Source organism: Thiohalocapsa marina, from assembly GCF_008632335.1.
GTDB classification, from domain to species: Bacteria; Pseudomonadota; Gammaproteobacteria; order Chromatiales; family Chromatiaceae; genus Thiohalocapsa; species Thiohalocapsa marina.
Genome location: NZ_VWXX01000007.1, coordinates 56,901 through 114,316 on the forward strand (window position 1 = coordinate 56,901; position 57,416 = coordinate 114,316).

Genomic DNA, 57,416 nt, shown 5'->3' on the forward strand with positions numbered 1-57,416 from the left:
CTCGGGCGCAAGTACAGCGAGGCCATGAAAGCGGTGGTGCTGGACGAGTCGGGCAAGGCCGTGACCATGACCATGGGCTGCTACGGTATCGGCGTGTCGCGGGTGGTGGCCGCCGCCATCGAACAGCATCACGACGAGCGCGGCATCTGCTGGCCAACGGCCATCGCGCCCTTCGAGGTGGCCCTGCTGCCGATGAAGCTCGGCAAGTCGTTCCGCGTGCGCGAGGCGGTGGAGGATCTGTATCAGCGCCTCAAGGCCGTCGGTATCCAGGTGCTGCTGGACGACCGCGATGTGCGCCCCGGTTTCATGTTCGCCGACATGGAACTGATCGGTATCCCGCACCGGATCGTCATCGGCGACAAGCACCTCGACGACGGCAAGGTGGAGTACAAAGGGCGCCGGGATGCGGAGATGCAGCTGATCCCGCTCGACGAGGTCGTGCCCTTCCTTGAGCGCACACTGGCCCCTTGATTGAGCCTGTATTCCACGGTTCGAACCGCAGAGCTCGAACCGAAGAGTTGAAACCGCAGAGGCGCGGAGAGCGCAAAGAAAGGGGCTGAGTTGGCCAATCGGGACAAGCCGATTCAGCGATTCCCAAGAACAACCTCGTAGGGAAACGCTTAAGTATTCAGCGTTTCCCGTGCGGGGCAGGAGGGCCCGCCATTTTTAGCGGCGCAAGCCGCTGAAAATGAAGTAATCAGGAAACCACGTTTTCGATGCGCCTGCTGATTTTTGGCCAGTAGGCCAATAAACCAGCGTCTCCTTAGCCATGCGGCGCCATTGACCCGACAGACACACCAACCGAGCCGCAGAGGACTCAAGACCTGATGAGCAAAGAAGCAAGTTTCGACCGCGAGCAACTGCTCGCCTGCGGCCACGGCGAGATGTTCGGACCGGGCAATGCCCAGCTACCGGTGCCGAACATGCTGATGATGGACCGCATCGTGCGCATCGCCGATCACGGCGGCCAGTACGGCAAGGGGGAGATCATCGCCGAACTGGACATCCGGCCGGAGCTCTGGTTCTTCGAGTGCCATTTTCCGGGCGATCCGGTGATGCCCGGCTGCCTGGGCCTGGATGCCATGTGGCAGATCGTCGGCTTCTATCTGGCCTGGATCGGCAACCCCGGGCACGGCCGCGCCCTGGGCGTGGGTGAGGTGAAGTTCACCGGCCAGGTGCTGCCGACGGCCAGCAAGGTGACCTACCGCATCGACATGAAACGTGTCATCTCGCGCAAGCTGGTGCTCGGCATCGGCGACGGCGTAATGGACGTGGACGGCCGCGAGATCTACACCGCCAAGGACCTGCGGGTGGGGCTGTTCACCTCCACCGAAGGTTTCTGACGCCTGGCATCACGCCGGACTCTGGCGTGATCCTGGCGCCGGTGCCGGCGGCGTGCCCGGCACTGGCCATCACCCGTAGTCTGCCGGTCAGTGCCCCGGCACGCAGATCTGATGCCTGAACACGGCAATCAGGGTCCGCGCCAGCAGCAGCACGACGATCACCGTCAGCAACGCCAGCAGCACGGCGCCGATCCAGCGATAGGTGTCCGCGCCCCCCGACAACTCGAACATCAGCAGGCTGGCGATGCTGATGGCCGCAAGCGGAAAGGTGTAGGCCCACCAGGACAGGAAGAAGCGCAACCGTGCGAAACGCCCGACCTGGGTGAACAGCAGCAGGGTCAGGAACAGGCCGCTGTAGTAGAGCACCCGCGCCAGGGTATCCAGATCGCCGATCAGCCGGGTGTAGGCGATGAAGCCCACCGCCGGCGGCGCGATGAGGATGAACAGGGTCGGCATCAGATGCTCGTCCAGGGGCTGATGGAACAGCACCCGATACATGATGATGGTCAGCAGGATGACCCAGAACAGCATGCCCACGCTGAAGAAGAACCAGGACACGTCGGCGTAGCCCAGGGGCACGCCGGCTACTGGAACCAGCACATTGCCCACCGCCGGGATGAACCAGGCCGGGTTCATGTGCTTGATCTCGAAGTGCTCATGGTGGATCCAGACATTGACCACGTAGAGCGTGAAGAGCAGGTGCAGCGCCATGCCGACCAGCCACAGCCACTGGCTGACCTCGCGGTCGATACCCAGGTAGGCCACCGCCAGCAGCAGCAGGCTGATGGAGATGGTCGGAAAGAAATTGAGCTTCACCGGGTGGCGCAGTTCCGCCAGCACGGACTGCCCGTGCAGCACCAGCTTGCTGAAGTAGAGCACGAACAGCAGCACGAACACGCCGCTGCAGATGCCCACCATCCAGGTGGTGATGTTCAGGTCCACGCCGAAGACCATCTGGGCCTTCTCCCAGCCGATGGTCAGGCCGGTCAGTCCCATGACCATGGCAAAAAAGGAAATGGGCAGGTAAGGCAGACGCCGAACCGGCTGCTCGCTGGCTGTACTCATGCAGGAATTCTCCGATCGCGGAATGATGATGCTTGACAGAAATTGTAGGGATTAGCGACGCGCCTGCATTGAAGATCATCAAACGCGCAGCAGAGTCTAACAGCCCTGCTGCGGTTCGGCCGCAGTCCGGTGCAGGCGCGGCATCGGGCCGGAATCGGTCCGGTACGGGGCCTGAAAACGCGGCTCATGTGAATCTTCAATGCGCACGCCGGCCGGAGTTGTTCCAATGTGCCCGGTCCAGACAATGGCACACAGGGTGCACCGTCGTCGACGCGACGGTGAGCGTTCGCTGGTCTGGGCCGACAGCATCGGCATTGGTCGCGTCCGCTGTCCGGCCGTCTTGCAACGTGCATAACGGACAGCCGGCGTTCGATCGGTCACCGATGAACAGGATTCGCAACCCGATTCAGAGGAATTCACGCATGAAGCAGAATGTCGGCGGTATCGACCGGTGGCTCCGCATCGCCCTTGGTCTGGTCCTGGTGGTCTGGGGTCTCTGGGCCCAGACCTGGTGGGGCGCAATCGGGCTCGTGCCCCTGTTGACTGGCGCCATCGGCTGGTGCCCGCTGTACCTGCCGCTGGGTCTGAGCACCTGCAAGTCAGACGACTGATCAACGCTGGCCGCCAACTGCTACCCTCAGTTCCCACAGGTAACCCTGATGAAACAGACCCTGCTGCAAGAGAAGTATCCCGTCTATACCCTCGAGGTCATGAAGACCGAGACCAGCCATCCGGACGTGGATTCCATCCTCGCCTACCTGCGCGACTGCGTCGAACAGCACCCGGTCTCCCGCATGATCGCCGAGTTCGACCATTACGCCCACACCAGCGCACTGCCCCAGGGCGAGATCGCGCCCGACATTCAGGCCGCCAAGCACATCGTCTTCTGCTTCGGCACCCACCTGCCCAACGCCCAGGTCATGGCCGTGCGCCCACGTTCCATCGGCGTCGTCGACCAGGGCGACCGCTTCATCATCAGCTTCCTGGAAGCCCCCATGCCCCTGGCCAACAACGCCATGGAGGGCTGGGTGAAAGCCCTCGTCGACTGACGGGACAGCGCGGCCTGACAAGGCCGGCTGCTCCCAACTTATTGGAAATGAAGCGATTCGGAAACCGCGTTTGCGGATCTCATGCTGGTTTTGGGCCAGGAGGCCAATCAACCAGCGTCTCCTTGGCGGTTTGGCCGTAGCCTGCTTCCCACACCCCGGGTTCCACACTTATAGCCAGGGATCATCAATTTTCGGCCACAGCCTGAGTGGGTTGGGGTCGATGCTCCAGGGTCTCGACAGCAGGGAAGCTGTCGTGAAGTCCAAGGGCATGCTTTCACGGCGTCCCCAGGCCGCCGACACACAACCCGCGAATACCGAAATCGTGGTTGCAACAGGGAGAAACCTGGCCTTGAAAGAAATACGAATCGTTCGTATTATGTTGCTCAGCCCAAATGCAACAGCGTTTCGACATCACCATGTGCCAGCACACTGCCCTGCCGCATCCCATACTCGCGGACGCCCCTTCGGTCGGCCTGTCAGCCGCGTTGGCGTCTGCCATGACACCGGCGACGACATCGGCGATTGCATCGGCGACGGCAATGACCATGCCACCGCCCAAGGCATCCTTTGCGGCGCCCGCGGCGCCTGAACCGTCGACGCGCGCATCATCGGCGCGGCTGAAGTTGTGGGATATCCCCGCCCGCTTTCATTGCCCGATCATCGGCACCTGTCTGCACGTGGGCGAACTCAGGGAGCTGGCGCGCAAGATCGGCTGCCCGCGGCACGCCGGGTTGAGCGACTACGAGATACACGTCAGTTATGTCACCTCGGCGGAGAGCAAGAATCAACTGTCAGTTGCCGCGCAAAAACTGCTCGAGCGCAAGCACGCCAAGGAGCTCAGGCGCTTTGCCACGCTCAAGACCCCGGCGGAACTGCAACGGGTCTGGGACGAACAACTGGCGGAAGGCCAGGTGCCGGGGGCCTTCTGGGCACTGATGACCCACCCCCGTGCCGACAACATGACGCGCGACCGGGCCTACGAGGCCGTGCACATGCTGTCTCATCAAGTCGGCGCGGGACTCAATGCGGACACCAAGCGCCTGACAGAGGCACGCAAGGCACTGCAGACCCTGCGACAGGACTGCGCTGCAGATGCTGCGCGCAGCCTGCGCAAACTCGCCGCCCGGGAGGCGCGTATCGAGCAACTGCAACAGCAACTGGAGGAAGCCAACGGTGCCGTCGAGGCCCTGCAACAGGCGCAGCTGCGTATCCTGGAGCTGGAATCCGGCGACCAGCTTCGGGAGCTCCGGGCGCAGATCAACGCCATGCAGAGTGAAGCCCTTGAGCAGGCGCGCCGGCGCAAGACCGCAGAGGCGCAGGCCGACGCACTACGTCAACAGCTGGACAGGGCCCAGACCAGAATCCATGCCCTGTCCGAACAACTGAGCGAGCGCAGCGCCAGCTGCGCCGCCCTTGAACAGGTGGTGAATCACCTGGACCTGGGCTCCGACACCTGCTGCGGAAAGGATTGCAGCCAATGCCCTCGCCGCGAGGAGCGCCGCCTGGATCTGGGTGGTCGGCGCATCCTGTGCGTGGGCGGTCGCGGCTCCCTTGCCACCCGTTACCGGGAACTGGTCAAACGCTGCAACGGCGAGCTGGTGCGCCACGACGGTGGCCTGGAGCAGAGCAGTCAACGCCTGGAGGCCCTGCTGGCAAGCGCCGATGCCGTGGTCTGCCCGGCGGACAATGTCAGCCACGACGCCTATCTGCGTGCGAAACGCTTCTGCAAGCGGACCGACAAGCCCTGCCTGCTGCTGGAGCGCTCCGGCATCGACACCTTTGTCCGGGCGCTGGCCGACCTGGCCGAGCACCCCCAGGGCGCGATGTCCGGCGTGCAGACGGTCTGACGCCGCGCCTTAAGGGCGCCCGAAGCCCCTGATCTGGCGGATCGGCGTCCCGAAGAAGGCAATTACGGTCAGGTCTTCCTCGATATCGAAAAAGGCGTGGTCGCAGGCGGTGCGCACGTACATCATCGAGCCCTTCTCGACCCGGTGCTCCTCGTCCTCCACCCGCAGCCGCGCGCGGCCCTCCAGCACCAGGTAGAGCTCATCCTCTTCGTGTGCGCTCTGCATCTCCTTCGAACCCGCGGGCAGGTGGTAGATCGAGCAGCTCAGCGAGGGGGTGCGCAGAAATTCATGAAACCGCAGGTTGCCGGGTTCGATGTCGCGCATCAGTTCCGGTAGTTGAAAGATCAGCCAGTTCTTCTCTGTCATGTCTTGGTACCTAGGGGCGACCGAGCGGTCACGTTCTGTTATACGGAGACTCCTGAACGTAACACTAACGCAAACCGTTTGCATTAGGAAGAAGCAGCAGTATAATGAGAACCGTTCCTACTGCGTATCAGTTCACTGCTAGAGGCGTTCTCGATGAGCCAGTACATCCATCATGTCCCCGGCCGTATCCGCGTGCGATCGAAGGCGTTTCGCTGCCAGAACGACAAGGCCCTGCTGGCCCGAAGTCAGTTGCTGGCACTGGAAGGCGTGCGCAATGTGGAGATCAACACCCGCGCGGCGAGCATCCTGGTGCAATATGACCCTGAGCGATTGAGTCGGCCCGAGCTCTTTGCCGCACTGGAGGAGGTCGGCTGCATCGACGCCGTGCGCCATGATAGGGCAAGCAGCCCGACTGCAAAGATCGGTGAAACCTTCGGGAAGACACTGGTCGGCGTTGTCGTGCAGAAGGCCGTGGAGCAGTCGGCCCGCTCGCTGGTCGGCGCCTTCATTTGATCCTGCTGCAGATCCTCGTTCCCACACGCCGGGTGGGAACGCCCACTCTCCCCCTCCGAGGGGCAAACCTCGTGCTTTGAGAGGTCTCACGCCGTTCGGCTGGATGGGGACAGAAAGACAGGCCTGATCGGGTCTGACTCGGGTATGTACTGCGTGCTGTGAAGGCCTGTAATCAGGCCGGCCATGCAGGATTGCTTGCGCTTGAAGTGGCGGAGAGGGAGGGATTCGAACCCTCGATAGGCTATTAACCTATACACACTTTCCAGGCGTGCTCCTTAAGCCACTCGGACACCTCTCCAGCTGGCGGCATCATTGCTGCCGCTGCAGCATCCCTGAACTGCAGCCTACTAGCATAAGCGAATCAACCTGTAGATGCAATGGTTGGCTGGATCAGCTCGCGCATTGATCCCGGGCCGACAGATAGGGCATCAGCATGTCGCGGAAGTCGATGCGCGCTCGCAGGCGACGGCAGAGCATGAAGACGCCGACGAACTTCCGGTGCAGAAACATGCTGGACGGGTCCGGCATGCGGGTGAAGGCGTCATCCAGGAACAGGTCCCGGCCGCGGGTGTAGACCCGCTCGAACAGGTTCGAGGTGCCGAAGTCGTAGGGCCCGTCGGCGGCGAAGATCTCGCTGGACAGCCGGATCAGTTCGATCAGGGCCGCCACCTTGTCCTCCGGATCCTCCTCGCCGATGTAGCCGAGCTGCACCGACGCCTGCCTCAGGCCCGCCGCGTCGTCCTCCAGGGCCGCGCGCGAGAGCAGGCGATAGCTCTCCGCCAAGGTCGACGGGATGGTGTTGGTGGCGCCGAAGTCCAGCAGGACGATGCGCCCGGAGTCCGCGTCGTACAGGAAGTTGCCGAAGTTGGGGTCGGTCTGGGCGAGGCCGAACTCGAACAGCTCGCGCAGCATCAGGCGGGTCAGCAGCGTGGCGGCACGCTCGCGCTCCGCCTGCCGGTAACGGCCGTCGGCCAGCCGATCGATGGGGACACCGTCGGCAAAATCCATGGCCAGGATGCGGCTGGTGGACAGGTCCGCATGCACCCGCGGCACAAAGAAGTCGGCATCCTCCCCCACCAGCGCCCGGTAGTCCATCATGGACGCCGCCTCGGCCTCGTAGTCCGCCTCACGGTGGAGCTGCACCCGGGCCTCGTCCAGCAGCGGCTGCGGATCGATACCCTTGGGCATCATGCCGAGATTGCGGGCCAGAAAGCCAAGGTTGTCGATGTCGCTGTCGATGCTCTCGCGCACGCCGGGAAACTGGATCTTCAGCGCCAGGCGGCGGCCGTCGCGGGTCTCCGCCCGGTGCACCTGGCCGATGGACGCCGCGGCGATGGGCTGGAACTCGAAGCGGCGGAAGGCCTTGTTCCAGTCCCGCCCCAGCTCCGAGGTGAGCACCCGGTTGAGCTGGCTCATGGGCATGGCTTCGGCGCGGTCGCGCAGGGTGGCCATGATCTCCGCGGCCTCCGGCGTGAACACGTCGGTGCCGTCCATGGACATCAATTGGCCCACTTTCATCACCGCGCCGCGCATCCTGGCCAGCCGGTCGGTAAAGCGCTTGGTGGCCGCCGGGCTGAGCTGGATCCTGCCGTCGGTGCGACCGCCGTTGCGCGCCATGTCGATCATGCCGCGCACGCCGATACCGGCGGCGAGGTCGGTGGTCGCCCGGCCAAGGTGCCACAGACGGCCAAGGCGACGGCTCGGCACCGCAAGGCCGGTGCTGGATGCGTTCGTAGTCATCGGGATAATCCTTTGAGCAGGCCTTTTGCGCGGGTCGCGTTTCGCTGAGCGGTCGACGTCGATCGTCGTGGCGGTCGCCGTTGCGGGTTCGACTCCGGCAGAAGGTGGGTTCGGTCTGTATTGCACGCAACCCTACCAGAACTGGACACGCAGCGGCATGACGGATCGCAGCCGGCCCCGCCACCGGCTTCGAATACCGGCTTCGAATACTGGCTTCGGATGCCGGGCTCAGGTGGCGGGCTCAGGTGGCAGGCAAGGACGCCCAGCGAAATGGCTTGCCTTGCTGCGGCGACAGTCAGATACTGACAGGTTATTCCGCGACGCCACCTACCCGAGCGCTTGCCCGAGTGCCCGCCCGAGCCGGTGCGCAACCGCCCATTGCCGAGACATCCATGCCCGAACAAGTGCCTTCCACCGATCATCCGGTCACTCCGGACTCCACTGCCACGACTACGGACACCCTGCCGACTGACGCGTCCGGCCGAACGTCCACCCCGTCGTCCGTCCAGACGCCCGCGCTGAGCGCCGATCAGGCGTCCGATCAGCCGTCCGATCAGATAGGCCGCCCGGACAACGCGTCCTTCACCACCATTGGTCTCGCACCCGCCGTGGCCCGCGCCGTGGCGGAGTTAGGCTACGAGGCGCCGACACCGGTGCAGGCAGGCTGCATTCCGCATCTGCTGGCGGGGCGTGACCTGCTGGGACAGGCGCAGACCGGCACCGGCAAGACCGCCGCCTTCGCTCTGCCGCTGCTGAGCCGCATCGACACTGCCCAGGAACTGCCGCAGTTGCTGGTGCTGACCCCCACCCGCGAACTGGCGCTGCAGGTGGCCGAGGCCATGCAACGCTACGCCCAGCACCTGCCCAACTTCCATGTGGTGCCGATCTACGGCGGCCAGAGCTACACGCTGCAGATCCGCCAGCTCAAGCATCACCCGCACGTCATCGTCGGTACCCCCGGGCGCGTCATGGACCACATGCGCCGCGGCACCCTGCTGCTGACCGGCCTGCAGGCCATGGTGCTGGACGAGGCGGACGAGATGCTGAACATGGGCTTCGCCGAAGACATCGACTGGATCTTCGACCACGCCCCCGCCACACGCCAGGTGGCCCTGTTCTCAGCGACCATGCCGGATGCGATCCTGCGCGTCGCCCGCACCCGACTGCAAGAGCCGGTGGAGGTGCGCGTGGAGGGCGGCACGCGCCCGCTGGCGACCATCGACCAGCAGCATATCGTCGTCACGCGCTTCCACAAGCTGGACGTGCTGACCCGCATCCTGGAGATCGAACCCTTCGACGGCATGGTGATCTTCGTGCGCACCAAGCACGCCACCACCGAGCTGGCCGACAAGCTCAAGGCGCATGGCTTCACCGCCGAGGCACTGCACGGCGACATGACCCAGGAGATGCGCGAACGCACCCTGGAGCGCATCCGCAGCGGACGGCTGGACATCGTCGTCGCCACCGATGTGGCGGCACGCGGGATCGACGTCGAGCGCATCACCCATGTGGTCAACTTCGACATCCCCACCGATCCCCAGACCTATGTGCACCGCATCGGCCGCACCGGCCGTGCCGGCCGCTCAGGGCGCGCCATCCTGCTGGTGGAGCCGCGCGAACGGGGGCTGCTGCGCGCCATCGAACGCACCATCGGCGCCCGGGTCGCCCGCATGGAGCCGCCATCGGCGGAAGAGCTCAGCAGTTCGCGCATCGAGCGCTTCACCGCGGACCTGCGCCGCACCCTGGCCGAACAGGACCTGGACTTCCACTACCGGGTGGTCAGCGACCTGGCCGGCGACCTGGAACTGGAGCCGCTGGACATCGCCGCGGCCCTGGCGTTCCAGTTGCAGCGCGAGCGACCGCTTGAGGTAGAGGAACTGCCCGCCCCGCCCCAGCGCCCCGAGCGGCGCCCGGATCGCCACCAGCGTCGGGACCGGAACGACGACCGCCCGAGATCCGCGCGAGACAGCGGTGACCGTTTCCGCCATGATCGTTTTCGGGCCGAGCGCGGCGAGCGTGACCGGCGCGCATTCGACGACCGACGTGATGACCGGCGCCCGCGGCGGGACGATGGCGCGGCACCGCTGGCAAGCTACCGTATCGAGGTGGGTCACGATCACGGCGTCTCCCCACGGGAGATCGTCGGCGCCATCGCCAACGAGGCCGGCATCCAGGGCCGCAACATCGGCCGCATCGACATCCGCGGCGATCATTCCATCGTCGACCTGCCGGACGGCATGCCGAAGGAGACCTTCCAGCACTTGAAGCGCGTCTATGTCCGCGGACAGGCCCTGCGCATCAGCTTCCTTGGCAAGGCGGACGACCAGCGCCGGCCGCCGCGGCGGTTCCAGGCACCGAAGGATGACTTCGGCGCGCGAGCGAAGGGATCCCGCAGCGGCGAGGGCCGTTTCGATGACCGCAGCCGCACGGCGGGCAGACAGGATTCGCGGGATCGCCGCCGCGGGCCCAAACGCCACGACGACTGATCTGGTCGCAGTGGACAGGGCGCACGCGCCGTAATCACCGCCAGCATGGAACACCGCCCACGCAAACGCTTCGGCCAGAACTTTCTGCACGATCCGGGCAGCATTCGCCGTATCATCGACGCCGTCGCCCCCCTGCCCGGGCAGCGCCTGGTGGAGATCGGCCCGGGCCGCGGGGCCATCACCGAGGGCCTGCTGCAGGCGGCCGGGGCGCTGGACGTCATCGAACTGGACCGCGACCTGGTAGCGCCCCTGGCGCAGCGGCTCGGCGGTCTCGGCCGCCTGCGCGTGCACAACGCCGACGCCCTGACCTTCGACCTGTGCGGCCTGAGCGGCGATCCGGAGGGGGCCGGGGACTCGGGGCCTCGCCTGCGGCTGGTGGGCAACCTGCCCTACAACATCTCCACTCCGCTGCTGTTCCGCTTTCTCGATCAGGCCCATTGCATCGAGGACATGCACCTGATGCTGCAAAAGGAGGTGGTGGACCGTCTTTGCGCTGAGCCCGGCGGCAAGACCTACGGCCGGCTGTCGGTCATGGTGCAGACCTGGTGCCAGGCAGAGCGTCTGTTTGTCATCGGTCCCGGCGCCTTCACGCCGGCGCCCAAGGTGGACTCCGCGGTGGTGCGGCTGATCCCGCATCGCCCCCTGCCCCATCCGGTGGATGATCCGGCGCTACATCGACGGATTGTCGCCGCGGCCTTCAGCCAGCGCCGCAAGACCCTGCGCAACACCCTGAGCGGCCTGGCAACCACCGAGCAGCTGCAGCACTGCGGCATCGATCCCGGCGCACGTGCCGAAAGCCTTGCCGTGGCGGACTATGTCCGGCTCGCGAATGCGCTACATCAGCCCCCACCAGCGAGACAGGCCGACGCACTGGAAGGTCCCTGACAGGATCCCTGAAGGCACTGTCCGCGCCGACGGTTGCAAACACCGCTGCCAACCCTGAAATCAGCGGGCGAATCAGCCAGCAAGTACCGGCAAGGTCCGGCAGAGGGAGAAACAGATGCATCAGGATAAGGATCAGGGGCCAGAACAGGAACCAGCTCAGGAGCCAGTCCAGGAGTCAGAGCGGGCGCAGGAACCCGAGACCACGCTGGCCCGCGCCGACGAGGTGCTGCCGGCACTGATCCCGCTGCTGCCGGTGGCGGCCCGGCCGTTCTTTCCCGGCCAGGCGGTGCCGCTACTGATGGACGCGAACCACTGGCGCGACACCCTGCTGGCTGTGGGCAAGACCGAGCACAAGATCCTCGGCGTGATCCTGACGCGCGGCGAGACCTCCGAAGGGGCGACCCCCGGCGAGTTCCACGACGTCGGCACCGCCTGTCGCGTGCACCGCGTCAACGAGGACGATGGCAAGCTGCAGGTGCTGGTGGAGTGCCTGCAGCGCTTTCGCATCGAGCGCATCGTCGATGACACGGCGCCCTTCTCCGCCCGGGTCACCTATATGCCGGAACCGCAACCGGAGCCTGAGGTGAAGGCCTATGCCATGGCCGTCATCAACACTATCAAGGAACTGTTGCCGCTGAATCCGCTGTACGTGGAAGAGCTGCGGATGTTCCTCGACCGCTTCGGCCCGGACGACCCGTCACACCTGGCGGACTTCGCCGCCAGCCTGACCACCTCCAGCAAGGAGCAACTGCAAGAGGTGCTGGAGGCCGTGGCGCTGCTCAAGCGCATGGAAAAGGTGTTGGTGCTGTTGAACAACGAGCTGGAGCTTGCCCGCGCCCAGCAGAAGATCCGCGCCTCGGTGGAAGAGCGGATGCACAAGCAGCAGCGGGAATTCTTCCTGAAGGAGCAGCTGAAGGCCATCCAGAAGGAGCTCGGCATCGCCAAGGACGACCGCACCGCGGAGCTGGACAAGTTCAAGCAGCGCATCGCCAAGCTGACCCTGACGGAAGAGGCGCAGAAGCGCATCGACGAGGAACTGGACAAGATGGCGATCCTGGAGACCGGATCACCGGAATACGCCATCACCCGGAACTATCTGGACTGGATCACCCTGCTGCCCTGGGGCAAGCACTCCAAGGACAAGCTCGACCTGAAACGGGCGCGACGGGTGCTGGACCGGGACCACTATGGTCTGGACGACGTCAAGCAGCGCATCCTGGAGTTCCTCGCCGTGGGCATCCACAAGGGCGAGATTGCCGGGTCCATCATCCTGTTAGTCGGCCCGCCGGGTGTCGGCAAGACCTCCATCGGCCGCTCCATCGCCAACGCCCTGGGCCGGCGCTTCTACCGCTTTTCCGTCGGCGGCATCCGCGACGAGGCCGAGATCAAGGGCCATCGGCGCACCTACATCGGCGCCATGCCGGGCAAGTTCATCCAGGCCATGAAGGACGCCGGCACCGCCAATCCGGTGATCATGCTGGACGAGATCGACAAGATCGGCGCCAGCTACCATGGCGATCCGGCCTCGGCCCTGCTGGAGGTGCTCGACCCGGAGCAGAACGTCGACTTCCTGGACCATTACCTGGATCTGCGCTTCGACCTGTCAAAGGTGCTGTTCGTCTGCACCGCCAACCAGACCGACAGCATCCCGGGTCCGCTGCTCGATCGCATGGAGGTGATCCAGCTGTCCGGCTACATCGCCGCCGAGAAGCTGGCCATCGCCAAGAAATATCTGCTGCCGCGCCAGATCGACCGGGCCGGACTCGACAAGGGTGCCGTCAAGGTGGGCACCCGGACGCTGCGCGCGCTGATCGAGGGCTACGCCCGCGATGCCGGGGTTCGGCGGCTGGAAAAACAGCTGGGCAAGATCGTGCGCAAGGCCGCGGTGCGCCTGCTGGAAGAAGAGCCGACACCCATCAGCGTCGCACCCGAGGACCTGAAGGAATACCTGGGCAGCCCGGTGTTCCGCGACGAGCGCAAGCTCACCGGCCCGGGGGTGATCACCGGGTTGGCCTGGACCGCCATGGGCGGCGCGACCCTGTCCATTGAGGCAGTGCGCACCCATGAGTTCAACCGCGGCTTCAAGCTCACCGGCCAGCTGGGTGACGTGATGAAGGAATCCGCCGAGATCGCCTACGGCTACATCCTGAGCCACGCGGTGCATTTCGGCGCGGACCCCGCCTTCTTCGAGAAGGGCTTCATCCACCTGCATGTACCCGCCGGCGCCACCCCCAAGGACGGTCCGTCCGCCGGCATCACCATGGCCTCGGCACTGCTGTCACTGGCCCTCGGCAAGCCCGCCCGGCGCATCGCCATGACCGGCGAACTGACGCTGACCGGCGAGGTGTTCCCCATCGGCGGGGTGCGCGAGAAGCTCATCGCCGCCCGCCGCGCCGGCATCAAGGAAATCCTGCTGCCGGCGGACAACGAAGGCGAATTCCACGAGGTTCCGGAGCACATCCGCAAAGGCCTGACGGTGCATTTCGTCAGCCACTTCGAGGACGTAGCCAGACTGCTGTTCAACGGCCGGAACTGATGCTGCAGCCTGACGCCGTTGCCTGTGACCCCGGCGTCGGCTGCAAGGATGTGACGGCGCGGTCAGGCGCTCGTCGGTGCCTTCAACAACGCCAGGCCGCCGAGGTAGGGCCGCAGCACCTCCGGCACCCGGATGCTGCCGTCCGCCTCCTGGTAGTTCTCCATCACCGCCACCAGGGTGCGGCCAATGGCCAGCCCGGAGCCGTTCAGGGTGTGCAGCAATTCCGGCTTGCCGGTTTCCGGATTGCGCCAGCGGGCCTGCAGACGGCGCGCCTGGAAATCACCGAAATTGCTGCAGGAGGAGATCTCCCGGTAGCGCCCCTGCCCCGGCAGCCAGACCTCCAGGTCGTAGGTCTTCACCGCAGAGAAGCCCAGGTCGCCGGTGCACAGACTGACAACGCGATAGGGCAGCTCCAGGCGTTGCAGAATCGACTCCGCATGCCCGGTCAGTATCTCCAGGGCTGCAAACGAATCCTCCGGGCGCACCGCCTGCACCAGTTCCACCTTCTCGAACTGATGCTGGCGGATCATGCCGCGGGTGTCCTTGCCGTGGGAGCCGGCCTCGCTGCGGAAGCAGGGCGTATGGGCCACCCAGCGGCAGGGTAACCGGTCGGCGTCGACGATGACGTCACGCAGCAGATTGGTCACGGGCACCTCGGCGGTGGGCACCAGGTAGAAGTCCCGTTCACCCTGTCCCGGCACCTTGTACAGGTCTGCCTCGAACTTCGGCAGCTGGCCGGTGCCGGTCAGGCTGTCGGCATTGACCAGATAGGGCACATAGGTCTCGCTGTAGCCGTGCTCGTTGCCGTGGACATCGAGCATGAACTGGATCAGCGCCCGATGCAGCCGGGCCAGCGGGCCATTCAATACCACGAAACGCGCCCCGGTGAGCTTGGCTGCGGCGTCGAAGTCCATCCAGCCGGCGGGCACGCCCAGGTCGACATGATCTCGAGGCTGAAACGCGAACTGCCGGGGCTCCCCCCAACGCCGCTCCTCGCGATTGTCGTCTTCGCCCGTCCCGTCGGGCACACTGGCGTCGGGGACATTGGGCAGGCCGAGGGCGATGTCGCGCATGCGCTCCTGCAGCTCGCCGAGCTCGGTGTCCATGGCCTTGAGCAGATCGCCGAAGGAGGCCACCTCCTCCAGCAAGGGCTCGATGTCCTCACCCGCCGCCTTCGCCTTGCCGATGGCCTTTGAGCGCGTGTTGCGCAGGTTCTGCAGTTCCTGCACCTGCGTCTGCAATTCCTTGCGACGGGCGTCCAGCGCTTCGATCTGCGCCGTATCGACGGTGACGCCGCGGCGCGCGAGTTGGGCCGCAACAGTGGCCAGTTCGGTACGCAGCAGTCTGGGATCCAGCATAAAGAGATTTCCTGATAACGACAGCGGCCGACACCCCGGGGGTATCCGAAACAGGAGACCCACGGGGCGCCGGCCGCTCAGGTCAACGGCGTCAGCGGCTCGCCTGGTACAGGCGGGCCGTCGGTTCGACGCCGATGACCCATGGCTTGTTCGATTGCAGCTTGTCCGACAGCGCAGACAGCGCGGTATTGGCCGCGGTGCGATCCTGGTACACCCCGAGCAGCACCGTATGATAATTGGCGAGGGCCCGAACATAAAGCCGGTCGGGTTCGAGACCGCACCGGCGCAGGAAGGTCAGCGCATCGCCGGAGGTCTTGAAGCTGCCGAGCTGAACGGCAAAACCCGACTGCTCTAGCCGGACCCGTTTCAGACCGGGCAGTTCCGGTGCTGTTTCCGTGCCGCCAACCACCGTTTCGATCGCGGGCGGGGGCGGTTCTGGCTGTTGTATCGGCCGTGGCACAGCGTCGGTCGCATCGGCCTGTGTGGTTACTGTTTTCGAGGCTGATGCCGCGTCCTGCGTCACCGTCGCGTCGGTCTCTGCGGCGGCGCCAGATGCCGAGGCAGAGGCCGTGCCTGAAGTCGGTGATTCCGCTTCAGTCGCGGTTTCGCCTTCAGCACCACTGACTGGCCCTGTTGAGGCGGCGGGGGCGGCGACCGTGTCGGCAGCACCAACTTTGCGAATGGCCTCATCGCCGGACAGGCTGCCGGTTTTGCCACCGGTGTTATCCCCGGTTCGGCCACCGATGGCGTCGCCCTCTGTGGTGGTGGAATTTTCGCTAGCCCCGGCTTGCCAGGCAGCGGCCGCCGGTGCGGCATCGATACCATCGGCCGAGGCGGCCGCGACGGCCTCTCCCTTCTCGATCTGTTCCAGCCGGTCCTCCAGCTTCGCGATCCAATCCGCGATCGGCTCCTCGGGTTCAGGCGTTACCAAATCGTCCGGTGATGCCAGCAATAAGGACGGGTCCAGCGCCAGACCCCAAGCGGCAGCCGTGCCCTCTACCGCAGCCTTGGACTCCAGCCCCGCGGGCTGGTCTGCAGATCTAAACGGCGGTGAGGCGACAGCAGCGCCTCGGAAGGCCGCAGGCGAACGGGCCAGACGGTCGCCGGCAGAGTTGCCTGAGGCCTGCGCGATTTCTGCATTCGCCTCTGTGGCCGGGGCCGCAGCCGCGCCGACTTCAGCCTGATCGCTCACCTTGGCTGTTGCCGCCATGGTGGATACCGACTTGTCGGTGGCGGCCTGTCCGGAAACTGACTCAGATTCCGCCCTGGATTCTGCGCCAGATGCCAGATCATCAGACGATTCAGCCACCTGCATATCCGGCGAGTCGGTGGCACGGGACGCATTCCACTCTGCGGCGGTACCGTCGCTGCCGATCGCCGTGTCCGATGAGGCTATCTTGTGCGCATCGCCGCTGTTCCCGACCCCGGTGGCGGCATCGACAGGCGAGCCCTGACGCCAGAGCATGAGCGCGGCGAGCCCGATAATGAGCAGAAAGGCCAGGGTGAATCCCAGCCGGACCTGGCGCCGCAGCAGCAGCAATTCCTCGCGAACTGCCGCCGCCTCATGTACGGCCTTGATCTGCTGGACCCGCCGAACCGCGTCGCTGTTGACGACCTGCGGTGCGACCCGTCCGCGCTCCGCCGGTTCGGGCTCGCTGTCGTCCGTCTTGGTCCCCTTGTCGTCCGCCGGACGGCGGTCCGTTCTGTGCGCGGGGGCGGATGGACGCCCGTCGGTGCGCATGGTCAGCGCATCGTCACCGGCGTCGCCATAATGGGCGGGTTGCGCCGCTGCATCACTCCGGTCGGCATCGAGCACACCGGCAACCGCATCCAGGGCCTTGCCCGCCTCGACCAGTTGCTCCTTTACCGAGACCAGGGCCTCGGTGACGTCCGCAATACCGCTGGAGGCATCTACTTCGGCGGCAAAACGCTTGACGCTGGTCAGCAGTTGCTCCGCCTGTTCCGCAACGGTCTCGGCGAGGGCGCCGTAGACTGCATTGTCGGTACCCGGCGCCGAGGCTTGGCCCGCCGTCTGTTCAGGTGCTGCGGAGGGGTCTCGCTGCCGCTCGGCGACCAGCCAAAGCGCCCGTTCCGCCTCGCGGGTCCAGGCCTTCACCTGCCAGGCGAGGGCCCCCAGGATGGGGATGACGCGACTGTCCGCATCGTCGTCCACGCGTTTCTGCATCATGAGCGGAGCGATCTCCGCCCGGAGGCTCGACAGCGCCTCGTTGACGCGTTGTTCCGTGTCGGCTACTTGCGTAGTCATCAGGCTCGTCTGGTCCTTGCAATGGAAACTGTCGGCCCGACTGCCCGAAGCGGGCGCATCGGCGGCGCTACCCGTTCTTGCCGCGGCACCGGCGGCTGCGCCAGGCTATTTCTCGATGTCGCCCTTGACATAGGCCGAGGTCGTCTCCGTCTGGCGTACGCTGGTGCGGGTTATCTCGGCGTAGGCGCTCTCCTTGGAGTAGGTCAGCACCGCCGAGCGGTTGCGCTGTGCCGAAGTACCGTCCATCACCGTCAACGCCCCCTCGACCAACGCCCCCCGCGGGATCTCGATGGCCTTGTAGACGATGTCGGCGTAGACCTCCGCACCCACCTTCAAGGAGACGTCGTTGGCGTGCACATGCCCGGCGATCTTGCCCCAGATCTCGACGCTGTCGGCGACCACTTCGCCGTTGACCGAGCCGGATTCACCCACGGTGATATGCGCCGCAGACAGTTCCCCGTCCACGGTGCCGTCGATCTGCACATCACCCTGGGTGCGCACATCACCGACGATGTGCATGTCCGCACTGATCACCGAGGGTGCCGCCGCACGCCCGGCAATGCCCGGTCGGCGTCCGGCCGGCTGGCGGGCAGTCGTGCTAGGGACATTGCGCCCGGCGGACGTGTCCTCGGCCTCAGTTTTCGGACTGCCTAATATCTTGGTAAACATTGCGCCCAACCGTGATGAAAGTCATAGGATTGCGAGCCCGCCCGTTGATGCGAGTCTCGTAGTGTAGATGGCTGCCGGTACTGCGGCCGGAATTGCCCATGAGGCCGATCTTCTGTCCCGCCTTGATTTCCTGGCCCGGCTTGACGAGGATCTTGTGCAGATGGGCATACACAGTCTCCGCCTTGCCCTTGTGGGCGATCTCGACCACCTTGCCATAGCCCCCTCGCCGGCCGGCGAACACCACCACGCCGGCACCCGTGGCGTGGATCGGTGTCCCGGTGGGCGCGGCAAAATCGACCCCCTCGTGGCGTGCGCGGCCCCCATTGAACGGATCGGTACGCAGGCCGAAGCCACTGGACATCCGGTGCCGCTTCTGTACCGGGTAACCGATGGGCAGGTGTTCCGCCAGACTGGTCAAGAGTAGGACGCGTCGCGCCGCATCCACCGTCTGGAATGCGTTGGTACGCCCCGGCACGTCGGCCGGTACCTCAGTCCTCGGCTCGCTGCTGTTCACCGGCAGATAGGGGCCACCTGCACCGTCCATGTCGGCATCGGCCTGGGCCGCCTGCAGCAGCAGGGCGTCGATGTCGAGGCCCGTTGCCTCGAGGTTCCGGGTCAGACGCTTCGCCTGCTCCTCGATCGTGGACCTGAGCCAGGCGAACATCTCCGCCTGGTACGCCCGCAGGTCCGCGAGTTCGCCCTGCAGACCGTCTACCTGGCGCGACAGTTCGGCGTTTTGCGCCGCGAGCAGCTGTTTTTGTTGCCACAGGTTCAGGTACCGATCCACCCGGGAGGTCAGCGAACCGACCAGCAGTTCGACATTGTCGGCTTCGGATTCGTAGCGGTTGCGCGTCTCCGCCAGTGTCGTCAGCACCGCGCCCAGCGCATCCCGATGGCGGAGTTCGGCGTCTGCGACGACCCCCTGAAGGGTACGAACATGTCGGTCTCTTTCGGACAATGCGTCCAGGCTCGAGAGCAGTGAAATGGCAAGGATTACGAGGGTCAAGAAGAGAGCGCCGACGGCTGCGGCGGCGTACTGTTGCTGTCTCCGGGTGAGGACAACATGCCGCATCAGGTTACCCGTCCGGATCGTGATTTGATGGTCGCGAAAGATTGGTTCGCGTGGATTTTCTTGCCGACTGTGCGATCCAACCATCTGAGACACCATTTTGAAAATTTTAATGAAACCTGAGCCGGGCAAAGTCCGCTGAAAAAGACCGCCCATGGGCATCACGTTGACCGGCCGATATCCAACGTTCGGATGCCCTGTGCTTACGGAATCAAACAACTTGCCTCGGCCCAGCAACCACGCGACCCGCTATGCATCGCCCTTGGGAGATAGAGCGTCCTCGTGTCCCGCACGGCACACGCTGACTAAAGGGCCTCCATGCTCCGAGCAAGGCCAAAACTGAGCACGCAGCCTGAAAAGGCGGTTTCCTGATTTTTTCAATGTCAGCGACTTAGGCCGTTGACAATGGCTGGGCGCCCTGCCCCGCACGGGAAACGCAGAATAAATCAGCGTTTCCCTAGATCTCTGCAACGCCATTGGAAGGCGGCTATAGGGGCCAACAGGACGGTCATGCAGGCCCGACGGCAATAAATGTCAGGGAACTCCCTACAAAGTTAGCAGTGCTGCCGTTTAAATGTGCGTGGAGTATCGCGCAGCAGCATGAACCTTGCAACCGTAGCCGGACCATTTGACTGCGCGGGGCTGGTATCCCGCGCTAATCACTTTCGGCCGTAACCGTTGCCGGGTTTCTCCAAGCCGCAAACGAAATGAGTCGATCCAAAGCCAAGATGAACAAGAGCCGCAGGATCCACGGCTATTCAGGCCAGCTACGGCTGTGTCCGTTGCCATAGAAAATCGGCGATATGCTGTGCCTGGAAACCCAGACCGGCCTTTTGCGCCGTGCCTGCCAGGTTAACCAGGCAGCCACAATCCTGGCTCACCAGCAGTTCGGCCCCGGTGGCCGCCACGGCCTGCGCCTTGTCCAGCGCCATGGCGGCGGAGATCTCAGGCTCCTTGACCGCGAAGGTGCCGCCGAACCCGCAGCACTCGTGGGCATGATCCGGCTCCACCAGGGTCACCTGTGACAGGCCTCGCAGCAAGGCCGCTGCCGCCGGGGCCACGGCCATTTCGCGGCGTGCGGAGCAGGACTGGTGCAGCGCCACCGTCACCGGCGGTCCCTGATCCACCAGCCGCACCGCAAGCACCCGATGCAGGAAATCACAGAGTTCCACCACCCGTTCTGCCAGGGCCTCTGCCAACGCCTGGTCTGCAGTGCCCGCGAACAGTCTGGGGTAATGATGTCGCAACATGCCGGCACAGGAGGCGGACGGCACCACCACCGGCTCGTCACCGGCCAGCGCGGCGAGTTGCTGCCGCGCCACCCGGCGGGCATCAGCACGATAGCCGGAGTTGTAGGCCGGCTGGCCGCAGCAGGTCTGCGCCTGGGGAAAGCGCACCCGGATGCCCTCGCGACGGATCAGGCGCATGGCGGCAAGTCCGGCCTCTGGATCGACCAGATCGATCAGACAGGTGCCGAACACCATTACGGCATCAGGCCGGTTCCTCGCTGACATGTACCCTCCAGAGTGGACGGATTACGGAAACGCCGCCGGATAATGACAGTATGGCCCACGACGCCCGGACTATAGCACGGCCGCAGCAGCCGTTTTCTAGCCCGGCGAGGACTCGCCGTCGTGATGATCGCCATGCGCCGGCGCGGCTCCACCGTCTTGACCATGGGCAAGGTCGTCGGCGCCATCGGCGCCCGGCAGGTGCAGATGCAGGTGGGTATGGTGGTGGGTATGCGGATGGCGGTGCAACTGCGCCTCGGACAGGCGCCCGCCGCGTAGCACCACCGCACGGTTGGCGAGCCGCTCCAGGAAGCGTCGGTCATGGGACACGATCAGCATGGCCTGTTCCAGGCCGGACAGGTAGCCGATCAGGCGCGCCTCGCTGGCCTCGTCCAGACCGGTGGTCGGTTCGTCCAGCAGCAACACCTCCGGCTTCATCGCCAGTACCGTGGCCAGGGCCACCAGCCGTTTCTCCCCCGCCGACAGCCGATGCGTTACCCGCTCAGCGTAGTCGGCCAGCCCCAGTTGCCGCAGCGTGCGCTCCGCGGTCTGCCGCGCCATCGATGGAGACTGCCCCAGGTTGAGCGGACCGAAGGCGACATCGTCCAGCACTGTGGGGCAGAACAGCTGGTCGTCGCTGTGCTGGAACAGCAGACCGACCCGGGCACGCACGGCGAGGAAATCCGCCTCAGTGCGCCGCTCGCGGCCGAACGCGATCACCCTGCCCTGGCTGGGCCGACACAGCCCCACCAGCAGGTGCAACAGCGTGGTCTTGCCAGCCCCGTTGGGGCCAACCAGCGCGACCCGGTCACCCGGCCGCAGCGCGAAATCCACCTGCCGCAAGATATCGGAGGTGCCGTAGCCGAAGCTCGCCGCGTCCAGGCGGAGCAGTTCGGGGCGGGGCCGATCCGAGCGCGACGGATCCGGCCGAGCCTGGTCCGGATTCAGGTTCATGCGGACACGCCGAGCGGAATCCGGTCCAGCATGACCAGCAGGGCACAACCGAGCAGCACGCCTGCCAGCACGACCCGATCGAGCCATGCCCATCCGGCACCGTCGTCGAAGGACGGCGATGGCCGCAGTCGCCCATCGAAGCCGCGGCAGCGCATGGCATCGTGCAGGCGCCGTGCGCGGCCGAAGCTGCGCACCAGCAGCATGCCCATCAGCCAGCCAAGGCTGTTCCAGGTATGGCGATCGGTGCGGGCGGTGAAGGCCCGCGCCCGCATGGCCTGGCGCAGGCGCCGGTATTCCTCGCCGACCAGCTGGATCTGTCGCACCGTGAACAGCAGCAGATGCGCCAGCCGATACGGCAGACCGAGCCGCGCCAGGGCGTGCCCGAGGCGAGCCGGCTCCAGGTGTCCGAGCAGTGCAACGGACACCAGCAGCACGGCGTTGGCCTTCAGCAGGATGTGCAGCGCCAGCATCAGCCCATCGGTGCTGGCGGACAAGCCGCCCAGGCGCAACAGGGTCGGGCCGTCGACGCTGAACGGCAGGGTCAGCAACAGCACCAGCATGAACAGCTGCAGCGGCAACAGCCGCCGCACCGTCTGCCACGGCGACCGGCGGTTGTCCGGCGCCCGGCTCAGCGCAAAACCCGGCATGAACTCAGGCGCCAGGCCCAGCACCAGCCCGATCACCACCGCCAGGACCAGCGGCCCGATGCCCTGCAGGGAGACGACGGTTAGTGCCCAGGCCAGGGTCAGCAGCACCCGCGACCGCGGGTCCAGCCCTGCCGCCCAGCCGGCCCGGTTGCCGGAGCCATTGCCGGAACCATTGCCAGAGTCGGAACGGCCGCCGGGCGCATGGCTAGCGGGGTTGCCAGGTGCGCGGCTGGCCGGACGCCCCTCAGTCACGGCGCCGGCTGCCGCAGCACACCACGGGCGCCACGGGCTCAGGCCTCCCCGCTGCTCTGGCGCTTGATGTGCTCGCGGATCTCCGCCGGCCGGGGCAGGCCCTTGATGGACAGCTCCGGCTCGTCGCCGGTGGTGTAGATCACCAGATCGCCGGCATTGAGGATGCGCTGCAGCAGCGACTGATGCACCCGCACCGTGCGGATCGAGGCCATGTTGGTCTCGGTGTAGTTCTTGCTGAGGAAGCCGTGGGTCCAGACGATCTCCCGCTCATGGATCTCCAGCTGGTCGAACTTGGCCGCAAACCACCAGCTCAGCAGGCGCAGCACACCGATAGCGATCAGCGCGATACCCAGGTGGCGCGGGTCGAACCACGCCGGCAGTTGCAGGCCGGGCAGCAACTGGTACAGCAAGGGGGTCAGGTAGGGGATCTGGCCCGTCGCCACAACGAAGCCGCCGCCCAGCACCAGCAACCAGGCGATCAGGGTGCCGAACGGATGTGTCCGCCACACGGACGGGTTGGCCTGGTACAAGAGTTGCGACATGGCAGCGCTCCGGGACGGTTGCGACGACGAACCGGGAAATGGTAGCACCATGTCCGCAACAACAGCCAGCAACCGGGCGGACGGCCGGCACCAAGGGAGACGTAGATTCATTGGCCTCCCTGATCCGATCCAGGCCAAAAATCAGCACGCGATTCGAAAACGTGTTTTCCGCATCGCTTCATTTTTAACGGCTTGCGTCGCTATCAATGACGGGGCGTTCTGCCCTGCGCGGAAAATGCTGAATAAATCCGCATTTCCCTGGGCCGCGAAACCGAAATCGCATCGGCAAGGGCGATATACTGCCGCCGCCGCATCGAGGATACAGCCAATGAATGACTCCCTGCTGATCACGGCACTGGCCGTGGCGCTGCACCTCGGCCTCGAGGCCGTCATCATCGTGCGGGTCCTGTTGCGACCACACCGCGACCCCGCCTCGCGCATCGCCTGGGTGGTGGTGGTGATTGCCTTGCCAGTGGCCGGTATGCTGGCCTATCTGCTGCTGGGCGAGGTCAACATCGGCCGGCGCCGGGTCGAACGCATGCGCCAGGTGCTGGCACGGTTGCCGCCGTTCGCCGCCGACGGCATGACCGCGGCCGCGCGGGAGACCACCGGCCTTGAACCGCGCATCCCACCCGCCCATCAGCATCTGTTCCGGGTCGGCCACTCCATCTCGGGGCTGTGCGCCGTCGGCGGCAACCGCGCCGAGTTGCTGGCGGATTCCGACGCCACCATCGAAGCCCTGGTCGCCGACATCGATGCGGCCAAGGAGCACGTCCACCTGCTGTTCTACATCTGGCTGCCGGACAACAACGGCCGCAAGGTGTCGGCGGCACTGATCCGCGCCGCCGCACGCGGGGTGACCTGCCGGGCCATCGCCGACGACCTGGGCTCGCGCAGCCTGATCCGCTCGGCGCACTGGACCGACATGGCGGCCGCCGGGGTGCGGCTGGCCCGGGCGCTGCCCGTGGGCAACCCGCTGCTGCGCATGGTGCGCGGGCGCATCGACCTGCGCAACCACCGCAAGATCGTCATCATCGACGACCGCATCACCTACTGCGGCAGCCAGAACTGCGCCGATCCCGCGTTCCTGATCAAGGCCAGGTATGCCCCCTGGGTCGACGCCATGATGCGCTTCGAAGGCCCGATCGCTCGGCAGAACCAGCACCTGTTCGCCGCCGACTGGATGGCCCATGTGGACGAGGAGATCGACGCCCTGTTGCATCGCCCGCTGCCGCCGCCGGCACCGGGCCGGCACGGTGGCGTGCCGGCGCAGGTCATCGGCACCGGACCCACGGTACGCTACTCGGCGATGCCGGAGATGTTCGAGTCCCTGATCTACAGCGCCCGTCGCGAGCTGATCATCACCACCCCTTACTATGTGCCTGCCGAGTCCACCCAGGCGGCCCTATGCGCCAGCGCCCGTCGCGGCGTTGCTACCACCATCATCTTTCCGGCGCGCAACGACAGCTGGGTCGTCTCAGCCGCCAGTCGCAGCTACTATGCCGACCTGCTGGCCGCCGGCGTGCGTATCTTCGAATATGTCGGCGGACTGCTGCACACCAAGTCCCTGACCCTGGACGGCGAGATCACCCTCATCGGCTCCGCCAACATGGACCGCCGCAGCTTCGAACTGAACTACGAGAACAACATCCTGTTCCACGACCCCGCGCTGACACAGGCCATGCGCGAACGCCAGCAACAGTACCTGGACCAGTCGCTGGCCGTCACGCCGCAGACGGTGGCTCAATGGAGCCGGCGCCGGCGGCTGTGGAACAACGCCATCGCCATGCTCGGCCCGGTGCTTTGAGCCCGGTGCTCCGTGCCCGGTACGCTGCGCCCAGCGCAATGAGTCCAGCGCTCTGACCCGACCCGCCCGCCAACACGCCATGAAGCTGCGCCCTCTGCTCCACGCCCCGTCCACGCGCTTGCGCTCGCACCTGTTTCGCGATCTGTTGCTGTTGCTGCTGGTCACGACGGGGGCGTTGATCGCCGCCGGCGCGCTGCTGATCAACGACATCAAGCAGAGCCTGGCAGAGGAGCGCATCAGCGCCGCCACCAGCCTGGTGCGTGACGAGATGCTCGGCCTGCTGACGCCGGTACGCCAGCAATTGCTGATCTTGCAGGATGCCCTGCGCGACACGGCGCGCACGCCCGCGGATCGGCAGGCCCTGAACGCGCTGTTGATGCCGACCCTGCGACACATCCCGCAGATCGCCGGGGGCATCTTTGCCGACACCACCGGCGCGGACTATCTGTTGCGTCGGGACCAGGACGGCTGGATCACCCGGGAGCGCCTGCCGGTCAACATTGCCAATGGTGAGCGCGTTTCAGGCCGGCAAGCGCCTGACGGAGCCGGCGAGGCCCGATTCACCCTCACGCGCTGGTCCGCAGCCGGCGAGCCGGAGCGCTCCTGGGTCGAACAAGGGCCCTACGATCCGCGGCAGCGTCCCTGGTTCCGCCTGGCGTTGAATGCGTTGCAGGGCGACCAGGGCGCGGTGGTCTGGAGCCCGCCCTACCGCTTCGCCTCCAGTGGTGTACCGGGCACCACCGTGTCCGTCGCCTGGCGCGATGCCGGCGATGTGCGCGTTGCCGCCTTCGACCTGACCCTGGCGCGCATCATCGCGGCCATCGACCGGCTGGATCTGGGCCGGCACGGCCACGGCTTCCTGTTCAGCGCTGACGGCGGTGTCTACTCCGATCGGGCCCAGGCGAGCGCAGAGCGCGGGTTCTATAGCGCAGAGCGCCAGCAGGGCGGCACCCTGGCCTTCGAGGCCGTGGCCGCCTGGCGCGCCGCCGGCGAGCCCGACGGGCAACTGGTCGGCTTCGAGAGCGGCGGTCGGCGCTGGTGGGGCGGCTTCGTGCCGCTGCATCCGGACAACGACAGCGTCTGGGTCGGCGTCGCTATCGCCTCCTCGCCGGCCCTGGGAGCGTTGCAGAGCCGGTGGCCGCTGGTCGCCGGCCTTGGCGCTGCCATCCTCGGGCTCGGCATCGGCCTGGCCCTGCTGGTTGTCCGCAAGTACGGCCGGGAACTGCAGGCACAGCCCAAGACCCGACTCGATCCGGACGATCCGCAACGCGACCTGTACGACCTGATCGGTCGCGGCGAGGGCACGCATCTGGAACTCAAGTCCACCATGCGCACCAACCTGCACACCGGCAAACCCGGCAAGGAGATCGAGCTGGCCTGGCTCAAGGGGGTCACCGCCTTTTTGAACACCGAAGGCGGCATCCTGCTGATGGGCGTCGCCGACGACGGCGAGGTGCTGGGACTGACCGCGGATGCCTTCGACAACGACGACAAGCGTCAGCTGCACTACAAGAACCTGATCAACCAGCATATCGGGCCGGAATACAACCGGTTCCTGCACTTCGGCCTGTTCCAGCTCGAAGGCAGGCAGATCGCCGCGGTTCAGTGCGAGCCGGCGGACGGCCCGGTCTTTCTGCGCCACAAGAACGGCGAATCCTTCCTGATCCGCACCGGACCGTCCAACATCGAACTGCCCATCAGCAAGGCCCTCGGCTACATCCGCGCACGTTTCTGAGCAATCCGGCCATCAACCGCCGGTGGGCGACAGGCAGGAACTACCGTAGCCATTCCACCCGCATTCGCTCCATAAGCCTATACTTATACGTAGGCGGCCATTCAGACCGCTGCGGAGGTAAACCGATGAAACTGAAACGCATGCTGGGTTTGTTCATCGCCGGCTGTCTGCTGATCCCGCCGGCACTGGCCTATGACGAGGGCATGGCCAAGACCTACGAACAGTTCTTCGCCGGCTTCCACGAACAACAGGTGCCGAAGGCCATGCACCTGATCCCGCCGGACAAGCTTGTCGCGGCGATCAAGAACAACGAGCCCATGGTGCTGATCGACGTGCGCACCCGTCAGGAGCAGTCCATCGTGTCCCTGACCTATCCTGGCTCGCTGAACATCCCCATGGACGAGATCTTCAAGCCCGAGAGCCTGGCCAGGATACCGACCGACAGAAAGGTCGTGCTGACCTGCCAGGCGGGCATTCGCAGCACCGTCATCGCCACTGCGCTCCGCAACATCGGCTTTGACAACGTCTACGCAGTAAAGGGCGGTCTGCTGGGACTGCTGCAGTACCTCAACGCCAAGACCGCCTTCTGACCCGGAAGGCCCGATCGGGCAGCACCATGAAAACGCTGGCTCATCCGGCGTTTTCTTCGACGCTCAACCCGCTTCCGGCAGGGGGCCGACACGGCGACGTACCGTGCGAATGGCCTGCAGCCGCGCGTCGTGGACCGCCGACTGGATATCCCCCGGTTGCACGCACGCCCGGGCGATGGCACCGATGTCGATGGCACGCACCGCGTCGGCGTACTCCCGCATCAGGCCACCCTGCAGGTAGGCCCGGTCCTCGAAGCCCTGCCGACCGCGGTAATCCGCCTCACAGGCCAGCAACATCTGCTCGAAGCGCTCCGGACGCCGGAACAGGTCCGCCCCCTCGAACAGGTTCAGCACGGTGCTGGCGCGCAATTCCGCCACCTTGTGCGCCTTGCCGTGGTAGCGGGCGGTGATGCGGGCCAGCTCACAGAAGCGCCTGGGCACCCGGAACCGGGCGCAAACCCCCTCCAGCAGGTCGACGCTGCGTTCCTCGTGGCCATGGTGCCGCGGCAGGATCTCCAGCGGCGTGGTGCCCTTGCCCAGGTCGTGGCAGAGAGCGGCGAAGCGCACCTCCGGCAAGGGTGACAGGCGCGCCGCCATGTCCAGCACCAGCATCACGTGCACCCCGGTGTCGATCTCCGGATGCCAGCGGGCAGGCTGCGGCACGCCCCACAGGCGGTCCAGTTCCGGCAGCAGCCGCGCCAGGGCGCCGCAATCGCGCAGGACGCCGAAGAACACGGACGGCCGCGCCTCGCCGAGGGCGCGCACCAGTTCCTGCCAGACCCGCTCCGGCACCAGCGCATCCACCTCCCCTGCGGCCACCATGGAACGCATCAGCGCCTGCGTCTCCGGCGCCACGCGAAAACCCAGCTCGGCATAGCGGGCGGCGAAGCGCGCGGTGCGCAGGATGCGCACCGGGTCCTCGGCAAAGGCCGGCGAGACATGTCGCAGCAGGCGTCGCTCGAGATCGGCACAGCCACCGTAAGGGTCGATGATGCGCCCCTGGGGGTCTTCCGCCAGGGCATTGATGGTCAGATCGCGGCGTTCCAGGTCCTGCTCCAGGGTCACGGAGGGATCCGCATGCACCGCAAAGCCATGGTAGCCGGGAGCGGTCTTGCGCTCGGTCCGTGCCAGCGCGTATTCGTCCTTGCTGTGGGGGTGCAAAAACACCGGAAAGTCCTTGCCCACCTGCCGAAAGCCGCGCCGACGCATGTCATCGGCCGTGGCGCCGATGACGACATAGTCCAGCTCGTCCACCGGCAGGCCCAATAACCGATCGCGCACCGCGCCGCCGACCAGATAGACCTCCAGGCCGTCGGCCGCCTCCGTGGGCGGCGGTGGCCAGCGCTCTGTGTGTGTCCCGCGTTGCATGTGACCCCCTGCGCGCGCCAATACCGGCACGAGTATACCCGTTACGCGCGCCTTTTCGATTTTCCCGGCCCAGTGGCACAGGGCTGGGCGACGGCCCGGAAAGACAGGGCACGCCAGCATTGACATATGTCAATGGCCATCGTTTCCCCTTCCGGTTTTGAGGGAAATCAAGGTTTGTCAACCCGATTCCCAACACAGTCCATCCTGGAAGCGACGCCTCCGCCTGGCGGACAGGCCCGCTCTCCGACCGGGATCCGATGCCCAAGCCCACAAAGAGGAGTGTGTCATGTCCACTGCGAATCAAGGCGCAAGCCGACCCCCGACCCGCGCATGGCGAGGCAGCCTCGCCCTCGCCGCCTGCATGCTGCTGGCGACCAGCGCCGCCCATGCGGTCCGTCCCGCCGGCCAGCCCGGCGTCGACTGGGGCGACCCCAAGGGCCAGGAATGCGTCGATTGCCACATGACGGAGAATCCCGGGCTGTACTGGGAGTGGAATCACAGTCAGCACGGCCAGAACGGCGTGACCTGCCTCGACTGCCACCAGGCGGCCGAGACCGACGTGGACGCCTGGCGACACGAGGGCACTTTCGTGTCCATCATCGTCACGCCGAAAGACTGCTCCAACTGCCACACAAAGGAATTCGAGGAGATGGACGGCTCCCATCACGCCAAGGGCGGACAGATCCTCGGCTCGCTCGATAATCTGCTGGGCGAAGTGGTCGGCGGGCCGGCCGCGGTCAACGCCGGCTGCAAGCAGTGCCATGGCGGCACGCTGGAGTTCGTCGACAAGGGCCGCGACAAGGGACGCCCATTGCCCGGCAGCTGGCCGAACACCGGCATTGGCCGCATCAACCCGGACGGCAGTCTGGGCTCCTGCACCGCCTGCCATGGGCGCCACCGCTTCAGCAAGGCCCAGGCACGCACGCCGGACACCTGCGGTAAATGTCACGTGGGCCCGGATCACCCGCAGATCGAGGTCTACAACGAGTCCAAGCACGGCATCATCTACCGCGCCAAGGTCGACGAGATGAACCTGGAGTCGGACAAATGGGTCGCCGGCGTCGACTACAGCGCCGCCCCCACCTGCGCCACCTGCCACATGAGCGCATCGCCCAGCGAGCCGTCCACCCACAATGTCGGCGAGCGTATCTCCTGGACCCTGCGTCCGCCCATCTCCACCAAGCTCAATCTGGTGAAGCTGGAAGACGGCAACGAGTTCGACGTGCCCGAGGGCCAGCCGGTGCCGGCGGTGGGTGATCAGGCCAAGGGCTCCACCGTGATTGAGGTGCTGACCTGGAAGGACCGCCGCAGCAACATGGAAGGCGTCTGCTACAGCTGCCATGAGCTCAGCGTCATCGAGGGCCACTACAAGCAGTTCGACGACGTGGTCGAGCTCTACAACGAGAAATTCGCCCGCCCCATCGCCGCGGTCATGGGCAAGCTCAAGGAGGGCGGTTACATCACGCCGGCGCCGTTCGACGACAAGATCGAATGGACCTGGTGGGAGATCTGGCACCACGAGGGCCGGCGGGCGCGCCACGGAGCGGCCATGATGGGCCCCGACTACACCTGGTGGCACGGCATCTACGAGGTGGCACAGCACACCTACTTCAAGTGGATTCCGGAGCTCAAGGACGTGGTGAGCAAGAAGGACGGCAACGACGCCGTCGCCGTCGCCCTGCTGGAAGCGCACTTCAAGCCTATCGAAGGCCATGACTGGTTTTTCAACGGCATGAGCAAGGACCAGATCGACAAGGTCCGCAAGGGCTTCGAGGCACGCTACGGCAAGGGCTCGCTGAAGTAGCCCGGGGCCATCGACCCTGGCCAGCCCGTCGACGCCGTCGGCGCTTCATCACGGGGCAGGGATGCCCCGCCCTGCACGGAGCTCATGCCATGCCCAAGACCCCGTCGAACATCACCGCGGCCTGCGCGATCTTGCTGGTCGCCAGTTTGGCCACCAGCCCGAGCGTCAGCCTGGCCGCGGAACAATCCTCGCCAAGTGTCGCTGCCCTGGTCCGCCAGGCGGAAACGCAACTGCAGCAGCAGGACATCGAAGGCGCCATCGCGACCCTGCGGCAAGCCATCGACCTGGAGCCGGACTCCGCCGTCGCACAGACGCGCCTCGGCGGCGCCCTGCTGCTGGCGCAACGCCATGACGCGGCCATCGCGCAATTCCGGCAGGCCATTGCCATTCCGGCAGTGCCGGACAGTGCGCGTGCCCCCGCCTTCATCGGGCTCGCCTTCGCCTACCTGCACACGCAACGCCCGGCGCTGGCAAAGGCCGCGCTGGTCGAAGCCCGGCGACTGGATCCGGGCAAGGCGCCGGAGATCGACCAGGCCATCCAGCGCATCGACCGGCGCGCCGCCGCCCCGCCGCACTAGCCGGACTCAGCGCTCGGAATCAGTGCTCGGACTCAGCGCTCGGACTCAGTGCTCGGAATCAGTGCCCGGACTCAGCGCTCGCCCTTGGTGCGCAGCAGCCCGGCCCAGCGGTTGCCCTGCTTCTGCGGCCCGCCACGCGGAAACAGCCGGTGCAGAAAACGGCTGCTGCCGCGTTCGCGCCCTCACAGCTGGCGGAAATGCACCAGCATCCAGGCAGAGTACCTGTTCGACGAGGCCCTGGTGCTGCCGACCTGGCGCTTCGGATGCTGCGAACGCTGATCACCGAGCAGGGAGTGCCGAGGGCACCGCCAATCACCTGACAGGCAACCTGGCCCGCAACCGGACCAGCGGCCGGGCCCGCAACCTGGCCGTCGACCGGCTCAGCCCGTGTTGCGCATGCCCGCGGCGATGGCGTTGATGGAGCGCAGCAGCGGGTCCAGCCACTGCTCGCGTTCCTCCGCCGCCCCCTCCTGTCGGTAACGCTCCAGCAAGGCGATCTGCACATGGTTCAGCGGGTCGAGGTAGGTGTTGCGCCGCGCCAGCGACACCTGCAGGTCCGGCGTTTCCGCCATCAGCCCGAGCAGGCCGGCGACGTTCAGCACCTGGGTCACCGTGCGCTGATACTCCTCGGCGATGGTGTTGTAGAGCACCTCGGCGCGGGCCGGATCCCGGGCCAGGCGCAGGTACTCGTGGGCGATGTGCATCTCGGCCTTGTACAGGGCCATCTGCGAGTTGCTCAGGATGGCGCGAAAGAACGGCCACTCCTGGTACATCCGCTGCAGCTTGGCCAGGCGCTCCACGTCGGATCCGCGCCAGCGCTCGATGGCGCTGCCGATGCCGTACCAGGCCGGCAGCGTGTGCCGCGACTGGGCCCAGCCGAACACCCAGGGGATGGCCCGGATGGAGCCGAGGGAGCGGTCGCGTTTCTTGCGGTGCGACGGGCGCGAGCCGATGTTGAGCAGCGCGATGGCGTCCACCGGGGTCACTTCATAGAAGTAGTCCATCAGGCCTTCGGTGCCGCAGACCAGCTCGCGGTAGGCCTCCTCGCCCAGGCGCGCCAGCTCGGCCATGATGCCGAGAAAGTCCTTGCGCGGCGGCGGCGGCGGCTCGATCACGCAACGACTGGCCTTGATCAGGCCGCTGATGCCCATGGTCAGCTCGTACAGCGCGGTCTCAGGGTTGGCGTAGCGGTAGGACAGCACCTCGCCCTGCTCGGTGAACTTGATCTGGCCATGCACCGTGTCGTCCGGCTGCGCCAGGATGGCCTCGTGGGTGGGACCACCGCCACGGCCCACGGTGCCACCGCGGCCGTGGAACAGCCGACAGTCGATGCCATGGCGGCGCGCCAGGGCCATGATCTTTTCCTGCGCCTCGTACAGGTTCCAGGCGGACGACAGGATGCCGCCGTCCTTGCAGGAGTCCGAATAACCGAGCATCACCTCCTGCAGATTGCCCGAGGCCTGCAGCAGCGCGGCATAGGTGGGGTTGTCGAACAAGGCCGACATCACCGCGTCGATCTGACCGAGGTCCTCGATGGTCTCGAACAGCGGCGCGATGCGGATGTTGCAGAACCAGCCCGCGGTGCCGCCGTTGGTGCGCCCGGCCAGCCCCGCCAGACGCGCCAGCAGCATGACCTCCAGCACATGGCTGGCGCTGTGGGTCATGGAGATGACATAGGCGCCGAAGACGTCCTCGCTGATCTCCGCCCGCATGCGGGCCATGACCTCGAACACCTCCAGCGTCTCGCGGGTCTCGGGGGTCAGGGTGGCCTTGTCGATGTGGAACGGATGCGGATGGGCGATGGCCTCGGCCAGGGCCAGCCGCTTCTGTTCCTCGCTGAAGGCGCCGTAGAAAGGCGCACCGGGCTGGCGGGCAAACAGCTCCACTATGGCCTGGGTGTGGCGCCCGGACTCTTGGCGGACATCCAGCCGCATCAGATGGAAACCGAAGCTCTCCACCAGCCGGATCAGATCCTTCAGCGGCCCGTCGGCGGCATTGGCATCGCCGTGGCTGATCAGGGAGTCGCGAATCAGGTAGAGGTCGTCGAGCAGTTGCTGCGCATCGGTGTAGCCCTCGGCCATCTGCGCCGAGTGTTCCACGCCGTCGATGCGCGCCCGCACCCGCGCCAGGCTCGCCCGCAGCCGGTGACTGACGATGGCCAGCTTGCGCCGGTAGGGCTCGTGGAAGTAGCGGCGCTGGGTCTGGCCCATGGGGCCGAGCCAGTAGTCCTCGTCGGCGTCCAGGCTGTCGAGGAATTCCGGCGACGGCTCGCACAGCGCGCTGGAGTGGCTGAGCACGCGGGTCAGCCGCCCGACACGGGTCAGGTACTCGTCCAGCACCAGTTCGCAGTGCATGCGCACCGCCAGTTCCGTGGTCTCGGGCTTCACAAAGGGGTTGCCGTCGCGATCGCCGCCGATCCAGGAGCCGAAGGCGATGAAGCTCGGCACCTGGATACCGGCCTCATGGCCATAGAAACGCCGCACCGCACGCTCCAGGTTGCGGTAGACCTGCGGCAGCACATGGAACAGGGACTCATGGAAAAAGTACAGCCCCTGGCGCACCTCGTCCGTGACCTGCGGCTTGTGCACCCGCACCTCGTCGGTCTTCCACAGGATCTGGATCTCGCTCAGGATCTCGCCCAGCCGATCCTGCTGCTCCTCCTGGTTCAGCTTGTGCCGGTGCAGGTCCAGCGCCAGCAGGAAGATCCGCCGCTGGGTCTCCAGCGTGGTGCGACGTTTGGCCTCGGTGGGGTGAGCGGTGAACACCGGCAGGTAGGCGAGCCGGTCAAACAGCGTCTGCAATGCCTCCGCCGCGACCCCTTCTTCAGCGAATTGGCGCAGGGTGTGATCAAAGGAGCCACGCCAGAGCCGGCCACCGGCACTGACCGTAGTGCGGCGCTGCAGGAAGCCATGCACCTCCTCGGCGATGTTCGCCAGGGAGAAATAGATGGTGTACGCGCGGATCACCTCGGACAGGGTCTGCGGATCCAGGCCGTCGATCCGCTTCATCAGTTTGCCCCGCAGGGCCTCGTCGTCGTGCTCGCGCAGGGTCAGGAAACCGTCGCGCAGCCGCTCCACTACCACCAGCACGCGTTTGCGGCTGTGTTCCCGCAACACCTCGCCGAGCAAGGTGGCGAACAGCGCGATGTCGCGCTCTGGTCCAGCCGGGGTGACCGGCTCTGCTGGCTGATTCTCTGTCATGGCGGTGCTGCTGCGTGGGCTCGGGGTCGAAAACAACCCTGCAGTCTACCCCGCACGGGCGCCGCGTTATACCCATCGCAGGCGAGATTTCGCGTTTCCACCCCGTCGTCCTTGTACTTTGCGCCACATCGGCCAGACTTGTGGCAAGATTCGACGAATACGCCACTGGCGATGACAGCCGATGACGCACCACCACGCGAGGAGAGAGCCATGAACGATCCCGGCAAACACGGCGAGCACAAGGAACATGCAGCCGACTATCTGGTGGAGGCCTACGAGCGGATGCTGAAGGGCACCGAAGAGGCGATTCGCGAGGCCCGCGAGTCGGCGCCGAAGATGCAGCACATGCTGGAACAGGTGCGCGACAACATGGTGGAACTCGGCGAACTGACCCGCGAGGAGGCAAACAAGGTCGCCGACTATGTCCAGCGCGACATCGAGGATGCCGCCAACTACATCGCCGAGACCGGCGAGGACCTGCGCGACTGGTGGCACTTCGACCTGCAGCTGATGGAACGGCGCATGCTCGACGCCTTCACCAGCGTGGCGGACCAAACCAGCCTGCAGCTGAGCCAGTGGGCAGAGCGCGCGCGCCGCGCCGGCCTCTACCAGGCTGGCCAGATCACCGGGCCCGGCACCCTGGTCTGCGACAAGTGCGGCGCCGAAACCCACTTCACCCGAACCGGCCGTATCCCGCCCTGCGCGGATTGCGGCGGCCTGGCCTTCCACCGCCCCAAGCCGAAGCGGGACGAGGCCTGAGCGCACGGCACCTGACGGGCCGCTCCCTGACGACTGGCCCCTGACGCGTTGCCCCAGCATCAGCCGACAGCCGAGTGCCGAATTGTCCACGCATCACTTGGCAAGCCTCGCTGGCGTCGCTATAGTCTCGGTTCGGATTCGAGCCCGCGGGAGAGACCGCTGACGACCGGTTACCGGACGGCAGCGGCGCCGAAGGCGCAACACCGCCCGGAATCGCTCAGGCAAAAGGACCGCCGGCTCACGAACCGACTCTGGAGAGCGGCCGCTCAGCGCGGCCCACCGACGGGGCAGCAGGCCGCCTGATGCGGCGGCCAATGCAAACTCTCAGGTCCAGGACAGAGGGGCGACCGAGGAGCGGCAGCACAGGTGCGCCGACCCTGTTCGTCTTGTCCAACGCCCCGGACGGCTTTCGGCCGCCGGCCCGACCGCGAGGCCCGCTCATGGGTTCCAGAACACCATTGTTTGATGAACACCAGCGCCTTGGCGCCAGGATCGTCCCATTCGGCGGCTGGGAGATGCCGCTGCACTACGGCTCCCAGCTCGACGAACACCACGCCGTCCGTCGCGACGCGGGCATGTTCGATGTCTCCCACATGCAACCGGTGGACATTACCGGAGCGGATGCCCGGGCCTTCCTGCGTATGCTGCTGGCCAATGACGTCGACAAGCTGCGGGAGCCGGGCAAGGCGCTGTACAGCTGCATGCTCAACCCCAACGGCGGCGTCATCGACGACCTCATCTGCTACTTCCTCGGCGCCGACCGCTACCGGCTGATCGTCAATGCCGCCACTGCCGGCAAGGACCTGGACTGGATCAACCAGCAGGCGACCCCATTCGACGTCACCATCGGCCGTCGCGACGACCTCGCCATGGTCGCCATCCAGGGCCCCCAGGCGCGACAGAAGACCGCACCCTTGCTGCCGCAGGCGGTGCGTGAGCCGTCGCTGGCGCTGAAGCCCTTCCATGCGGTGGAGCACGACGGCTGGCTGGTGGCCCGCACCGGCTACACCGGCGAGGACGGATTCGAGATCCTGCTGCCGGCGGACCGGGCGGTGGCGCTGTGGCGCGGCCTGCTGGACGCCGGGGTGGTGCCCTGCGGCCTGGGCGCCCGCGACACCCTGCGCCTGGAAGCCGGCATGAACCTCTATGGCCAGGACATGGACGAGGACACCGACCCGCTCAACAGCGGTCTGGGCTGGACCGTGGCCTGGGAGCCGGCGGACCGGGCATTCATCGGACGCGCGGCGCTGGAGACCCGGCGCAACGCCCAGGACCTCTCCTGCGTAGTCGGCCTGCTTCTCACCGGCCGCGGCGTGCTGCGCAGCCATCAGACCGTACTCATCGACGGCCGTCCAGCCGGCGAGACCACCTCCGGCGGCTTCTCGCCCACGCTGCAGCGCTCCATCGCGCTGGCGCGGGTGGACGCCGGCATCGGCGAGGACTGCGCGGTGGAGATCCGCGGCAAGCCCGTCGCCGCGCGGGTGGTGAAGCCGCCTTTTGTGCGCAACGGCAAGAGCCGGATCTCGCTTTGACTGAGACCGACCAATCTATCCTGTAATCGATTCCGTTAGCTGCTGCCCAGGCCCCGTGATGCGTCCGGGCGCACCCACAACCCCATCGGAGCCCGCCCATGAGCAACATCCCCGCAGACCTGAAGTACACCGACAGCCACGAGTGGATCAAGGACAACGGCGACGGCACCGCCACCATCGGCATCACCGACCACGCCCAGGAGGCACTGGGTGACCTGGTCTTCGTGGAACTGCCGGAGGCTGGCCGCCAGCTCGCGGCCAAGGACGCCTGCGCGGTGGTGGAATCGGTCAAGGCCGCCTCCGACATCTACAGCCCCGTCGGCGGCGAGGTGGTGGAGGTGAATCCGTTGCTGGAAGACGCCCCCGAGACCATCAACAGCGATCCCTACGGCGACGGCTGGATCTTCCGGCTGAAACTGGCCGATGCGTCGGAACTGGCCGGCCAGCTGGACGCTGCGGCCTACGAAGCGACCCTGGCCGCCGAGGCCTGAGCGAGCAGAACCGATGCCGTTCATCCCCCACACCGAAGACGACGTCGCCGCCATGCTGGCGACCATTGGCGTCGATCGCATCGACGATCTGTTCGACGAGATCCCGCCGGAACTGCGTGCGAAGGACCTCGACGGCGTGCCCGCAGGCGTGTCCGAGATGGACATCAGCCGGGTGATGCAGGCGCGTGCCCGCGAGGACGGCCAGCCGCTCTGCTTCATCGGCGCCGGTGCCTACGAGCATCACATCCCGGCCGCCGTGTGGCAGATCACCACCCGTGGTGAGTTCTACAGCGCCTACACGCCCTACCAGGCCGAGGCCAGCCAGGGCACCCTGCAGGTGCTCTACGAGTTCCAGTCCATGATGACCGCACTGACGGGTCTGGACGTGTCCAACGCCTCGCTCTACGACGGCGCATCGGCGCTGGCCGAGGCGGTGCTGATGGCGGTCCGCGCCAACCGCAAGGTGAAGTCACCGCGGGTGCTGCTGCCGCGCAATCTGCATCCGGCCTATCGGCGCACGGTGCGCAGCATCGTCCGGCATCAGGGCATCGAACTGGTTGAAGTACCCTTCGATCGCGCCGGCGGCCACACCACGGTGGAGCAACTGGAGGCCGCGGCGGGAGGCGAATTCGCTGCCCTGGTGATCCCCCAGCCCAACTTCTTCGGTGTGCTGGAAGAGGTCGACGAACTGACCGACTGGGCCCATGCGCGTAATGCGCTGGTCATCGGCGTGGTGAATCCGGTCGCCCTTGCGCTGCTGTCACCCCCGGGCGACTGGGGCACGGCGGGCGCCGACATCGCCTGCGGTGAAGGCCAGCCCCTGGGCATGCCACTGGCGTCCGGCGGGCCCTATCTCGGTTTTCTGTGCTGCAAGCACGCCTTCGTGCGGCAGTTGCCCGGCCGCATTGCCGGCAAGACGCTGGACGCCGACGGCCAGGAAGGCTTCACCCTGACCCTGCAGGCGCGGGAGCAGCACATCCGCCGCTCCAAGGCGACCTCGAACATCTGCACCAACCAGGGGCTGCTGGTCACCGCCGCGACCATCCACATGGCCCTGCTTGGCGCCGAGGGTCTGGAGCGCGTGGCCGCCGCCTGCCATGCCAACAGCCGCAAGCTCAGCGACAGGCTGTGTGAGATCCCCGGCGTCGAGCCGCTGTTCGACCGCCCGGTGTTCCACGAACGCGCGCTGCGGCTGCCGGCCCCCACCGCCGACGTGCTGCGCTCCCTGGCGGCGCACAACATCCTCGGCGGCTTCGACCTGGGGCCCGACTACCCCGAACTGGAGCCGGCGCTGCTGGTCTGCGCAACTGAAGTCCGCACCGACGACGATCTGGACGCCTATCACGACAAGCTGGCCCGGGTCATCGCCACGCGCACCCAGGCTCGCTGCCCGGTGGAACCCAAGTTCTGACGCTCACCCTCCAACCCGCTGCCGCATCGAGATCCGACACGCCGCCATGCTGATCCACGACCTCTCCCGACCCGGCCGCCGGGCCACCGCCCAAGCCCCGCTCCAGGCGCCCATCCCGGAATCCACCCAGGCCCCAGGCGCCCGTTCCGATGCCGACGGCCTGCCAGCGGCATTGCGTCGCAAGCGTCGCGCCGCCCTGCCGGAGGTGTCGGAGCTGCAGGCGGTGCGCCACTATACCCGGCTGTCGCAGAAGAATTTTTCCATCGACACCCACTTCTACCCCCTCGGCTCCTGCACCATGAAGTACAACCCGCGCGCCTGCAACAGCCTGGCGTCGCTGCCGGGTTTCCTGGCGCGCCATCCGGCGGCACCGGAGAGCCACAGCCAGGGCATCATGGCCTGCCTGTTCGAGCTGCAGGAGATGCTCAAGGCGGTGACCGGGATGCACGGGGTCTCGCTGGCGCCTGCCGCCGGCGCCCAGGGCGAGCTGGCCGGCGTGATGATGATCCGCGCCTACCACGACGCCCGCGGTGACACCGACCGGCGCGAGATCCTGGTGCCCGATGCCGCCCATGGCACCAACCCGGCATCGGCGATCATGGCCGGGTTCGACGTGCGCGAGATCCCCACCGGCGCCGATGGCGACGTGGACATCGACGCGCTGCGCCGCGCCGTCGGCCCGCAGACCGCCGGCATCATGCTGACCAACCCCAGCACGGTGGGCGTGTTCGATCGCAACATCCAGGCCATCGCCCACACCGTGCACGACGCCGGCGGCCTGCTCTATTACGACGGGGCCAATCTCAATGCCATCCTCGGCAAGGTGCGCCCCGGCGACATGGGCTTCGACGTCATCCACATGAACCTGCACAAGACCTTCTCGACGCCCCATGGCGGCGGCGGGCCCGGTGCCGGTCCGGTGGGTGTCTCCAAACGGCTGGAACCCTACCTGCCGGTACCGCTGGTGGTGCGCGACGGCGATGAGTACCACTGGCAGGCCGAAGGCGACCGCCCGGACAGCATCGGTCGGCTGACCGCCTTCGGCGGCAACATGGGCATCCTGCTGCGCGCCTACATCTACGCCCGCATGCTCGGGGCGGAAGGCATGCGCCGCGTGGCGGACTACTCCGCGCTGAACGCCAACTACCTGATGGCCCGGCTGCGCACGGCCGGCTTCCAGCTGGCCTATCCCGAGCGGCGCGCCAGTCACGAGTTCATCGTCACTCTGAAACACGAGGCAAAGAACTTCGGCGTCAACACCATGGATTTCGCCAAGCGCCTGCTGGACTATGGCTACCACGCGCCGACCACCTACTTTCCGCTGCTGGTGCCGGAGTGCCTGCTGATCGAGCCCACCGAGACCGAGGACAAGGAGTCCCTTGACGGCTTCGTCGATGCCATGACCACCATCCGCGCGGAGGCCGAGCAACAGCCGCAGCTGCTCAAGGAGGCGCCTCACCGGTTGCCGGTACGCCGGCTCGACGACGTGCGTGCGGCCCGGCACCTCGACCTGGCCTGGCGGCCGGCCGAGTCTGGTTGAGCGCATCATGGCAAACGGCAGCGCCCGGGGCGGGGCCCGCCTGATCCGTGCCTTCGGCTACTCGATGATGGGGCTGCAGGCCTGCTTCCGCTCCGAGGCGGCCTTCCGGCAGGAACTCTTTGCCCTGATCCCGCTGATACCCCTGGGCCTCTGGCTCGGCGACACCCCGGTGGAGCGCGCGCTGCTGCTGGGCAGCCTGTGGGTGGTGCTCATCGTCGAGTTGCTGAACTCCGCCATCGAGGCCAACGTCGACCGGGTGGGGCTGGAGCGCCATGAGCTGTCGAAACGCGCCAAGGACATCGCCTCGGCGGCGGTCTTCACCAGCCTGGTCTTCGTTGCTACGATCTGGGGCCTGATCCTGCTGCCCAAGTGGTTCTAGGGAGACGCTGACTTATTGGCCACCCTGATCCGAGCCAGGCCAAAAACCAGCACGCGATTCGAAAACGCGGTTTCCGAATCGCTTCATTTTCAGCGGCTTACGCTGCTAAAAATGGCGGGGACTCCTGCCCCGCACGGGACATGCCGGATAAATCAGCATATCCCAAGACCCTTGTCATCTGACTGCCGGACCGATCGATACAGAGACCGCCGCACGCCATGAGCAAAACCCCGGACAACGCCCCTTTCCTGCCGCTGGACATCGCCATCCTCACCGTGTCCGACAGCCGCACCGAGGCCAACGACACTTCAGGTCACCTGCTGCGTGACAGCGCCACTGCTGCCGGCCACCAGGTGCGTGCAAAGGCCATCGTGCCCGACGACGTCTACGCCCTGCGCGCCGTCTTTTCCAACTGGATCGCCGACCCGGCCATCGGCGTCATCATCAGCACCGGCGGCACCGGCATCACCGGTCGCGACAGCACGCCGGAAGCGGTGACGCCGCTGCTGGACAAGTCCATCGACGGCTTCGGCGAACTCTTCCGGCAGCTGTCGTATCAGGACATCGGCAGCTCCACCATCCAGTCCAGGGCCGTCGCCGGGCTCGCCAACGGCACCCTGATCTTCTGCCTGCCCGGTTCCACCGGAGCCTGCCGCACCGCCTGGGAGCAGATCCTGGCGGCACAGCTGGACAGCCGTACCAGGCCGTGCAATTTTGCGCAGCTGATCGAGCGTTTTCGCGAGTCCTGATCGCTGCCGCCTTCAGCGATAGCGTCAGGTCCCGCAGGCCGACACCCAAGGCGCAAATACCCAACCTACGTCTGCAATGGGTCGACTCAACGGACATGAAACAGCCTGAACACGCCGCTGCCAACGACTGCGACACCGGCCCGGTAGCGCCCCCCCTGGCCGTCGAGGCGGCGCTCGCCCTGCTGCTGGACCACGCCCGCCCCCTGACAGATGTCGAAGACATCCCCACCGCCGAGGCCCGCAACCGGATCCTGGCCGAACCGGTGCCGAGCCGCGTCGACCTGCCGGGCTGGGACAACAGCGCCATGGACGGCTACGCCATTCGGCATGCGGATCTGGTGCAGCCCGAGCCTGCTTCCGGCCCGGCACCGACCGGGCGGCGGCTGCGCATCGCCCAGCGCATTGCCGCGGGACACTGCGGCCAGCCCCTGGCCCCGGGCACTGCCGCGCGCATCTTCACCGGCGCACCGGTACCGGCCAACGCCGACACCGTGGTGGTGCAGGAGATCTGCCAGACCGAGGGCGACAGCCTGATCATCCCGACCGCAGCGCTCGCCCGGATCCAGCCCGGCGCCAATGTCCGGCGCCGCGGCGAAGAGTGCCACGCCGGCGATGTCATCCTCACTGCCGGCATCCGGCTGGCCGCGGAACACCTGGGACTCGCGGCGGGCGCAGGCGTGGAGCGGTTGCCGGTCTATCGCCGGCTGCGGGTGGCGATCTTCGCCAGCGGCGACGAGTTGCGCATGCCCGGCGAGCCCCTGTCGCCGGGGCAGATCTACAACTCCAATCGCTTCCTGCTGCGCGCCCTGCTGGAGACCCTGGACTGCGAGGTGATCGACCTGGGCATCGTCGCCGACACCCTGGACGCAACCGTCGAGGCGTTGCAGCGCGCGGCCGGTCAGGCTGACCTGGTGCTTGCCAGCGGCGGCGTCTCGGTGGGCGAAGAAGACCATGTGCGCCCGGCGGTGCAGAAACTCGGCCGCCTGGACCTGTGGCGGATCGCGATGCGGCCCGGCAAGCCGCTGGCCTTCGGCCATATCGGCGAGACGCCGTTCATTGGCAGCCCCGGCAACCCGGTGTCGCTGTTCGTTACCTTCGGGCTGTTTGCGCGCCCCTTCATCCAGCGCATGCAGGGGGTTGACGGCGATCTGGCGCCACGGTACATCCGCGCGCGCGCGGACTTCGACTCGCCAAGGCCCGACAAGCGGCGCGAATACCAACGCGCACGCCTCGATCTCGACCAGGACGGCGAACCCCGGGTCCAGGTCTTCCCCAGCCGCTCGTCGGCGGCACTGAGTTCGCTGGTCTGGGCCAACGGACTGGTGGTAGTCCCCGAGGGCCGCACCATCCGCAGCGGTGATCCGGTGCAGTTCATTCCCATGGGCGAGCTGGCGCGATGATCCAGATCCGCTATTTCGCCAGCCTGCGCGAGCGGCTCGGCACTGACGGCGAGTCGCTCCCGCTCGACGACAGCCGCTGCGTCGGCGATATACTGGAGCACCTGCGACAGCGCGGCACCCCCTGGGCCGAGGCCCTGGCACCATCCAAAACACTGCTATGCGCCGTCAATCAGGAGATGGCCAGACCGGAGACGACTCTCACCGACGGCGACGAGCTGGCCTTCTTCCCGCCCGTGACCGGCGGCTGAGCCTGGGTCCATCATCACGGACACCGACGGCATGGAGGACACAGGCGACGCGAACGCCGGGATGTTTCCGGTCACGATGCCCCCTGTGTGTGCCCCTGAATCCCCCTCTGAGGGCCACCCCTGAATGCCCGATGGCTGCGCCGGCAAAAAAAGGGCCTGGACACTGACGCCCAAGCCCTTGTGAAGAAAACGTCTGTTTTGGCGTCAGTCGTTGTTGCCGCCAAACATCTTCATGGGATTCGGCATCATCTTCATCGGATTCATGCCGCTCTTTTCCTCTTCCGGGCCATAACCGGGGCCATAACCAGGACCAGGTCCGTAGTATCCCGGGGCGCCGTAGCCGGCGGGCGGATAGCCGGACGGCGGCATGTAGCCCTGGGGTGGCATCTGCCCGTACCCTTGCGGCGGCATCTGCTCGTAGCCCTGCGGCGGCATCTGGCCGTACGCCGCCGGCGGCATCTGCTCGTAGCCCTGCGGCGGCATCTGGCCGTACCCTTGCGGCGGCATCTGCTCGTAGCCCTGCGGCGGCATCTGGCCGTACCCTTGCGGCGGCATCTGGCCATACCCCGACGGCGGCATCTGCTCGTAGCCCTGCGGCGGCATCTGGCCGTACCCCGCCGGCGGCATCTGCTCGTAGCCCTGCGGCGGCATCTGGCCGTACCCCGGCGGCGGCACCATGTCGCGCGGGGGCTCATCGTCCTTGTTGCCACCGAACCACTTCGACGGATTCATCATCTTGGAAGGGTTCATCATCTCGCCCATGTCCACGGCGGCGGCGGACCCCCCCGCCAGCACCACGGCAATGGCCATGCCCGTCAATCCAGCCTTGCGTAACATGCTCTGTCGCTCCTCCGCGTCTTTTGATCGTGTTCTCGCCGGTGGGCATGGATTTCCGAGCTGTGGCCGCAAATCGCCATGCACCGCAGTTGTCGTCGACAGCCGGGAAGGCGCTGCCGAACCCCAGGCAGTATAGGGAACAGCGACCCTGCAGGGCAAAGCCCGCGACTCATCGGGTGCCGACGTCAGACCCAAGGACGTGCAGCAGGTGTTGCAACGCGGCGTTCAGGTTTGCCTGTGCGACCGTCGTGAGCCCCGCCCCCAACGCGAAGCCCTCACCCTGCACCGCCAGCAGCCAGGTGCTCGGTGGCCGGCCGTACAGACGCGAATAGACCGCGAGCAGGCCCCCCGGCGTGGTGCTGTGGGTGCTGCAGGACAGGCCGTTCTGCGGCATCAGCGCCTCCAGGGTCCAGGGGGCGGAGGGATCCTGGCTGGCATCGACCAGGAACACCCGCCTGCGGCCCCGCAGGTCGAGCGCATGCTCGGGCTGGAGCTGAAAGTCCGTCAACAGATCAACGTCGGTGAGTCCTTGCCCATCCGGTCGCCGGATGTCCTTCAACGCCGCCAGACGCTCAACGAGCAGCGGCCCGATCGCATCATCGCCGCGGGACGGATTGCCGATCCCGAACACCAGCGTCGGGGCCACTGCGCCCATTACCTCAAGGCGCATGGGCCTGAGTCCGGTTTCCATCGGGGTTCTCAGTGAGGAATGCAGGGGCAACGGCTGCGCGGATTCTTTTTCGCGGATCACTCATGACGCGGCCGAACAATGGCCGTCGTCGACAATGTTTCCATCGGCACGCTTGCGCAGGCGATCCAGCACGGCACCGTCGGCATCCAGCAACTCCAGCTCCAACGGCATCTTGCCCAGGGCATGGGTGGCGCAGGAGAGGCAGGGATCATAGGCGCGAATGGCGACCTCGATGCGGTTGAGCAGTGGCTCGGTCAGACGCCGACCGTCGAGTTCGTCCAATGCCACCTGCCGGATCGATTCGTTCATGGCCTGATTGTTGTTCGTGGTGGAGACAATCAGGTTGGCCTTGCGCACCAGGCCGTCAGCGTCGATCTCGTAGTGATGGAACAGGGTGCCACGCGGGGCCTCGATGACCCCGATGCCCAGCCGTCGCGGCTCGCCCTGCAACAGCAGATCACGACCGCCAAGGTCGGGGTCCTGCAGCAGCCGTTCGATCGCTTCGGCGCAATGCAGCAACTCGATCAGCCGCGCCCAGTGGGTAGCCAAGGTCGCCTGGACCGGCCGCCCCTGCCCCATGGCGACGAACTCCTGTCGCTCGCGCTCCGCCAACGGCGTGTCGATGGCATCACAGTTGCCCACCCGCGCAAGGGGGCCGACCCGATACCAGCCAGCCTCAGGCCCCAGCGCCCGGATGAACGGAAACTTCATGTAGCTCCAGGGCTTGACCTGCTCGGCCAGCAGATCCTGGTAATCAGCGACGTCCGCATGGTCGAACAGCACCGACCCGGTAGCATCCCGCGCCCGCAAGCCACCGTGATAGAGCTCCAGCTCGCCGTCAGGACGCACCAGGCTCAGGCTGTTGGCATCGATGGTGCCGAACCGTTGAAACGCTGCCGCATTTGCCCCGAACAGGCGCTTCATCAGGGCTACGCCGTCCACCGCCCACTGCACCACCTGGCCGATGTCCGCCTGCAGCAAGTCGCGTTCGGACGCCGAAACGGCCTTGTTCACGCCGCCTGGGATGGCGCCTGTGCCATGGATCCGCTTGCCGCTGGTGATACGGATCACCTCCTGGCCGTACTTGCGCAACAAGACCCCCTGGCGGGCGATGTCCGGATGGGCGTCCAGCACACCGATGATGTTGCGATGGGCCACCGGATCATCGAAGCCGAACAGCAGGTCCGGCGAGGACAGATGAAAGAAATGCAGCGCATGGGACTGCAGGATCTGGCCGAAGTGCATCAGCCGGCGGACCTTCTCCGCCGTCGACGTCAGCTGATCGACCCCGACCAGCCGATCGCAGGCCTTGGCTGCCGCCAGGTGATGGCTGACCGGGCAGATGCCGCAGAGCCGCTGCACCAGGACGGGGAGCTCCCAGAAGGGCCTGCCCTGGATGAATTTCTCGAAGCCGCGGAACTCCACGATGTGCAGCCGCGCCTGCTGCACATGATCGTCCTCATCCAGCAGCAGCGTCACCTTGCCGTGCCCCTCCACCCGCGTCACCGGTTCGATGGCGACGCGCTTCAGGCCTTGCGGATGCGATGCGGTTTCCAGTTGGCTGGGCATGGTCGTGCGATCCGTGATGGTCAATCATAGTGAATCTGCGTGTAGGGAAAGCCGATGGGCTTGCCCGCCAGCAGCTCGGTCAGAAAGGTCCAGATGGCATCGGCGGAGGGCGGACAGCCGGGCAGGAAGTAGTCCACCTTGACCACCTCGTGAATGGGATGCACCTGACTCAGCAGCAGCGGCAATTCGGGGTCGTTGGGTATCCCTTGGTTATAGAGGCCGACACCATCGATATAGGCCTCCTCCAGACAATCACTCAGCGCGAAGCTGTTGCGCATGGCCGGAATGCCACCGTTCACGGCGCAGGCGCCCACGGCCACCAGCACCTTGCAGTGGTGGCGGAACGTGCGCAGGACCTCAACGTTCTCGGCGTTACCGACACCGCCCTCGATGAGGCCGAGGTCGCAGTCACCGATGGTCTTGATGTCAGTGAGCGGCGTGCGATCGAGCTCCACCAGCTCCACCAGATCGATGAGGCGCTCGTCGATGTCGAGCAGCGACATGTGACAGCCAAAACAGCCGGCAAGGGACGTGGTGGCCACGCGCAGCTTTGGCCGGACACGGGTATCCATGCTCATGCCTCCTCGTTGGCCGCCACATCGCCGACGCGGCTGATGGGCGCGCGATCGTAAAGACGCTCACCGATGGGCACCCGGTAACCGCCGCGGCGGGGCAGGATGGCGCCGACGGGGCAGACATGGGCCGCCTTGTCGGTGATCGCGAAGCGGCTGTCGCCGAGTCGGCCGGTGGGCGAGTCGACGATGAGCCGGCTGCCGATGCCGCGCCCGCTGATGGCGAAGACCCGCTTGCCGTCCTGGTCGCGACTGGCACGGACACAGAGCTCGCAGAGGATGCAGCGGTTATAGTCGAGGATCACATCGGGATGTGAGGCATCGACGGCGCGGCGCGGAAAGAAATGCGTGAAGTGCGGCTCCAGCATGCCGCAGTCATAGGCCACCGCCTGCAGCTGACAGGCGCCGCTCTTCTCGCAGGCCGGACAGACATGATTACCCTCGACGAAGAGCATCTGCAGGATCGAGACCCGCAGGGCACGGATCGACTCGCTCTGGCTTTCCACCTCCATGTCCTTGGCCGCCGGTGCCGTACAGGCCGACACCTCGCGCCCATCGGCGCACACCACGCACACCCGGCAACTGCCGTGGGGAGCGAACTCCGGGTGATGGCACAGATGCGGGATATAGGCCCCCGCCGCCAGCGCGGCATCCATGATGGTCTGTCCCGGTGCGAACGGGATCGGCCGACCGTCGAGCCTGAAGGTGCTGTGTTCTGCCATCGTTCCTCCCGATGAGACATGCATGAGCCGAGCAATTCACCCGCCAATCGACAGGCGACGGCATTCAGCAACCCACGTCCGCGGCGATATGCGCGCCGACATCGTCGCGGCCGGTCAGGGCGCGAGCCTCGGCGAGCGCGGCGTCGAGATCGAAGGCCGGCGTATGGTCAGCACTTGCCAGCCTGGACGCGTAGATCTGCGGAAACTTGTCCAGGGTGTTCAGCACATGGTTTGGCGCGGTGTGCCCCAGGCCGCAGTGGCTGGCGCGGCGCATCACGTCGGCGATCCGGCGCATCTCGTCGAGGTCGTGCCGCGAGGCCTTGCGGGCCGCCACCTTCTCGACGAGATCGCGCAGCAGCTTGCCGCCGACCCGACAGGGGGTACAGAAGCCGCAGCTCTCGTGCACGAAGAAGTCCGCGAAGTTGCGCACCATCTCCATCAGGTCGCGGCTGTCGTCGAAGACCATGAAGGAGCCGGCGGTGGGCAGATCCTCGAAGGCCAGCACGCGCTGAAACTCGTCGACCCCCAGGGTGGCCCCGGCGGCGCCGGACACCTGTACCGCCTGGGTCCGCTGGGCGCCGCAGTCGCCGAGCACCCGCGCGATGCTGGTGCCGAAGGGGTACTCGTAGATGCCCGGCCGTTCACAATCCCCGCTGACGCTCAGGATCTTGCTGCCGGCGGATCTGTCGGTGCCCTCGCTGCGGAACCAGTAACCGCCGTGCTCGGCGATGCGGGCGGCGGCGAGGAAGGTCTCGACATTGTTCACCACCGTCGGCCGTTCCAGATAGCCCTCGGTGACCGGGAAGGGCGGGCGCTTGCGGGTGACGCCACGCTTGCCTTCCAGCGACTCGATCAGCGCAGATTCCTCGCCGCAGATGTAGGCGCCCGCTCCCAGGTGGATGCGGATGTCGAAGTCAGTCCCCGTGTCCGCCATCCCCTGCCCCAGCAGCCCCTGCTCGCGCCGGCGCTGCAGCACCGCCTCCAGATGTTCCAGTAGATAGCGGTACTCGCCGCGCAGGTAGAGGAAACCTTCGCGTGCACCAATGATGCCCGCGCAGAGGGTCATCCCCTCGAAGACGAGATCGGCATAGGAGGTCAGCAGCACCCGGTCCTTGAAGGTGCCGGGCTCGCCTTCGTCGGCGTTGCAGACGACGACCTTCTCCGGATGCGCGGCCTCGCGGCAGAAGCGCCATTTCAGCGCCGTGGTGAAGCCGGCGCCGCCCCGACCGCGCAGGCCGGCGCGCTCGATCTCGGCGAGCACCGCATCCGGACCCTGCTGCCTGAGCGCAGCCAGACCCGCGTCGCGCGGCTCCAGATCGGACAGCAGCAGCCCCGGACGATGGACGTTGTTGGAGACGGCAAAGAACGCCTGCGGCCAATGCGGCAGCGGCACCCGGGTGTCGACCAGCGCAGCAATGCGACGGATACGCGCATCATCGAGCCGCGTCAGCGCAAGGCCGTTGACCAGCATCGCCGGGGCTTGGTCGCACATCCCGGTGCAGGAGGTCAGACCGACGCTGACCAGTCCATCCGCCCGGGTGCTGCCGGGGGACATGCCGAGCAGCTGGCAGAGCTGCGTCATCAGCCGTCCGTTGCCGAGCATGCGGTCGGTGATGTTATCGCTGAACAGGATGTCGTAGTCGCCCCGCGGCGCCAGGTGCAGGAAGGCATAGAAGTCGATGGCGGCCAGGATCTGCGCCCGCGTGACCCCCAGGGCGGCGACCAGCCGATCGATGCCCGCCGGCGGCACAAAGGAAAACGTCTGCTGCAGCGCGATCAGATGCTGCAGCACCAGGCTCGGGTCGCGCCCGAGCCGGGCCAGGGAGCGCTCAACAGCAGCAGCGATCCGGGAGGGTGATGGATTCAGCATGGGATTTTTGAGACTCAAGCTTCCAGCCGCCGGTCGCCGGCCGCTGGGCGTAACCACACCTTCCAGTATAGACAGCGCTGCGCTCTTCGCCCGCTCGGGACGACCAAACAGGACCGCTGCCGCGGCACACTGGTTGTTTCAGCACATCCTTGCCAGGCGACACACCGCACCCGGATCGCCGGTCGGGTTCAATGACGCCCGGAATGATGTATCATTGGCGTCACCGTTCTGTGAGCGACGCAAGGGCTTCGGATTGACTCAGGCAGCCAACATGAGCATCGCATCGCGCACGCGCGTGCTCGTTACCCCGGGTCTGTTGTGCGCGGCGCTGCTGATGCCGTTGCAGACGGCGGCCGTGGACCTCTCCCTGCACGGCTTCGGCACCCTGGCCGCGTCCCGCTCCAGCGACGGTTCGGCCGAACCGGTGCGCGACCTATCCCAGCCCTCCGGCATCACCGATGCATGGAGCCTGACCAGCGACAGTCTCATCGGCCTGCAGGGCAATCTCCGCTTCAGCCCGACGCTGGAGGCGGTGGTTCAAGGCATCTCGCGCTACCGCTACGATGGCACCTACACCCCGGAGATCACCTGGGCCTTCGTCGGCTTCTCGCCGGACCCGGTCTGGACCCTGCGCGCCGGCAGGTTGGGCACCGAGTTCTACATGCTTAGCGATTCGCGCTGGGTGGGCTATTCGTTCAATACCGTGCGCCCGCCCTCCGATTACTACGGCACCCTGCCCTTCAACTATGTCGACGGCATGGACCTGGCCGTGACCCATCCCTTTGCCGGCGGCCTGCTCAAGGGCAAGCTGTTCGGCGGCGAGAGCCGCGAACAGTCCCCGTTCGGCGACCTGCGTTTCGACCTGGACGGCTCGCTGCTGCTGGGCGGCTATGTGGAATACTATCTGGGCGACCTTCAGGCCCGTATCGTCCATGTCGGGGTGCGCTTCGCCAACGACCTGCCGCTGGACGCCTTCTACCGCACCCTGCCGGCGGCCACGGCGAACGAGTTGCGGGTGGCAGACCGGTGGTCCCAGTTCAGTTCCCTGGGTATCGTGCATGACCGCGGGCCATTGCAGACCCAGTTCATGCTGAGCCGAACCCACAACGACCACGGCACCTTCCAGGACACCTGGGCGGGCTATCTCGCATTGAATTACCGCATCGGCGACTGGACGCCGTTCATCGGCCTGTCGATGGTCAAGTCCGAGGCCAAGGACCTCAAGCATCCGATCCCCGGCGTCACGGACCTCTACCAGGCCGACTTCCACAGCGACCACCGCACCCTGCTGATCGGCACACGCTGGGACTTCCGCCCGAACATGGCGCTCAAGGCTCAGGTGGACCTCATCCGGGGCAGCCCGGATTCGATCTTCCTCTTCCGGCAGGAAACACCGGACTGGGACGGCTCGATGAACCTGTTCACCCTGTCCCTGGATGTGGTGTTCTAGCCAGCGCCATGGAACGTCGCACAGGGGCACACCTGCTGCTGGCCATCGTGCTCGCAATCGGTGTCGGCGCAGCCCGGGCGGCCGAGCCGGTCCTGGTGGTCATGGACCCCGCCAGCGGCCTGGACCGTCTGACGCGGGAGCAGGTCATCAACATCTTTCTGGGCCGATTCCGGCGGCTGCCGAACGCGCAGGCGGCCGTCCCCATCGACCGCTCGCGCGATGAGGCGCTGATGACCGATTTCTACCGCCTGCTGGTTGACAAGAGCCCCGCCGAGATCCGCGCCTACTGGGCGCGGCTGGTGTTTTCCGGCAAGACCGAGCCGCCGCAGAAGGCGCACGACCTGGACGACATGATCGAGCGGCTTGCGAACACGCCGGGGGCGGTCGCCTACATTCGCCCGGACGAGCTCTCCGAGCGCCTCCGGGTCGTGCTCGGTCTGGGTCTGGGTCTGGGTCCGGAGCCAGGTCGATGACAGCCATCCGCACCCGCTGGCATCACAGCATTCTCGCCCGCGCCGGTCTGATCCTGCTGGGCGTGCTGCTGCTGTTCGGCGCCGTTACCGTCGCGATCAACCTGCATTACAATCGCGCCCGCGCCGAGCAGGCCACCGAACTGCGCCTCAGCCAGTTGCTGGACACGGTGGAGAGCACCGCCAGCATCGCCTGCTTCACCCGCGATGATGTCCTGGCGGGCGAGCTCATTGCCGGCCTGCTGCGCAACTCCGAGGTACTGTCCGTGGTGGTCGAGGCGGACGGCGTCCCGCTGGCGGACAGCAGTCGCCAGGCAACGGACGCCGCTGCCGCGGTGACGCCCGACAGCCGAGTGCTGGTGCGCGACATCTACTCCCCGTTCTCACCCCAAACACCGGTAGGCCGCGTACTGCTGACGCCCAACCAGGCGCTGATCGACCAGGAACTGCGGCAGGAGACACGGATCCTCATGCTGCAGATGGCCATGCAGCTGCTGCTGGTGGCGCTGGCGTTCGCCGCGGCAACGCTGCTGCTGATCATCCGCCCGATCAAGGCGATCTCCGACCGGCTGCACGGCATGGACGCCACCCGCGGCGAACGCCTGCAGGTGCCGGCCGGCCACCGCGGGTCCGAGATCGGCCTGCTGGTCGCGGACGTCAACCGCCTGGCCGACCGCCTGGTGCGAACGCTGGAAGACGAGCGCGCCCTGCGCATCCAGCGCGAGATCGACGAACAGCGCTACCACGCCATCTTCGAAAACGCCGATACCGGCCTGTTCCAGATCGACCACCAGGGCTTGCTCAGCTCCTGGAATCCCGCCTTCGCGCGACTGATGGGGCTCTCTTCGGAGACCCGTCCCGAGCGCGAACTCGCGCTGCTGGATCTGGACTGGCACGACCCACAACCGCTGGCCGAGCTGTTGTCCGACTGCCGCAACACCGGCGGGAACCCCCGCCGCGATTCGGGCGCGCAGGATACCCCGCGGACCCAATCGGCCGAACTCCGCCACACCCACCCGGATGGTGTCGAGCGCTGGCTCAGCGTGGTGCTCACACCCATCACCGACCGCTCCGTCCAGGGCGTGTTGCACGACGTGACCCATCACCTGGAGGCCGAACAGTCCGCCAGACGGCTGGCGGTGACGGACCGCATCACCGGCATGGCCAACCAGCTCGGCCTGGAACAGCGCCTGCGTGCCCTGATCCAGGCCTCGGACCCGGAGGCCGAACCACCCCGTCCGGAACGGGCCATCGCCCTGGTGCTGATCAGCCTGGACAACTTCAAACGCCTCAGCAGCGGTCTGGATCCGGCGATCGGTGATGCCCTGCTGACAGAAACCGCCCGGCGTCTGTCGTCGGGGATCGAGGGCGCCAACCTGATCGCCCGTGTCGGCGAGAACCAGTTCGCGCTGCTGATGGCGGACCCGGCACCCGCGCTGGAGATCGAGCGCATGCTGGAGCAGGTGTTCGCCGACGCGCAGCAGCCAGTCTTCATCGCCGGCGCACCGCTGACACTGACCCTCAGCGGCGGCATTGCCTTCCATACCGGTACGGTGGCAAACCCCGTGGCGACGCTGTTCCAGCACGCCGATCTGGCCCTGGCCAGCGCGCAGGCCGGCCCCGGTGGCCCGATCTGCTTCTTCGATCCGGATCTGGCCCGACTCGCCCAGGAACGGCATCAACTGGAAACGGATCTGCGCCATGCCATCCGCGACGGCCAGTTCGTGCCCTTCTTTCAGCCGCTGGTGGACCTGCAACGGGGAGCGCTGGTCGGCGCCGAGGTGCTGATCCGCTGGCAACATCCGCAGCGCGGGCTGGTGCCGCCGAACGCATTCATCCCGCTGGCCGAGGAGACCGGCCTGATCAACGACATGGGGCGCTGGATCCTGGAGTCCGCCGGGCGGCAACTGGCCGCCTGGCAACACGCGGGCCGGGACCTGTACCTGTCGGTGAACGTCTCCGCCCACCAGATCCCCAAGGGCCTCACGCCCGATGCCTTGCATGAACTGGCACAGCGCCTTGGCTTTGCGCCGGCATCGCTGGCGCTCGAGATCACCGAAAGCATCCTTATCAGCGATGTCGACGGCGCCCAGGCCTGGCTCGACGCCGTGCGCGCCCGTGGCTTCCGGGTCTTTCTGGACGATTTTGGCACCGGCTATTCGTCGCTTTCGTACCTCAAGCGCTTCACGGTGGACCGGCTGAAGATCGACCAGGGTTTCATCCGCGATCTCGCCACCAATGCCGGCGACCGGGCCTTGGTGGAGGCCGTCACGGCCATCGCCGACAGCTTCGGCATGCAGGTGGTGGCGGAGGGCGTGGAGGATGCGGAGCATGTGCGGAGGCTCCGGGCAATGGGCTGCCATTACGGCCAGGGCTATTTCTTCTCGCCGCCGGTCCCGCTGGACGCCTTCTCCGAGGTAGGCAGGCGCATTCCGGAACTGATGCAGCCATTCCTGGATGCAGCACCTGGGTCAAATCCAGAGCCAGCTTCCTGAGCCAGCCCCCTGAGTCAGCCCCCTGAGTCAGACCCCTGAGTCAGACCCCTGAGTCAGACCCCTGAGTCAACCCCCTGGAGTCGCCCCTCCGTCGCCCCCTGCGTCGTCTCGCAGCAATGATGCCCGGGACTGATCTCAGGCACCGACCTCCGGGTTCGGCACCCTGTCCCGGACACAACGGACGAATCGGCTGTCGCTCAGATGCACGGCATCGGGATAGGCCGCGGCACAGCCAGGGAGCGCTTCGGGGCAGCGCGGATGGAAATGGCAGCCCGCCGGCGGGTCGGACGGCGACGGCATGTCCCCGTCCAGCTGGATCCTGCGGCGGCGATGCGCCCGCTCCACCATGGGCACGGCAGACAGCAGCGCCCGGGTGTAAGGGTGGCGCGGGTCGTCGAGCACCTCGGCGGTAGTGCCGCGCTCGACGATGCGGCCCAGGTACATCACCGCCACCTCGTGGGCCAGATAGGCTACCACCGAGATGTCGTGGGTGATGAACAGATAGCTGAGCCCCAGGTCCTGCTGAAGTTGCTTCAGCAGGTTCAGGATCTGTGCCTGCACGGACACGTCCAGCGCGCTGGTGGGCTCGTCGCAGACGATGATCCTGGGCTCCACCGCCAGCGCCCGGGCGATGCAGATGCGCTGGCGCTGGCCGCCGGAGAACTCGTGCGGGTAACGCCCCATGGCCTGCTCGCCGATGCCCACCTGCTCCAGCAGTTCCGCCACCCGCCGCCGCGCCGCGCGTCCGCGCTCGATGCCCAGGGCCTGCAGCCCCTCGCCGACGATATCCCCCACCAGCATGCGCGGGTTCATGGACGCAAAGGGGTCCTGGAAGATGATCTGCAGATCCTTGCGATGGCGGCGCATGGCACCATCGCCGAGGCGGGCCAGATCATCGCCGTTGTAGCGGATGCTGCCGCCGGTGGGCCGCTCCAGTTGCAGGATGCCCTTGCCCACCGTGGTCTTGCCGCAGCCAGACTCCCCCACCAGCGCCAGGGTGCGGCCCGGACGCAGGTCCAGGTCCACGCCGTCCACCGCCTTCACATAGCCCACGGTGCGCCTGAACAGGCCACGCTGGATCGGGAAATGCACCTGCAGGTCGCGGGCCGCCAGCAGCGTGGGGTGTTCGGCCGGGGGCCTGTTGTCACGCTGCGCCTGCGCTGCCTGCCTGGGGGCGGTGGCCGCGGCAGACACGGCGGAGCTGGCAGGCCCGGCGGGCTGGGCCGTCTCGTCTGTCGCGGGCCTCGCCGCCGTCGGCCAGACAGTGGCCACGTCGGCATTCTCCCAGAGCAGGCAACGCACCATATGCCCGCTGGCGTCAGTCGCAGGATCAAGGCTCGCGTCCTGCGACCCCTTTGTGCCGGCGGCTGTATCGGCGGCCGGATACCAGCCGGGTGCGGTCTCGCCACAGCGGTCCATGGCGCGGAAACAGCGCTCGACGAAGCGACAGCCGCTGAACGGCCGGTCCAGCGGCGGCACGCGGCCCGGGATCACCGCCAGCGCCCCGTGGCGCTTGTCCGCGCTCGGCAGACTCTCCATCAGCTTGCGGCTGTAGGGGTGCGCCGGGCCGGCAAAGAAGTCCGCGCTGGTGGCCTGTTCGACGATCTGGCCCGCGTACATCACCGCCAGTCGGTCGGCCGTCTCAGCGACCACGCCCAGATCGTGGGTGATCAGCAGCACCGCCATGCCGGTCTGCTGCTGCAGCCCCTTGAGCAGTTGCAGCACCTGGGCCTGGATGGTCACGTCCAGGGCCGTGGTGGGCTCGTCGGCGATGAGCAGTTGGGGATCCCCGGCCAAGGCCATGGCAATCATCACCCGCTGCTTCATGCCGCCGGAGAGCTGATGCGGATATTCGCCGGCGCGGCGCGCCGGGTCCGGGATGCCCACGGCCCGCAGTAGCTCCACCACGCGGTCCTGTATCCATCGGCCGCTGCGTCCGCGTCCCCGGGGCGGCGTGCCATGCAGCTGCACGGCCTCGGCGATCTGGGCGCCCACCGTCAGCACCGGGTTCAGCGAGGTCTGCGGCTCCTGGAAGATCATGCCCATGCGCCCGCCGCGCACGCCACGCATGTCGCGCTCCGAGAGGCCGAGCAGATCGGTGCCGTCGAGCCGCACAGCGCCGGCCGTGATGCGCCCGGACAACGGCAGCAGCCGCATCAGCGATAGCGCCGTCATGGACTTGCCACAGCCGGACTCGCCGAGCAGGGCCAGGGTCTCGCCGCGGCGGATGTCGAAACCGACAGCGTCGCAGACCCGCACCGCCCCGCCGCCAGAGGAACCGGCAGCGGCAAGTTCGGTGGTCAACTGCTCGACCTGCAGCAGCACCTCGGTCATCGCGCACTCCTCAGCCGCGGGTCGAAGGCATCGCGCACCACGTCGGCGAACAGGTTCGCCGCCAGCACCAGGGTGAACATGAAGACGAAAGCCGCCGCCAGCGACCACCAGACGATGGGATCGCGGGCCAGTTCCAGACGCGCGCTGTTGATCATGTTGCCCCAGCTGTTCATGGTGGGATCGACGCCGATGTTCACGTAGGACAGCACCGCCTCGGCCAGCACCAGGCCGCTGAAGTCCAGCACCACGGTGATCATGACGATGTGCAGCACGTTCGGCAGGATATGCCGGCCGATGATGGTGGAATTGCGCACGCCCAGCGCAGTGGCCGCCTGCACGTAATCGGCGGAGCGCAGCTTCAGCGACTCGCCGCGCAGCAGCCGGCAGAGCCCGGTCCAGCTGGTCACGCCGAGGATCAGGCACAGGAACAGCAGGCGCAGGTCCGCCCGCTGCACCAGGCTGTCGAACTGCTCCGCATTATTGGTCATGTAGACCTGCAGCATCAGGATGGCCGCGGCGATCAGCAGCACCCCCGGGATCGAGCTCAGGGTGGTGTAGAGATACTGGATGATGTCATCGGTGAGCCCGCGGAAGTAGCCGGCCATGATGCCCAGGATCACCGCCGCCGGCAGCATCACCAGCGTCGTCAGGGTGCCGATGACCAGCCCGGTGCGGATGCTCTTCAGGCTCTGATAGAAGACGTCCTCACCCACCTTGTCGGTGCCGAGGATGTGATACGTCGCCGCCAGCTCCGCGGCGATGAAGCAGAGCACCAGCATCAGCCCCAGGGTGAGCAGGGCCACCCGCCAGGGGATGCCGTCGCCGGGCGCCCCCTCGCTGCCCATATCAGAAGGGTCATCAGAACGGCCGTCGCCCGCCGTGTGTGCGCTCAGCCGGCCGTGCCAGAGCGCCTCGCCCACGGCGCTGAAGGACTCGCCGCGGCGCCAGGCCAGCAGACCGACCAGCAGCACCGCCAGGACCGTCCAGGCCATCAGTCCCTTGACCAGGCCGAGCAGGCCCCGCAGCATCACATCCCGGTTGCGCTGGGCGGGATCCGCCAGATGCGCCCCGCCATGCGCCAGCCGCGGATAGGCCCGCAGGACGCTGCCGTCCGGCTGCTCGATCGCCTCCTTCACGAACAGGTGGGTCGCAAAGGGCGCGGAGAAGGTCTTCTCCTGACGCTCGCGCAGGCCGGTGAGCCACAGATCCAGCACCGACAGCACCTGGGTCGAGTAGCGCGCGGTCGGCGCGGCCTCCTCACCCGTCCCACCGGCATCGGCTGCCGCCGCGATCACGGACGGGGGCTCGATACGCGGATGAAAATGCAGCGAGTCCAGCAGCCCGATGCCGACATAGAAGCAGATCACCACCAGGGCCGCGACCCCCACCGGCGAACGTACGACGCTGCGCCAGGGCGCCCGCAGATGTTCGTGCCGGGCCGCGTAGACGCCAAAGCCGACCGCCAAGGCAAACAGCAGAAAGATCAGCACATCCGTGGTCAGCAGCACCGGCATCAGGACAACCTCACCCGCGGATCCACCAGCGTGTAGGACAGGTCGGTCAGGATCAGGCCCAGGATGTAGAGCACCGAGCCCAGGAAGACCATGGCCCGAACGATGGCGAAGTCCTGCCGGTTGATGGCGTCGATGGTGTAGCTGCCGAGCCCTGGCACGCCGAAGAAGGACTCGGTTATCAGCGCCCCCATGAACAGCAGCGG

The 57,416-nt window shown here is 66.6% G+C and carries 49 protein-coding genes, 1 tRNA gene and 1 riboswitch (2 of these 51 cut by a window edge); of the genes, 27 read left to right on the top strand and 23 right to left on the bottom strand.

From position 1 onward, the window contains the following. Positions 1-471: the 3' portion of a proline--tRNA ligase gene (locus F2Q65_RS07280; RefSeq protein WP_150091919.1), read on the top strand. The gene continues 1,257 nt to the left of window position 1, outside the view; only the last 471 of its 1,728 coding nucleotides appear in the window; the start codon falls outside the window, past its left edge; the stop codon is at positions 469-471. Between the two features lie 356 nt (positions 472-827). Further along, entirely contained in the window at positions 828-1,343 is a 516-nt protein-coding gene (gene fabA, locus F2Q65_RS07285) for a 3-hydroxyacyl-[acyl-carrier-protein] dehydratase FabA (protein WP_150091921.1), read from the top strand. Between the two features lie 87 nt (positions 1,344-1,430). Here fabA and F2Q65_RS07290 read toward each other — a convergent pair whose 3' ends face one another. Continuing rightward, a complete protein-coding gene (locus F2Q65_RS07290; RefSeq protein WP_150091923.1) occupies positions 1,431-2,408 on the bottom strand; it encodes an SLAC1 anion channel family protein in 978 nt (325 codons plus the stop codon). A gap of 422 nt (positions 2,409-2,830) precedes the next feature. Here F2Q65_RS07290 and F2Q65_RS07295 point away from each other — a divergent pair, with 422 nt between their 5' ends. From F2Q65_RS07295 to F2Q65_RS07305, 4 genes are all read left to right on the top strand, one after another. Beyond that, a complete protein-coding gene (locus F2Q65_RS07295) occupies positions 2,831-3,019 on the top strand; it encodes a YgaP family membrane protein (protein ID WP_150091925.1) in 189 nt (62 codons plus the stop codon). 48 nt (positions 3,020-3,067) lie between these two features. Beyond that, complete coding sequence (locus F2Q65_RS07300) at positions 3,068-3,457, top strand: DUF6858 family protein (RefSeq protein ID WP_150091927.1); 390 nt, start codon at positions 3,068-3,070, stop codon at positions 3,455-3,457. 253 nt (positions 3,458-3,710) lie between these two features. Next, entirely contained in the window at positions 3,711-4,046 is a 336-nt protein-coding gene (locus F2Q65_RS19420; protein WP_170265586.1) for a hypothetical protein, read from the top strand. Then, positions 4,003-5,304: a DUF2325 domain-containing protein gene (locus F2Q65_RS07305; protein WP_170265588.1), complete on the top strand. Its 1,302-nt coding sequence runs from the start codon at positions 4,003-4,005 to the stop codon at positions 5,302-5,304. The genes F2Q65_RS19420 and F2Q65_RS07305 overlap by 44 nt, the downstream gene beginning before the upstream one ends. A 9-nt stretch (positions 5,305-5,313) precedes the next feature. Here the strand turns inward: F2Q65_RS07305 and F2Q65_RS07310 are convergent, their stop codons facing one another. Continuing rightward, on the bottom strand, positions 5,314-5,670 hold the full coding sequence (locus F2Q65_RS07310; protein ID WP_150091931.1) for a cupin domain-containing protein: 357 nt from the start codon (positions 5,668-5,670) through the stop codon (positions 5,314-5,316). A 153-nt stretch (positions 5,671-5,823) separates the two neighbouring features. On the opposite strand from F2Q65_RS07310, the gene F2Q65_RS07315 reads away from it, so the two are divergent. Then, a complete protein-coding gene (locus F2Q65_RS07315; RefSeq protein ID WP_150091933.1) occupies positions 5,824-6,183 on the top strand; it encodes an HMA2 domain-containing protein in 360 nt (119 codons plus the stop codon). Positions 6,184-6,390: 207 nt separating this feature from the next. Here the strand turns inward: F2Q65_RS07315 and F2Q65_RS07320 are convergent. After that, positions 6,391-6,481 (bottom strand) — tRNA-Ser (locus F2Q65_RS07320). Between the two features lie 92 nt (positions 6,482-6,573). Further along, positions 6,574-7,923, bottom strand: a complete 1,350-nt coding sequence (locus F2Q65_RS07325) for an ABC1 kinase family protein (RefSeq protein WP_150091935.1) — start codon at positions 7,921-7,923, stop codon at positions 6,574-6,576. 392 nt (positions 7,924-8,315) lie between these two features. Between F2Q65_RS07325 and F2Q65_RS07330 the strand changes: the two genes are divergently transcribed. The 3 genes from F2Q65_RS07330 to lon all read left to right on the top strand — a co-directional run bounded on the left by F2Q65_RS07330 (position 8,316) and on the right by lon (position 13,830). Next, entirely contained in the window at positions 8,316-10,409 is a 2,094-nt protein-coding gene (locus tag F2Q65_RS07330; RefSeq protein ID WP_150091937.1) for a DEAD/DEAH box helicase, read from the top strand. A gap of 45 nt (positions 10,410-10,454) precedes the next feature. Continuing rightward, entirely contained in the window at positions 10,455-11,294 is an 840-nt protein-coding gene (gene rsmA, locus F2Q65_RS07335; RefSeq protein WP_211353983.1) for a 16S rRNA (adenine(1518)-N(6)/adenine(1519)-N(6))-dimethyltransferase RsmA, read from the top strand. 115 nt (positions 11,295-11,409) lie between these two features. After that, positions 11,410-13,830 (top strand): endopeptidase La, encoded by a 2,421-nt coding sequence (lon, locus tag F2Q65_RS07340; RefSeq protein WP_150091941.1) that lies wholly within the window; start codon positions 11,410-11,412, stop codon positions 13,828-13,830. 62 nt (positions 13,831-13,892) lie between these two features. On the opposite strand, the gene serS is transcribed toward lon, so the two are convergent. From serS to F2Q65_RS07380, 8 genes are all read right to left on the bottom strand, one after another. Then, positions 13,893-15,188 (bottom strand): serine--tRNA ligase, encoded by a 1,296-nt coding sequence (serS, locus tag F2Q65_RS07345; protein WP_150091943.1) that lies wholly within the window; start codon positions 15,186-15,188, stop codon positions 13,893-13,895. A gap of 91 nt (positions 15,189-15,279) precedes the next feature. Beyond that, entirely contained in the window at positions 15,280-17,304 is a 2,025-nt protein-coding gene (locus tag F2Q65_RS07350; RefSeq protein ID WP_170265590.1) for an SPOR domain-containing protein, read from the bottom strand. A 255-nt stretch (positions 17,305-17,559) separates the two neighbouring features. Beyond that, the gene (locus tag F2Q65_RS07355; protein ID WP_150091947.1) at positions 17,560-18,123 is read right to left on the bottom strand and encodes a bactofilin family protein; all 564 of its coding nucleotides are present in this window, start codon (positions 18,121-18,123) and stop codon (positions 17,560-17,562) included. Further along, positions 18,089-19,348, bottom strand: coding sequence for a M23 family metallopeptidase (locus tag F2Q65_RS07360; RefSeq protein WP_170265594.1), 1,260 nt, complete (start codon positions 19,346-19,348; stop codon positions 18,089-18,091). Before F2Q65_RS07360 ends, F2Q65_RS07355 begins: the two co-directional genes overlap by 35 nt. A 611-nt stretch (positions 19,349-19,959) precedes the next feature. Further along, entirely contained in the window at positions 19,960-20,706 is a 747-nt protein-coding gene (locus F2Q65_RS07365) for a (Fe-S)-binding protein (protein WP_150091951.1), read from the bottom strand. Between the two features lie 96 nt (positions 20,707-20,802). Further along, positions 20,803-21,657, bottom strand: a complete 855-nt coding sequence (locus F2Q65_RS07370; protein ID WP_150091953.1) for an energy-coupling factor ABC transporter ATP-binding protein — start codon at positions 21,655-21,657, stop codon at positions 20,803-20,805. After that, positions 21,654-22,556 (bottom strand): energy-coupling factor transporter transmembrane component T family protein, encoded by a 903-nt coding sequence (locus tag F2Q65_RS07375; protein WP_246156041.1) that lies wholly within the window; start codon positions 22,554-22,556, stop codon positions 21,654-21,656. Before F2Q65_RS07375 ends, F2Q65_RS07370 begins: the two co-directional genes overlap by 4 nt. A gap of 38 nt (positions 22,557-22,594) precedes the next feature. Beyond that, positions 22,595-23,098, bottom strand: coding sequence for a PH domain-containing protein (locus tag F2Q65_RS07380; protein WP_150091955.1), 504 nt, complete (start codon positions 23,096-23,098; stop codon positions 22,595-22,597). A gap of 328 nt (positions 23,099-23,426) precedes the next feature. Between F2Q65_RS07380 and cls the strand changes: the two genes are divergently transcribed. From cls to F2Q65_RS07395, 3 genes are all read left to right on the top strand, one after another. Then, positions 23,427-24,905: a cardiolipin synthase gene (gene cls / locus F2Q65_RS07385; protein WP_150091957.1), complete on the top strand. Its 1,479-nt coding sequence runs from the start codon at positions 23,427-23,429 to the stop codon at positions 24,903-24,905. A 79-nt stretch (positions 24,906-24,984) separates the two neighbouring features. Continuing rightward, the gene (locus F2Q65_RS07390; RefSeq protein WP_150091959.1) at positions 24,985-26,640 is read left to right on the top strand and encodes an RNA-binding domain-containing protein; all 1,656 of its coding nucleotides are present in this window, start codon (positions 24,985-24,987) and stop codon (positions 26,638-26,640) included. A 125-nt stretch (positions 26,641-26,765) separates the two neighbouring features. Next, positions 26,766-27,230 (top strand): rhodanese-like domain-containing protein, encoded by a 465-nt coding sequence (locus F2Q65_RS07395; protein ID WP_150091961.1) that lies wholly within the window; start codon positions 26,766-26,768, stop codon positions 27,228-27,230. Between the two features lie 63 nt (positions 27,231-27,293). On the opposite strand, the gene F2Q65_RS07400 is transcribed toward F2Q65_RS07395, so the two are convergent. Then, positions 27,294-28,598, bottom strand: a complete 1,305-nt coding sequence (locus tag F2Q65_RS07400) for a multifunctional CCA addition/repair protein (protein WP_150091963.1) — start codon at positions 28,596-28,598, stop codon at positions 27,294-27,296. Between the two features lie 286 nt (positions 28,599-28,884). Here F2Q65_RS07400 and F2Q65_RS07405 point away from each other — a divergent pair, with 286 nt between their 5' ends. Further along, positions 28,885-30,402, top strand: a complete 1,518-nt coding sequence (locus F2Q65_RS07405) for a multiheme c-type cytochrome (RefSeq protein WP_150091965.1) — start codon at positions 28,885-28,887, stop codon at positions 30,400-30,402. An 89-nt stretch (positions 30,403-30,491) separates the two neighbouring features. Further along, positions 30,492-30,980 (top strand): tetratricopeptide repeat protein, encoded by a 489-nt coding sequence (locus F2Q65_RS07410; protein ID WP_150091967.1) that lies wholly within the window; start codon positions 30,492-30,494, stop codon positions 30,978-30,980. A gap of 380 nt (positions 30,981-31,360) precedes the next feature. Here F2Q65_RS07410 and ppc read toward each other — a convergent pair whose 3' ends face one another. Next, positions 31,361-34,180, bottom strand: coding sequence for a phosphoenolpyruvate carboxylase (ppc, locus tag F2Q65_RS07420; RefSeq protein WP_150091969.1), 2,820 nt, complete (start codon positions 34,178-34,180; stop codon positions 31,361-31,363). A gap of 210 nt (positions 34,181-34,390) precedes the next feature. On the opposite strand from ppc, the gene F2Q65_RS07425 reads away from it, so the two are divergent. The 9 genes from F2Q65_RS07425 to moaD all read left to right on the top strand — a co-directional run bounded on the left by F2Q65_RS07425 (position 34,391) and on the right by moaD (position 42,689). Next, entirely contained in the window at positions 34,391-34,939 is a 549-nt protein-coding gene (locus F2Q65_RS07425; protein ID WP_150091972.1) for a zinc ribbon-containing protein, read from the top strand. Positions 34,940-35,076: 137 nt separating this feature from the next. Continuing rightward, positions 35,077-35,182, top strand: a riboswitch (glycine riboswitch). Between the two features lie 197 nt (positions 35,183-35,379). Next, positions 35,380-36,471, top strand: a complete 1,092-nt coding sequence (gene gcvT, locus F2Q65_RS07430) for a glycine cleavage system aminomethyltransferase GcvT (protein WP_150091974.1) — start codon at positions 35,380-35,382, stop codon at positions 36,469-36,471. Between the two features lie 98 nt (positions 36,472-36,569). Continuing rightward, positions 36,570-36,962, top strand: coding sequence for a glycine cleavage system protein GcvH (gene gcvH, locus F2Q65_RS07435; protein ID WP_150091976.1), 393 nt, complete (start codon positions 36,570-36,572; stop codon positions 36,960-36,962). Positions 36,963-36,975: 13 nt separating this feature from the next. Next, a complete protein-coding gene (gene gcvPA, locus F2Q65_RS07440; RefSeq protein WP_150091978.1) occupies positions 36,976-38,373 on the top strand; it encodes an aminomethyl-transferring glycine dehydrogenase subunit GcvPA in 1,398 nt (465 codons plus the stop codon). Between the two features lie 46 nt (positions 38,374-38,419). Further along, complete coding sequence (gene gcvPB / locus F2Q65_RS07445) at positions 38,420-39,913, top strand: aminomethyl-transferring glycine dehydrogenase subunit GcvPB (RefSeq protein ID WP_150091980.1); 1,494 nt, start codon at positions 38,420-38,422, stop codon at positions 39,911-39,913. A gap of 7 nt (positions 39,914-39,920) precedes the next feature. Next, on the top strand, positions 39,921-40,292 hold the full coding sequence (locus F2Q65_RS07450) for a diacylglycerol kinase (protein ID WP_150091982.1): 372 nt from the start codon (positions 39,921-39,923) through the stop codon (positions 40,290-40,292). 218 nt (positions 40,293-40,510) lie between these two features. Next, positions 40,511-41,041: a molybdenum cofactor biosynthesis protein B gene (gene moaB, locus F2Q65_RS07455; protein WP_150091984.1), complete on the top strand. Its 531-nt coding sequence runs from the start codon at positions 40,511-40,513 to the stop codon at positions 41,039-41,041. Positions 41,042-41,136: 95 nt separating this feature from the next. Next, positions 41,137-42,441, top strand: coding sequence for a molybdopterin molybdotransferase MoeA (locus tag F2Q65_RS07460; protein WP_150091986.1), 1,305 nt, complete (start codon positions 41,137-41,139; stop codon positions 42,439-42,441). Continuing rightward, complete coding sequence (gene moaD, locus F2Q65_RS07465; RefSeq protein WP_150091987.1) at positions 42,438-42,689, top strand: molybdopterin converting factor subunit 1; 252 nt, start codon at positions 42,438-42,440, stop codon at positions 42,687-42,689. The genes F2Q65_RS07460 and moaD overlap by 4 nt, the downstream gene beginning before the upstream one ends. Before the next feature lie 204 nt (positions 42,690-42,893). On the opposite strand, the gene F2Q65_RS19630 is transcribed toward moaD, so the two are convergent. The 6 genes from F2Q65_RS19630 to F2Q65_RS07495 form a co-directional block, all read right to left on the bottom strand. Beyond that, positions 42,894-43,526, bottom strand: coding sequence for a hypothetical protein (locus tag F2Q65_RS19630; RefSeq protein WP_211353984.1), 633 nt, complete (start codon positions 43,524-43,526; stop codon positions 42,894-42,896). Between the two features lie 169 nt (positions 43,527-43,695). Then, on the bottom strand, positions 43,696-44,196 hold the full coding sequence (locus tag F2Q65_RS07475) for a hydrogenase maturation protease (protein WP_211353985.1): 501 nt from the start codon (positions 44,194-44,196) through the stop codon (positions 43,696-43,698). A gap of 81 nt (positions 44,197-44,277) precedes the next feature. Continuing rightward, positions 44,278-45,786 carry a Ni/Fe hydrogenase subunit alpha gene (locus F2Q65_RS07480; RefSeq protein ID WP_150091989.1) on the bottom strand — a complete coding sequence of 503 codons (1,509 nt, stop codon included), beginning with the start codon at positions 45,784-45,786 and terminating at the stop codon, positions 44,278-44,280. 20 nt (positions 45,787-45,806) lie between these two features. Continuing rightward, on the bottom strand, positions 45,807-46,358 hold the full coding sequence (locus tag F2Q65_RS07485; protein ID WP_150091991.1) for an NADH-quinone oxidoreductase subunit B family protein: 552 nt from the start codon (positions 46,356-46,358) through the stop codon (positions 45,807-45,809). A gap of 2 nt (positions 46,359-46,360) precedes the next feature. Continuing rightward, entirely contained in the window at positions 46,361-47,080 is a 720-nt protein-coding gene (locus F2Q65_RS07490) for a 2Fe-2S iron-sulfur cluster-binding protein (RefSeq protein ID WP_150091993.1), read from the bottom strand. A gap of 64 nt (positions 47,081-47,144) precedes the next feature. After that, positions 47,145-48,950, bottom strand: a complete 1,806-nt coding sequence (locus F2Q65_RS07495; RefSeq protein WP_150091995.1) for an NADH-ubiquinone oxidoreductase-F iron-sulfur binding region domain-containing protein — start codon at positions 48,948-48,950, stop codon at positions 47,145-47,147. A gap of 271 nt (positions 48,951-49,221) precedes the next feature. Here F2Q65_RS07495 and F2Q65_RS07500 point away from each other — a divergent pair, with 271 nt between their 5' ends. From F2Q65_RS07500 to F2Q65_RS07510, 3 genes are read left to right on the top strand one after another with little or no spacing between them, the layout of a single operon-like run. Then, positions 49,222-50,400, top strand: a complete 1,179-nt coding sequence (locus F2Q65_RS07500; RefSeq protein ID WP_150091997.1) for a hypothetical protein — start codon at positions 49,222-49,224, stop codon at positions 50,398-50,400. 8 nt (positions 50,401-50,408) lie between these two features. Continuing rightward, the gene (locus tag F2Q65_RS07505; protein WP_150091999.1) at positions 50,409-50,873 is read left to right on the top strand and encodes a hypothetical protein; all 465 of its coding nucleotides are present in this window, start codon (positions 50,409-50,411) and stop codon (positions 50,871-50,873) included. After that, entirely contained in the window at positions 50,870-53,365 is a 2,496-nt protein-coding gene (locus F2Q65_RS07510) for a putative bifunctional diguanylate cyclase/phosphodiesterase (protein WP_150092001.1), read from the top strand. Before F2Q65_RS07505 ends, F2Q65_RS07510 begins: the two co-directional genes overlap by 4 nt. 135 nt (positions 53,366-53,500) lie before the next feature. Here the strand turns inward: F2Q65_RS07510 and F2Q65_RS07515 are convergent, their stop codons facing one another. The 3 genes in view from F2Q65_RS07515 to F2Q65_RS07525 are tightly spaced (each overlapping or abutting the next) and all read right to left on the bottom strand, a layout consistent with a single transcriptional unit that may run on beyond the window. Beyond that, on the bottom strand, positions 53,501-55,699 hold the full coding sequence (locus F2Q65_RS07515; protein WP_150092003.1) for an ABC transporter ATP-binding protein: 2,199 nt from the start codon (positions 55,697-55,699) through the stop codon (positions 53,501-53,503). After that, the gene (locus tag F2Q65_RS07520; RefSeq protein ID WP_150092005.1) at positions 55,696-57,213 is read right to left on the bottom strand and encodes an ABC transporter permease; all 1,518 of its coding nucleotides are present in this window, start codon (positions 57,211-57,213) and stop codon (positions 55,696-55,698) included. Before F2Q65_RS07520 ends, F2Q65_RS07515 begins: the two co-directional genes overlap by 4 nt. Next, positions 57,213-57,416 carry the 3' end of an ABC transporter permease gene (locus tag F2Q65_RS07525; RefSeq protein WP_150092007.1) on the bottom strand. The gene runs 774 nt beyond the window's last position, so the window shows 204 of its 978 coding nt (coding positions 775-978); its start codon lies beyond the right edge, outside the window; it ends in the stop codon at positions 57,213-57,215. Before F2Q65_RS07525 ends, F2Q65_RS07520 begins: the two co-directional genes overlap by 1 nt.

Bases quoted from the DNA above. Each gene is read 5' to 3' on its own strand.
- fabA (WP_150091921.1), top strand. From the start codon at position 828: ATGAGCAAAGAAGCAAGTTTCGACCGCGAGCAACTGCTCGCCTGCGGC.
- F2Q65_RS07290 (WP_150091923.1), bottom strand. From the start codon at position 2,408: ATGAGTACAGCCAGCGAGCAGCCGGTTCGGCGTCTGCCTTACCTGCCC.
- F2Q65_RS07295 (WP_150091925.1), top strand. From the start codon at position 2,831: ATGAAGCAGAATGTCGGCGGTATCGACCGGTGGCTCCGCATCGCCCTT.
- F2Q65_RS07300 (WP_150091927.1), top strand. From the start codon at position 3,068: ATGAAACAGACCCTGCTGCAAGAGAAGTATCCCGTCTATACCCTCGAG.
- F2Q65_RS07305 (WP_170265588.1), top strand. From the start codon at position 4,003: ATGCCACCGCCCAAGGCATCCTTTGCGGCGCCCGCGGCGCCTGAACCG.
- F2Q65_RS07310 (WP_150091931.1), bottom strand. From the start codon at position 5,670: ATGACAGAGAAGAACTGGCTGATCTTTCAACTACCGGAACTGATGCGC.
- F2Q65_RS07315 (WP_150091933.1), top strand. From the start codon at position 5,824: ATGAGCCAGTACATCCATCATGTCCCCGGCCGTATCCGCGTGCGATCG.
- F2Q65_RS07325 (WP_150091935.1), bottom strand. From the start codon at position 7,923: ATGACTACGAACGCATCCAGCACCGGCCTTGCGGTGCCGAGCCGTCGC.
- F2Q65_RS07330 (WP_150091937.1), top strand. From the start codon at position 8,316: ATGCCCGAACAAGTGCCTTCCACCGATCATCCGGTCACTCCGGACTCC.
- rsmA (WP_211353983.1), top strand. From the start codon at position 10,455: ATGGAACACCGCCCACGCAAACGCTTCGGCCAGAACTTTCTGCACGAT.
- lon (WP_150091941.1), top strand. From the start codon at position 11,410: ATGCATCAGGATAAGGATCAGGGGCCAGAACAGGAACCAGCTCAGGAG.
- serS (WP_150091943.1), bottom strand. From the start codon at position 15,188: ATGCTGGATCCCAGACTGCTGCGTACCGAACTGGCCACTGTTGCGGCC.
- F2Q65_RS07355 (WP_150091947.1), bottom strand. From the start codon at position 18,123: ATGTTTACCAAGATATTAGGCAGTCCGAAAACTGAGGCCGAGGACACG.
- F2Q65_RS07360 (WP_170265594.1), bottom strand. From the start codon at position 19,348: ATGGGCGGTCTTTTTCAGCGGACTTTGCCCGGCTCAGGTTTCATTAAA.
- F2Q65_RS07365 (WP_150091951.1), bottom strand. From the start codon at position 20,706: ATGTCAGCGAGGAACCGGCCTGATGCCGTAATGGTGTTCGGCACCTGT.
- F2Q65_RS07370 (WP_150091953.1), bottom strand. From the start codon at position 21,657: ATGAACCTGAATCCGGACCAGGCTCGGCCGGATCCGTCGCGCTCGGAT.
- F2Q65_RS07380 (WP_150091955.1), bottom strand. From the start codon at position 23,098: ATGTCGCAACTCTTGTACCAGGCCAACCCGTCCGTGTGGCGGACACAT.
- cls (WP_150091957.1), top strand. From the start codon at position 23,427: ATGAATGACTCCCTGCTGATCACGGCACTGGCCGTGGCGCTGCACCTC.
- F2Q65_RS07390 (WP_150091959.1), top strand. From the start codon at position 24,985: ATGAAGCTGCGCCCTCTGCTCCACGCCCCGTCCACGCGCTTGCGCTCG.
- F2Q65_RS07395 (WP_150091961.1), top strand. From the start codon at position 26,766: ATGAAACTGAAACGCATGCTGGGTTTGTTCATCGCCGGCTGTCTGCTG.
- F2Q65_RS07400 (WP_150091963.1), bottom strand. From the start codon at position 28,598: ATGCAACGCGGGACACACACAGAGCGCTGGCCACCGCCGCCCACGGAG.
- F2Q65_RS07405 (WP_150091965.1), top strand. From the start codon at position 28,885: ATGTCCACTGCGAATCAAGGCGCAAGCCGACCCCCGACCCGCGCATGG.
- F2Q65_RS07410 (WP_150091967.1), top strand. From the start codon at position 30,492: ATGCCCAAGACCCCGTCGAACATCACCGCGGCCTGCGCGATCTTGCTG.
- ppc (WP_150091969.1), bottom strand. From the start codon at position 34,180: ATGACAGAGAATCAGCCAGCAGAGCCGGTCACCCCGGCTGGACCAGAG.
- F2Q65_RS07425 (WP_150091972.1), top strand. From the start codon at position 34,391: ATGAACGATCCCGGCAAACACGGCGAGCACAAGGAACATGCAGCCGAC.
- gcvT (WP_150091974.1), top strand. From the start codon at position 35,380: ATGGGTTCCAGAACACCATTGTTTGATGAACACCAGCGCCTTGGCGCC.
- gcvH (WP_150091976.1), top strand. From the start codon at position 36,570: ATGAGCAACATCCCCGCAGACCTGAAGTACACCGACAGCCACGAGTGG.
- gcvPA (WP_150091978.1), top strand. From the start codon at position 36,976: ATGCCGTTCATCCCCCACACCGAAGACGACGTCGCCGCCATGCTGGCG.
- gcvPB (WP_150091980.1), top strand. From the start codon at position 38,420: ATGCTGATCCACGACCTCTCCCGACCCGGCCGCCGGGCCACCGCCCAA.
- F2Q65_RS07450 (WP_150091982.1), top strand. From the start codon at position 39,921: ATGGCAAACGGCAGCGCCCGGGGCGGGGCCCGCCTGATCCGTGCCTTC.
- moaB (WP_150091984.1), top strand. From the start codon at position 40,511: ATGAGCAAAACCCCGGACAACGCCCCTTTCCTGCCGCTGGACATCGCC.
- F2Q65_RS07460 (WP_150091986.1), top strand. From the start codon at position 41,137: ATGAAACAGCCTGAACACGCCGCTGCCAACGACTGCGACACCGGCCCG.
- moaD (WP_150091987.1), top strand. From the start codon at position 42,438: ATGATCCAGATCCGCTATTTCGCCAGCCTGCGCGAGCGGCTCGGCACT.
- F2Q65_RS19630 (WP_211353984.1), bottom strand. From the start codon at position 43,526: ATGTTACGCAAGGCTGGATTGACGGGCATGGCCATTGCCGTGGTGCTG.
- F2Q65_RS07475 (WP_211353985.1), bottom strand. From the start codon at position 44,196: ATGCGCCTTGAGGTAATGGGCGCAGTGGCCCCGACGCTGGTGTTCGGG.
- F2Q65_RS07480 (WP_150091989.1), bottom strand. From the start codon at position 45,786: ATGCCCAGCCAACTGGAAACCGCATCGCATCCGCAAGGCCTGAAGCGC.
- F2Q65_RS07485 (WP_150091991.1), bottom strand. From the start codon at position 46,358: ATGGATACCCGTGTCCGGCCAAAGCTGCGCGTGGCCACCACGTCCCTT.
- F2Q65_RS07490 (WP_150091993.1), bottom strand. From the start codon at position 47,080: ATGGCAGAACACAGCACCTTCAGGCTCGACGGTCGGCCGATCCCGTTC.
- F2Q65_RS07495 (WP_150091995.1), bottom strand. From the start codon at position 48,950: ATGCTGAATCCATCACCCTCCCGGATCGCTGCTGCTGTTGAGCGCTCC.
- F2Q65_RS07500 (WP_150091997.1), top strand. From the start codon at position 49,222: ATGAGCATCGCATCGCGCACGCGCGTGCTCGTTACCCCGGGTCTGTTG.
- F2Q65_RS07505 (WP_150091999.1), top strand. From the start codon at position 50,409: ATGGAACGTCGCACAGGGGCACACCTGCTGCTGGCCATCGTGCTCGCA.
- F2Q65_RS07510 (WP_150092001.1), top strand. From the start codon at position 50,870: ATGACAGCCATCCGCACCCGCTGGCATCACAGCATTCTCGCCCGCGCC.
- F2Q65_RS07515 (WP_150092003.1), bottom strand. From the start codon at position 55,699: ATGACCGAGGTGCTGCTGCAGGTCGAGCAGTTGACCACCGAACTTGCC.
- F2Q65_RS07520 (WP_150092005.1), bottom strand. From the start codon at position 57,213: ATGCCGGTGCTGCTGACCACGGATGTGCTGATCTTTCTGCTGTTTGCC.